Origin of the sequence: Methylocella tundrae (assembly GCF_901905185.1) — a bacterium.
Classification (GTDB): Bacteria; Pseudomonadota; Alphaproteobacteria; order Rhizobiales; family Beijerinckiaceae; genus Methylocapsa; species Methylocapsa tundrae.
On the sequence record NZ_CABFMQ020000076.1, the window covers coordinates 115,344 to 173,014 of the forward strand.

Consider the following 57,671-nt stretch of genomic DNA (forward strand, 5'->3'; position numbering starts at 1 on the left):
CGGATGGGCTGGATCAGAAATCCATGCCGCCCATGCCGCCCATGCCGCCGCCGCCCGGCATAGCGGGGGCGTCCTTCTTCGGCTGCTCGGCGATGATCGCCTCGGTGGTGATGAGGAGACCGCCGACGGAGGCCGCGTCCTGCAGGGCCGTGCGCACGACCTTGGTCGGGTCGATGATGCCGAGCTTGACGAGATCGCCATATTCGCCGGTCTGGGCGTTGTAGCCGTAACCGTACGAGGCGTTCTCGATCAGCTTGCCGACCACCACCGCGCCATCGGCGCCCGAATTGTCGACGATCTGGCGAGCCGGGGTCTGAACCGCCTTGCGAACGATATCGACGCCGGTCTTCTGATCGGAATTCTCAACGGTGAGGCCTTCGAGCGCCTTGATGGCGCGCAGAAGCGCGACGCCGCCGCCGGGCAGAACGCCTTCCTCGACCGCCGCGCGGGTGGCGTTGAGGGCGTCGTCGACGCGGTCCTTCTTTTCCTTGACTTCGACTTCCGACGCGCCGCCGACGCGGATCACTGCGACGCCGCCGGCGAGCTTGGCAAGGCGCTCCTGCAGCTTCTCGCGGTCATAGTCCGAGGTCGTCTCGGCGATCTGGGCCTTGATCTGAGCGATGCGGGCTTCGATGTCGGCCTTGGCGCCCGAACCGTCGATGATCGTCGTCGATTCCTTGTCGATGCGGATCCGCTTGGCGCGGCCGAGCATCTGCAGCGTGACGTTCTCGAGCTTGATGCCGATTTCTTCCGAGATCAGCGTCCCGTTGGTCAGGATCGCGATGTCCTCGAGCATGGCCTTGCGGCGGTCGCCGAAGCCGGGCGCCTTCACGGCCGCGACCTTGAGGCCGCCGCGCAGCTTGTTGACGACGAGGGTCGCAAGCGCTTCGCCTTCCACGTCCTCAGCGATGATGACGAGCGGCTTGCCGGACTGCACGACCGCCTCGAGGACGGGCAGCAGAGCCTGGAGAGAAGACAGCTTCTTCTCGTGAACGAGGATGTAGGGGTCCTCGAGCTCGGCGATCATTTTCTCGGCGTTGGTGATGAAATAGGGCGAGAGATAGCCGCGGTCGAACTGCATGCCTTCGACGACGTCGAGCTCGGTCTCGAGGCTCTTTGCCTCTTCCACCGTGATGACGCCCTCATTGCCGACCTTCTGCATCGCCGTCGAGATCATCTCGCCGACCGATTTATCGCCATTGGCGGAAATCGTCCCGACCTGAGCGATCTCTTCGTTCGAGGTGACCTTCTTTGAATTGGCCTTGAGATCGGCGACGACGGCGGCGACGGCGATATCGATGCCGCGCTTCAAATCCATCGGGTTGAGGCCGGCGGCGACCGCCTTGGTGCCTTCGCGTACGATCGAGGCGGCGAGAATGGTCGCGGTCGTCGTGCCATCGCCCGCGGCGTCATTCTGCTTGGAGGCGACTTCGCGGATCAGCTGGGCGCCGAGGTTCTCGAACTTGTCGGAAAGCTCGATTTCCTTGGCGACAGTCACGCCGTCCTTGGTGATGCGGGGGGCGCCGAAGGATTTCTCGATGACCACGTTGCGGCCTTTCGGGCCGAGCGTTACCTTGACCGCATTGGCGAGAATGTCGATGCCGCGCAACATCCGGTCGCGGGCGTCGGACGAAAAGCGGACGTCTTTTGCTGCCATGATTGGAAACTCCTGAAACAGTCTAAAAATTTATGTGGGATTGGCCGATCAGGCGACGACGCCGAGGATGTCGCTTTCCTTCATGATGAGCAGGTCCTGCCCGTCGATCTTGACCTCTGTGCCCGACCATTTGCCGAAGAGCACCTTGTCGCCGGCCTTCACGTCGAGGGGGGTCAGCTTGCCGCTGTCGTCGCGGCCGCCCGGGCCGACGGCGATGATTTCGCCTTCCTGCGGCTTCTCCTTGGCGGTGTCGGGAATGATGATCCCGCCCTTGGTCTTTTCCTCACCTTCGAGACGTCTGACCACGACGCGGTCGTGCAAAGGACGAAAGCTCATGTCTAATTCCTTCATGGGCCGCGGGAGGCGCTTGGTCCGCGCTGGGACGCCTCTTGCAAAGGCGGCGGGTTTGAAAAACGGAGCCCTGTTAGCACTCTGATAGGGTGAGTGCCAAAGGCAGCTCGTATTTAGGCAGGCGGGTCCTTGCTGTCAAGTCTGCCGTATACTTGGGCATGGCTTTGGCCATTTTAAAGCCATGCGCCGCCGCGGCAGGCGGAGGCCGCTAAAAAACCGTAATTAGAACAGATCCAAATTAGGATGCTCTGGCTCGCGAATCGGGAAGCGGCGCCGGCGGCATCAGGATTTGCCTGACGCGAAACAATGAACGGATCGGCGGCCATGTCGGATAAGACGAGCTCGAACTATGATCAGACCACCATTTTCCTGCATTGGATAACAGCGGCCCTGGTCGTCGTGCTCTGGATTTTGGGACAGACCTCCGATCTCGTCCCCCGGGGTCCGCTGCGCACGGGGTCCTGGTCTCTTCACGTCACGCTCGGCTTTCTGCTCGCCTTTGTGCTCATCGGGCGCATCATATGGCGAGGCGGCGCCGGGCGCCGGCTGCCGCCCGCGGACGCGGGTTTTCTTCAGTTTCTGGCCGCGGCGACGCATTACGCGCTTTACGCGCTGCTGCTGGCCGCCGTGACCCTCGGCATTATCAACGCCTTCGTCCGGGGCTATGATCTTTTCGGCGTCGTAAGCCTGCCGAAGCTTGGCGATCCAGCCCTGAAGAAACCCATCACCGAATGGCATGAACTCGCGGCCAATCTCGTTCTCGCCGTCGCCCTTTTGCACGCGGCGGCGGCGCTGGCGCATCATTATGTCTTGAAGGATGGCGTTCTTTTGCGGATGCTGCCGCAACGCGAGGCCGCCTCCGAGCGCCGTTCGGACCTCTGAACGCGTCTTCGTCCGTCTCGCGCTCCTTCCTGAAAGGTCTGGCCTCGTGGTTCGTCTCCATGCCGAAAGGCACCTCGTCAACCGCATCGGCTGGCTGCGCGCCGCCGTTCTTGGCGCCAATGACGGGATTATCTCGACCGCCAGCCTGATGGTCGGCGTCGCGGCCGCCGCGAGTTCATCGAGCGAGGTCCTGGTCGCAGGCGTTGCCGGCATGATCGCGGGCGCCATGTCCATGGCCGCGGGCGAATATGTCTCCGTCAGCTCGCAATCCGACACCGAACGCGCCGATCTTGCGCGTGAGCGGCAGGAACTCGCGGAGAACCCGAAGTTCGAGACAAATGAGCTGGCGCAGATTTATGTCGAACGCGGCCTTGAGCCGGCGCTCGCCCGTCAGGTCGCCGTGCAGCTCATGGCGAAGGACGCGCTCGGCGCGCATGCGCGCGACGAACTCGGAATCTCCGAAGCGATCACGGCGCGCCCGATTCAAGCGGCGCTGACCTCCGCTGCGACTTTTTCCGTGGGCGCCGCCCTGCCGGTCATCGCGGCGCTGGCCGCTCCCCGGCCTTTTCTCATGCAGGCGGTGTTTGCGACGTCCCTGGCGTTTCTCGCCCTGCTTGGCGCCCTCGGCGCGAAAGCAGGGGGCGCCGACATCCTCAAACCGACGATTCGCGTCGCTTTCTGGGGCGCGTTTGCAATGGCGCTGACCGCCGGCATCGGAGCCCTCATCGGCAAAGCAGTCTAGTTGGACTGAGGCTTGTCCGGAATCCGGCGCCGCGTCGCTTTTGATACATTTTTTTCGTTTCAGACGGCAAACGACGCGCATGCTCGCCTGTCAGCGCATCGACATGATACATGCGGCGGCGGAGGCTTTCGTGAAAACGAAGGCCGCGGGCCTAAGCCGTCTTGCACCGCCCAAGGCGACCGCGGAATTTGAAAAGCACTTCTATTCACAAAGGAAAAGACAATGGACCGCATCATCATGCGAACCGGTGAGGCTCTTAGCGCTGGCGGTCCTCCTGGCACCGCGGCGGAGCCGGAGGTTATAATCGGGGAACTCGACGGGCCCGTTGGAACAGCGCTCGCCACTCTCACCGGCGATCAGGTAGCCGGGCACACGAGAGTATTCGCCCTCATGAATACAAATGTGATGGTGCGGCCGGTGACGCTTTGCGTCTCCAAGGTGTCCGTCACCAATTCCCGTTACACCAGCATTCTCATGGGGACTGTGCAGTTCGCTATCGCGAATGGAGTGCTCGACGCCGTTCGCGCCGGCTACATTCCAAAAGAGAAAGCCAATGATCTTGGCATCATCTGCTCAGTCTGGCTGGCGCCGTCAGTGATCAAGGACGACAATCTCGATCATAAGATCCTGTTCGACATTCACCGCAAAGGTATGACCGAAGCGATCAGAAAGGCGATGGCGAACGAACCCTCGATTGATTGGCTGCTGGAAAATCAGGACAAGGTGGTGCACAAATACTATCAGCTTGGACTTGACGGGAAGATCTGAGCAAGGTTACGGCCGCGTTTCTGGCGAGACCTGAACTGTGGTCCGGGGCGGAAATGAGGGCATGACCGACCAATCGAACCGAGGAATTTCGCCGACGGCGCTTGTCACCGGAGGCGGCAAGCGGATTGGCTTGCGAATATCGCAGCGCCTCGCGCGCGCGGGCTATACCGTGATTCTCCATTGCAGCCCCCCGTCGGAAAGCGAGGTCGAGCATGAGGCGGCGGCCATCGCGGCGGAGGGAGGCAAGGCCGCCGCATTGAGCGCCGATCTGTCGGACGCGGCGGCGACGGATCGCCTGATCGCGGCGGCGAGCGCGTTGTTCGGGCCGCTGGCGCTCCTCGTCAACAACGCCTCCATTTTCGAAGATGATTCCGCCAAAAGCTTCGACGTCGAGCGATTCGACAGGCATTTTGCCGTCAATCTGCGGGCGCCATGCATTTTGGCCCGTGATTTCGCCGCCCAGGCGCGCGCCGGCGCCGACGCCGCGGTGGTCAACATCGTCGATCAGCGCGTTTTCAACCTGACGCCGGAGTTCTTCTCCTACACCTTGAGCAAGGCGGCGCTCTGGGCCGCGACCCAGACGATGGCGCAATCCTTCGCGCCGAATGTCCGGGTCAACGCCGTGGGGCCCGGCCCGGTGCTGCCGAACAGCATGGAGGGAGAGGCAGGCTTCCGGCGCGAGGTGGCGAGCGTGCTCCTGCGCCGCGCCGTCGATCCCGACGACATCGCCGACGCCGTTCTTTATCTGGCGAAAGCGCGCAATGTCACCGGCCAGATGATTGCGGTGGACGCCGGGCAGCATCTCTCCTGGCGGACGCCCGATATCGTGCTTTAAGCGTTTGCGAGGCGAGTCAATCCGCGCTCGGAAGGCGGCGCATCGTGAATTCGATGCGATCATCCGACAATTCGCGCCAGGATTCGATCTCGGTCATATAGGCGGCTTTGGGGAATCTCGCGAACCATTCGCGGGCTTTGTCGCGGGCCTCGCTGCGCGGCAAGGTAAAGGTCTCGCGCCTCCACGCGCCCATGCGCCGCGACTCGTCGTCGGCTTGCGCGCGCGAGCGTTTGGCGAGCCGGCGCGCTATGTCCGATGGCCTCTTTTCCTCTGCGCTCACTTCAACGCAACTCCCGAACGCAAGAGTTTCAAACGATCGCATTTTGTTTCCGCGAACCCGCGGCGCCGCATGAAAGCGCGCCGCTCCATCATAGCGCGGAGATAGGCCGGCTAAAACCTTAACGGTGGGTTTAATGGAACAGTTTGGCCCTCGCGCGCTTGAGAATTGCAACGCGGTTAACAGCGCGCTTCGTTCAGCTTCGCTCAGCGGGAGCCTTTGACGACCTCGTCGAGCATTTGCGCGAGGACGGACGCATCGTCCGGAAATCCCGCCGCGATCCAGCGTGTTTGCAGAAGGTCCAGCGCTTCGCCTATGGCCGGCCCGCGGGCGAAGCCATGCGCGAGAAGGTCGGCGCCGGAAAAGGGCAGGCGCGGCTCCTGAGTTTCGCGCAAAAAGTGCTTGGCGGGGACCCACTGCGCGAGGTCCGGCGCGCGAATGGCGGCGAGCATGACGGCGTCCGCCGCGGCCTGCCGCCCGTTGAGAAAAAGCAGCTGGCGCAATTCGTCCTCGCCGGGGGGCGCCTCGCGGGCGTGCAGCGGGATCAGGAGGCGGGCCGCGCGCTCAAGGCGCTGCCGCTCGGCGTTCGAGAGGCGAAGGCTTTGTCCAAGGCGATCGGCGTCTTCCGGCAATTCGACGCAAAGCGCGGCGAGGCGCAGCAGAGGGTCGGGCGGACCGGCGTCCTCGATCGCCGCCATCCGCCGCAGCCGCGCGGGATTCGGCGCGGACGCGATGAGCGGGCCGAGCAGCCCGGCGTCGCACATCTCCTGCGCCGCCTCGGCTGCGCGCCGCGCGGCAAGCAGCTTCAAAAGCTCCGCCCGCACTCTTTCGCGCGAGAGGCGAGCGAGCCCCGAGCGCTCGCGCATCGCCGCGACGAGCCCCGCGGGATCAAGCGGGCCTTCGGTGAAATCCGCCGAAAAACGAAAAAAGCGCAGGATGCGCAGATAGTCCTCGCGGATGCGCTGCGCCGGTTCGCCGATGAAGCGCAGCCTTCGCGCTCTGATGTCGTCGAGGCCGCCGACATAATCGAAGATCCGGCCGTCCTTTGCGAGAAATAAAGCGTTGACGGTGAAGTCACGGCGCAGGGCGTCGGCCCTGAAATCGCGGCCGAAGCGCACGGTGGCGCGGCGCCCGTCGGTCTCGACGTCTTCGCGAAGGCTTGTCACCTCGAATGTCTCGCCGCCGACGAGCAGCGTGAGCGTGCCATGTTCGACGCCGGTCGGGATGACGCGAATACCGGCCGCGCTCGCCCGCTCCGCCGTCGTCTCCGGCGCGGCAGTGGTGGCGAGGTCGATTTCATGCACCGGACGGCCGAGCAGCGCATTGCGCACCGCGCCGCCGACGAGGCGGGTCTCCTCGCCGCCAAAGTCGATGGCTTCGAAGATGCGGTCGAGCGAGGGATTTCTCAGCAGCGCCGCCAGCGCCTCGGATGCGGCCCCGTCGGTCGGCGGCGCATCCCCATTCATTGAATGCGTCCCGGCACGATGCGGCCATTTTCGATATGGGCGGGTATGTACGGACCCTGGCTGCGATCTGCGAAGATGCCGATGAGGAACACGCCGGCCACGGCGATAACCAGGCCGAGGAGCGCAAGGGTCGAGACGACGCCGTGCGTCCAGTGATCGACTTCGAAAGGATATTTCCGGCGCAGCGTCAGATAAAGAACATAGGCGATGAAAGGAGACCCGAACAAGAGCGCAGGCTCAAGAAGGACGCGCCACATCAGGAATAAAGCCTTTCAAAAAGATTGCGCAGAATGCCGGCGGTAATGCCCCAGATATAGCGCTCGCCGTAAGGCATCGCGTAAAATTGACGGAGCTTGCCGTCGAATTCGCGGGAGTGGAGCGAATGGTTCGCCGCATCCATGAGGAAAGCAAACGGCGTTTCAAATGCGTCCTCGACCTCGCCGGGATTGAGCCGGAGATCGAAATGCGGCTCCACTCTGGCGACGACCGGGATGACGCGAAAGCCGGTGCCTGTCACGTAAGGATCAAGGTAGCCGAGCGGCTCGACATGGGCGGGCGGCAGGCCGACTTCCTCCTGCGCTTCCCGCAAGGCGGCGGCGGCCGGGCTGTCGTCATAGGATTCGATCTTGCCGCCGGGAAAAGCGATCTGGCCGGCATGAACCCGCAGGCCCGCCGCCCGCTGGGTTAAAAGCACGCGCACTTCTCGCGGATAAGCGACGAGCCCGACGAGCACGGCCGCCGCCCGCGCGCCCGGGGCGAGGGCCAAGGCCGTCGGCTGGCCGGCCATCACCTCATCGTCCATGACCGGATCGCTGAGCACGAGATCATGACCCGGCGGCTCGATCGTGAAAGTCAGCCGCCCTTTGATATGGGCGAAAACGCGCGTCGGAGCGAAGCGCTCGTCGAGAAGGTCGGTCAAAGGCTTGCCTCTATGGCGGCGAGCTCCTGCGCGCCGGCCAGCGGGAAGAACGCGCCAGCCGAGGCTACGCCAAAGCACTGCGCGCCCTCATGCGCCCTGATTTCGCAAAGCGCAACGAGATCCATCAACAAGGCGCGGGCGAGCAGCGCCCAAAGCTCTCCGCGCACCAGAACGTAAGGCTTGACGCCGCCGGATTCTGTCTCGCGCTCGAAACGCAGGGGATGCTCGGCGTCGGCCGTCACCCAATCGTCGACATTTGTGCGAAACCGCAGGAGTTGCTCGGGGCCGTCTCCGCTTTTCTCCATTTCCACGGCGATGAAGGGGGCGTCCTCGACGAGGATTCCGACGCGTTCGACCGGCGTCACCAGCACGTAACGATCGGGGTCTTTGCGCAAAATCGTCGAAAACAGCCGCACCAGCGCCGGCCGCAGGATCGGCGTTCCCTGATAGAACCACGCGCCGTCGCGCGCGATGCGCATGTCGATGTCGCCGCAAAAGGGCGGATTCCATTGCGCGACCGGAGGAAGCGGCCTCGCCTGGCCGGGCGCGGGAAGCTCCCTCGCCAGCCTGGCCAATGCCGGAGGATCTTGCCGCTCCGGTTCCCCTTTCGCTTCAATATCCTGCGCCATACATCCTCGCCGCCGCGCCAGCCATGAAAAAGAGCCAAATCGCGGTGATTGTGAAAATGAACCCCGTCGACAATGCAATCTGGATAGACCACTAATTGCAGAGCGACGAAGCGAAAATATCGTGTCCGCGGCCGCGGGCTCAAGAAAAAGGGATCCTATGGCAGAAGCAGTGACAGCCTCCTTCGAAGCCGCCATGGAGCGCAGCGCCGAAACCGCGCTGGATCGCATCGCGGCCGCGCGGGCTGCGATCGAAACGATCATTTTCGGCCAGACCCAGGTGGTGGAAGAAGCTCTGGTGACGCTTCTGTCGGGCGGCCACGGCCTCCTCGTCGGCGTACCGGGCCTCGCCAAGACCAAGCTCGTCGAGACCCTTGGAATTGTGCTCGGCCTCAATGCGCGCCGCGTGCAATTCACGCCGGATCTCATGCCGGCGGACATCCTTGGCTCCGAGGTCCTGGAAGAATCGAGCGACCGTCGGCGCAGCTTCCGTTTCGTGCAAGGTCCGATCTTCGCCCAATTGCTGATGGCCGACGAGATCAACCGCGCCAGTCCGCGCACCCAGTCGGCCCTGCTTCAGGCGATGCAGGAATATCACGTTTCGGTCGCGGGCGAGCGCCATGACCTGCCGCAGCCTTTCCATGTTCTGGCGACACAAAATCCGCTCGAGCAGGAGGGCACATATCCGTTGCCGGAAGCTCAGCTCGACCGTTTCCTGATGCAGATCGACGTCGGCTATCCAGACCGCGCTGCCGAAAGGCGCATTCTGGTCGAAACGACGGGCGCCCCCCAGGCCGAAGCCAGGCATGTGATCAACGCCGAGGAGCTGATGGGCATTCAGCGGCTGGTGCGACGGCTGCCGATCGGCGACAGCGTCATCGAGGCGATCCTCGACGTCGTGCGCTCGGCGCGTCCGGGCGAAGGCGATCCGGCGATCACGCAGCATATCGCCTGGGGGCCGGGTCCACGCGCGGCGCAGGCGCTGATGCTGGCGACCCGGGCGCGCGCCTTGATTGGCGGCCGGCTCTCGCCCTCGAACGACGATGTCGCGGCGCTCGCCGTGCCGATCCTGAAGCACCGCATGGCGCTGACATTTTCCGCCCGCGCCGAAGGCGAGACGATCACCGATCTCATCGCCAAGCTCACGCAACGGCTGCGCTGAACATGGCGGAGGTCCGGCTCCTCGACCGCGATGAAGGCCGCCTCGCCGGCCGCCAGCAGGACGAGGCGCTGTCTCTGGCGCGCCGTTTTCCGAACCTTGTCGTCGCCGCGCGGGAGGTTGCCGCCAGCGTGCTCCACGGCGTTCACGGACGCCGCCGCGCCGGCGTTGGCGAATCCTTCTGGCAGTTCCGGCCCTTCGACGCGGGGGAATCGAAAAATCGCATCGATTGGCGCCGGTCGGCGCGCGACGACAGGCTTTATGTGCGCGAAAGGGAATGGGAAGCGGCGCATACGGTCGTGGTCTGGATCGACCGCTCGGCCTCGATGCATTTCGTCTCGAAACTGGCGCTGCAGCCGAAAATCGATCGCGCGCTGGTGCTTGGCCTCGCGACGGCCGATTTATTGATCAGGGGCGGCGAGCGCGTCGGCCTTCTTGGCCTCGTCCGGCCCGTCGCGGCCCGCAATATCGTCGAGCGCTTCGCGGAAGCTTTGCTCAGCGAGATTTTACAGCGCGGGTCCGATCATGAGGCGGCGGAGCTGCCGGCCTCCGACAGCCTGCCGCGGAATTCGCAGGCCGTGCTGATCGGGGATTTTCTCAGCGATCCCGCCGCCATCGCCGCGACGATCGAAAAGATCGGCGCACGCGGCGCGCGCGGTCATCTCATCATGATCGCCGACCCCGTCGAGGAGACATTTCCGTTCTCCGGCCATACTGAATTCATCGATGTCGATTCCCCCGCGCGCCTGCGCGTCGGCGATGCCGAATCCTTGCGCGTCGATTATATCCGGCGTCTTGAAGCCCATCGCGAGGCGATCCGGACGGCGGCCCGGGCGCGCGGCTGGACCTTGCTGCTGCACCGGACCGACCGGCCTGCGTCCGAGGCCTTGCTGGCATTGAGGATGCATCTCGACGCCCATTTCCATAACGCCTCCGCGGGTCTGGCCCTTTGATGTTTGGTATTCCGCTCGCTTTCACGGTTCCCCTGGCCCTCACCGCGCTGATCGGTCTGCCGCTCCTCTATTATGTCCTGCGCGTCACGCCGCCGCGCCCGCGCCAGGTGCCGTTTCCGCCGTTGCGGCTGTTTCTCGATCTGCTGCCGGCCAATCAGACGCCGCGGCGAACCCCCTTATGGCTTTTGATTCTGCGCCTCGCGATCGCCGCCTGCATCATTTTCGCGATGGCCGGCCCCGTGCTGAACCCTGCGCCGGTCGCCGCCGGGGCGGGGCCGCTGTTGCTCGTGCTGGATGACGGCTGGCCGGCGGCCCCGAGCTGGGATCGCCGGATCGAGGCGGCCGCGCAGCGCATCCAGGCGGCAGGGCAACGGTCAAGACCGGTCGCCATCGTCGCGACTTCGGACGGCCCGCGCGAAATTCTTGCCTTCGAGGCGAACAAGGCGCTCGAGCGGCTGCGCGCGATCAAGCCCGCGCCTTATGCGCCGGATCGTTTGCCGGCGCTCGGCGCGATTGAGGCTTTCATCGCCGCCCATGCCGAAAGCTCGGTCGTCTGGATCGCCGACGGCCTCGAGCGCGGCCATGCGGGCGATTTCGCTGCCGGCCTCGCGGGGGCGGCGAAACACCTCTCCATCGTCACCGACCCCAATCCGGTCAGGGCGCTCTCGGGGCCGCAAAATCTGGCAGGAAGCCTCGAAGTGGGCGTGCTGCGGTCCGCCGTCGCGGGCGCCGAGCAAGGTGAGGTTCGCGCGCTCGACCTCAAGGGCCTCGCCATCGGCGCCGCCCCTTTCGATTTTGCCGGAAAGACCGCGACCACCGCCCGGTTCGACCTGCCGGTCGAATTGCGCAACGACATCGTGCGGCTCGAAATCGCCGGCGAGCATTCGGCGGGAGCGGTTTCGCTGCTCGATGAACGCTGGCGCCGGCGCAGCGTCGGCATCGTCAGCGGGGAGGCCGCCGACGTGTCGCAGCCCTTGCTCGCGCCGAATTATTATCTGAAGAAGGCGCTCTCCCCCTTCGCAGACGTGCGCGAGGCGCGGCCCGGCGTCGGCGATCCGATCCATGCCTTGCTCGAGGAGCATGTCGCCGTCATGGTCCTCGCCGATATCGGCGCCGTCCCGGGGCCGACGCATGACGAACTGCGGCATTTTATCGAGGATGGAGGCATCCTTGTCCGCTTCGCCGGCACCCGGCTCGCCAACGCTTCCGACGATCTCGTTCCCGTGCGGCTGCGCCGGGGCGGGCGCGTGCTCGGCGGGTCGATGTCATGGGACACGCCGAAAAAGCTCGCGCCATTCGAGCGTTCAAGTCCTTTCTTTGGTTTGAACGTTCCAGATGAAGTGACTGTCACGCGCCAGGTGCTCGCTGAGCCCGATCCTGGCCTGCCAGCCAAGACGCTGGCGCAGCTCTCGGACGGCACGCCGCTCGTAACGGCGATGCGCATGGGCAAAGGAATGACGATTCTCTTTCATGTGACGGCCGACACTACATGGTCGAACCTGCCGCTGTCGGGCCTTTTCGTCGATATGCTGCGCAAGATCGTCGATCTGTCTGGAGAAACAGGTCAAGGCGCGGCCACGGGGGTGGAAGTCGAAAAAGCGCAAACGGACGCGGCCAAAGCGGGGGACAAGGACGCGCTCGCCGCCAGCGCGGATCAGCCGCGCACCGTTGCGCCGACGCGAACGCTTGACGGCTATGGCGTCCTTGGCGTCCCGCCCGCCAGCGCAAAACCCATCCCGATCGGCTTTGCGGGCGCGGCGGACGCGGAGCATCTGCCTGGATTTTACGGCCCGCAAAATGCGCCTCTCGCCGTCAACACGCTGCTCGCCGGGGAAACCTTGTCGGCGCTGGATTTTGGCCGCCTTGGCCTCGCGCCCAATTTTCTGCGCGGCGCCGAGCCGGTCGATCTCAGGCCCTTCCTGATCGCCGCGGCGTTCCTTCTGTTCTGTCTCGACGCGCTGGCCTCGCTCTGGCTATCGGGGGCGCTGCGTCCCTCGCGCCGGGCCGTCGCGGGCCTTGCGGCGTTTCTCATCGCCTGCGGATGTGTCGCGGGGCCGATGCGGGCGCAGGCCGAACCTTCGAGCCCGGCCATTTCGCAGCGCGACATCAATTCGGCGCTAACGACCCGTCTCGCCTATGTCGTCAGCGGCGACGCTAAGGTCGATGAGGCGAGCCGGCAGGGCCTCCTCAGCCTGTCGCGGGTGCTGGCGCGGCGGACGTCCCTCACGCCGGGTGAGCCGGTTGGGGTCGATCCTGCGCGCGACGAACTCAGCTTCTATCCGTTGCTCTATTGGCCGATCGTCGCCGGGCGCCCGCGGCCATCGCAGGAGGCCATCGCCAAGATCAGCGCCTTCATGAGACTTGGCGGCACCATTATTTTCGACACCCGTGATGCCCTGACGGCGCGTCCGGACGGGCCGCCGACCCCTGAGGCGCAATGGCTGCGGCAATTGCTTGATGGCGTCGACGTGCCCGAACTCGCCCCCGTGCCGGCGGACCACGTCGTCACCAAAACTTTTTATCTGCTCGACGGCTTCGTTGGCCGCTACGTCAATGGGGTCACCTGGATCGAAGCCCTGCCGCCGGCTCCAGCCGATGGGAGCGCGCGACCGGCGCGGTCCGGCGATGGCGTCTCGCCGGTGATCATCACCTCGAACGACCTTGCCGGAGGATGGGCGAGCGACCCCGATGGCGAGAGCCTTTATGCGTTGACCCCCGGCGGAGCACGCCAGCATGAACTCGCCTTGCGCGGCGGGGTCAACCTCGTGATGTACACGCTGACAGGCAACTATAAGGCCGATCAGGTGCATGTGCGCGACCTGCTCGAGCGTCTCGCGCATTAAGCGGGCGACACCTTTCTCTCGACGCGGACGATCAGCGCCGCGCAACTTTCTCGCTTTAAGCCTTTGTTTTACCGCATGATGTGGGCCCGAAAACTCTGCAACTTTTCGGCATCATGCTCTAGAAGGAACGTGAACGCCGCGCGGGCAAGAGCGTGACGCCAGGAGCCGCAGAGTTCCTGGATCAAATCATGTGACGAAACAAAAAGTGAGGAGCGTGATCACCTTCGCGAATGAATCGGGCTTCGGCGACGCCCGCGACAATTGGCAGCGGCAGGCCCGGATTATGATGGCTCCGGCGCCTGATATACCGGCCATCCAAGCCTATCCGGCGCTCCCGACACGTCTGGAAGGCCGAACCTTTAGCTCTAGCCTGAACTGGCCGTTCAGCTTGGCTTGGCGTTACGGGCGATTAACTTTCTGTTAACCATTGGGCTTGATTACTCAAATGCAACAGGGTCTGATAAGCTCGGATCAAGGTTGACGGAACCTTCTTTTAACGGTCGGGGCTTTACGAAAGGGCTATCGTGCGATCACACAAGGAGTTTTGGGGATGAGCTTTCTCGAACGGAGGCGCGAGTTGAAAATCGCCGCCGTGCTGGGCGCCGCCCTGGCGATCGCGGCCTGCGCCAAAAACCCCGCTGAGGATCCAAACGCCCTCGCCGGCCTCAATGGGAGCGCAAGAGGGGCGGCGACGCCCGGCAGTCCGCAGGATTTCGCGGTCAATGTTGGCGACCGGGTCTTCTTCGATAGCGACTCCAGCGAATTGAGCCCGACGGCGCAGGCGACGCTCGACAAGCAGGCGCGCTGGCTGCAGCAATATGCGAGATATAATTTCACCGTCGAGGGCCACGCCGACGAGCGCGGCACGCGCGAATATAATTTCGCGCTCGGCGCACGCCGGGCCGAGGCCGCCAAGGCCTATCTGGTTGCGCGCGGCATTCCGGCGTCCCGCATCCATACGATCAGCTATGGCAAGGAACGCCCGGTGGCCGTCTGCAACGATATTTCCTGCTGGTCGCAGAACCGCCGCGCGGTCACCGTGCTTGCGGGCTCGCAGTCCTGACGTTGCGAAGGCAACGCCATTTCGCCGGAGCGGCCATCTCCGGCTCATCCTCGACACGGCGTATTGACTCGCAGCCGCTATAGCGGGTTTTCGCGCAAGCCGATCAGGGCGCTTTAGACCCCTGATTGGCGGGCGTCATGGAATCTGTCGAATTGCGTCAGGGGCCTGGCGCTCTGAAAGCGGTGGTTGCGCCGAGTTTGAGCTATCTCGCGCGCACCGCCTTCGCCGTATAGAGCGCCGGCCAATCATTCGAAGAAACGCCGCGGCATTCATTCATTTGCCTAAAGCGGATCAGCTGGAAAGCCGCGCCATCCCAGGCCCATTCGCTGATCTCGCCGCAATCTCCAACTCCTCTCCCTTTATCCTCCGCGCCAAGCGTCAGGCCGTCCTCCAGAAGATAGGGACTGACCAGTTCTGCCGGATCGGCATCGGACTTCCCGGGTATTTTGAAGGCGGCAAGCGTCGCTCGTCCCGCCTCCACAATCCAAAATCGATAGCGGAAATTATACGCCGCGGCCTGCTCGCAGACGCCCCAAAGGGTCTGATCGGGGGACAGGCGGACCACGATCGGGTCATAATCCCTGCAGCTCTCATCTTTCGACAGGTGAATCCCAGCGGGGCGCTTTGGCGCCGTTTTGATCTCGCTCATCGTGATCGCCGCTATGGTTGGAGGCGCCGGCGTGGCGGGAACGGATGAAGCGGGCGCACTGCCGCGCTGAACCAAAGCCGTTACCGTGCCGAGCCGGTTCTGCTGCGCGTCCATATAGAGCAGCGCAGCGGCGGAGCCAGCGAGCGATATGATTGCTGGATCGCCAGTGCTCGCTCCGTCGATCAATTGAACCGTGAGCGTCTTGGCCGGCCGCAGGGCCTCGAGGAAGGCGCGGGCGCCATCCCCCGTCAAAGTGGCCGTTACGAAATCGCCGTCCTGACGAGCAGGAAGCGGTTTGGAGGGGAGGCCGGGTCCAGTCATGCCGTCGAGCAGCACCTTCAACTGCGGCGCTTTCGCTGGGTTTTCGGCATCGACAGTGAAGGCGACGACCGGTTGATCGTCGCCGGCGCCCGTACGGCTGACCTTGACATAGGCGCCCGCGTTTTGATCGGGGAGCAGCCCGAGCGCAGTGCATGTTCTGAGATTGTCGCAGCCGATTGTCCAGTCCTTGAATTGCTTGAGAGGCTGCGCCTGGGCCGCGGGATTGCTTTTGATGGCCGGTCCATCAGGGGATTTGCTCTGCGCCGCGGCGGAGCCGGCGGCGGCGATGGAGAGACCGAGCATGCCGAAGAAAGAATACAGCGATAGGGAATGCTTCATTTAACCTCCGCCGGCGCCGGAAACGCCCCCTGCTTTGGCATCCTCACCGCTTTTCGTTCGGCTTGACGCAATAAAAAGGGCCGCCTCACATGCGAAGCAGCCCTGTCATTCTTAAAATCTCCCGCCGGCTCAGGCCTGCGGTTGCGGCTCCAGACCGCCGGGCTCGGGACCCGGTTTCGGCCTGACGCCGACGCCGGTCGTCGGCACCGGCGAGCCGCGAAGCGGCGTCGTATCCTCGGGGTTCTCGCGGACGGGCCTGCGTCCTTGCAACAAACCGATGATCTCGTCGCCGGACAGAGTCTCATATTCCAGCAGGCCCTTGGCGAGGGTCTCCAGATCCTGACGCTTCTCGGTCAGTATGCGCTTGGCTTCCGAGAGCCCGAGTTCGACGAGACGGCGCACCTCTGAATCGATCTTGCGAGCCGTTTCCTCGGAAATGGTCTGCTGCTTGCCCATCGAATAGCCGAGGAAGACTTCTTCCTGGTTCTCGCCATACATGACGGTACCGAGTTCCTCGGAGAAGCCCCAGCGGGTCACCATCGCGCGGGCGAGTTTGGTCGCCTGCTCGATGTCGGATTGCGCGCCGGAGGTGATCTGGTCCTTGCCGAAGATGATTTCCTCGGCGACGCGCCCGCCCATGCAGACCGCGAGCCGGGAGGTCATCTGCGCATAGCTGGTCGAGAGCTTGTCGCGCTCAGGCAGCTGCATGACCATGCCGAGCGCGCGGCCGCGCGGGATGATCGTCGCCTTGTGCACGGGATCGGTCGCCGGAACATTGAGGGCGACGATGGCGTGCCCGCCCTCATGATAGGCGGTGAGCATCTTCTCCTGCTCGGTCATCACCATGGTGCGGCGCTCCGCGCCCATCATGATCTTGTCCTTTGAATCCTCGAATTCGGCCATGGTCACAACGCGCTTGCCGCGTCTTGCCGCGAGCAGCGCGGCTTCATTGACGAGGTTCATGAGATCGGCGCCCGAGAAACCCGGTGTGCCGCGCGCGACGACCTTCAATTCCACGTCCGGAGCCAGAGGCACCTTGCGCACGTGAACCTTGAGGATGCGCTCGCGGCCGACGACGTCGGGATTGGGAACGACGATCTGGCGATCGAAGCGGCCCGGCCGCAGCAGGGCGGGGTCGAGCACGTCGGGGCGGTTGGTCGCGGCGATCAGAATGATGCTCTCATTCGCCTCGAAGCCGTCCATCTCGACGAGCAGCTGGTTCAAGGTCTGCTCGCGCTCATCATTGCCGCCGCCAAGGCCGGCGCCGCGATGGCGGCCGACCGCGTCGATCTCGTCGATGAAGATGATGCAGGGCGCGTTCTTCTTCGCCTGTTCGAACATGTCGCGCACGCGGCTCGCGCCGACGCCGACGAACATTTCGACGAAGTCGGAGCCCGAAATCGTGAAGAAGGGCACATTGGCTTCGCCCGCGATGGCGCGCGCCAGCAGCGTCTTACCCGTGCCGGGCGGTCCGATCAGCAGAACGCCGCGCGGAATGCGGCCGCCAAGACGCTGGAATCTTTGGGGATCGCGCAAGAATTCGACGATCTCCTGCAAATCCTCCTTGGCCTCGTCGACGCCCGCGACATCCTCGAAGGTCACGCGCCCATGCGCCTCGGTCAAAAGCTTCGCCTTCGACTTGCCAAAGCCCATGGCTTTGCCGCCGGCTCCCTGCATCTGTCGCGAGAGGAAAATCCACACGCCGAATATGGCGATCAGGGGCAATCCATTGACGAGCAGCGTCAAGAGCCAGTTATTGCCATCGGACGGCGGCTTCGCCGAAATCGAAACATTCTTTTTATAGAGGCTCTGCACCAGCGTCGGATCGTTCGGCGCATAGGTCGAGAAGGCCCGGTTATCGCTGAAATGGCCGGTGATCTCATTGCCCGAAATGGTGACTTCGCGGACGCGCCCCTGGTCCACCTCGGTCAGCAATTGGCTGAAGGTGATGTCTTGCGACGCCGTGCGCTGTCCCGGATTCTGGAACAGCATGACAAGCGCCACCACCAGAAGGATGATGATCACCCACAGTGCAAAATTACGGAAATTCGGATTCATCTCAACGTCCTGCTACGGGCCATTCAAACCGGATGGTCGATCGCCCGTCGAAAGAAAAACTCACTGTGAGTCCGGCGATTAGAACGATAATGTAGGCGTCAGAGGCGCCATTGCCAAGGGGAACGCTTGCGCCAAGGCAAATACCGCGCCGCATCATGCCATCGGCGGCTCTTTTTTTGGCGCGCCACGTCCCCGCCGGCGCGGATTTTCGGTCTGGAGAACCAGAGCGCCATCCCGGCCAAGCTTGAGCGCCACACCGGCAAGCGTCGCCGCAAAGGGCTGGTTTTTGCGCAGCGCGCCCTGCACGGCCGCGGTCAGCGCTTCCAGCCGGTCGAGCCGGAGCGGCCGGCCCTGACCGCCGAGCACGGTAATCTGCGCTGCCAGAACGCGCATAAAAATTTCCTCTGGCTCATTGGCGAGGGCGGTGAAATCGGCCGAGAAGCCGCCCGACTCGCGGCGGGCGTCGAGGGCGGCGGCTGCGGCTTCCGCCCGAGCCGCCAGCGCAGCCTCGGCGCGCGCGGCGCGGCGCCCGAGCCGTAGAAGCGCGTGGCGGCTCAAGCCTTCTTCGGCCAGGATCGCGCCAAGCGCACGCAGCCGCGTGCGGGCGTAGGCGGGATTGCGATTTGAGGGATCGGCGAAAAACGGGTGCGCTTTCGCCTCGCAGAATGCGATCAGCTCCGCCTTGGGGAGCTCCAGCAACGGGCGCGAGAGCATCAGTCCCTGCCGCCGCGCGGAGGCGGCCATCCCGGAAAGGCCGCCGAGCCCGCTTCCGCGCAGCAGGCGAAACAGGATCGTCTCAGCCTGATCGTCGGCATGATGCGCGGTTGCGACGATATCGGCCCCAATGCGGGCCGCATGGCTGAAGAGAAGCGCGTAGCGGGCCTCGCGCGCCAGCTCCTGGATTTTCGACCTTGGCTTGGCGCCGCTCCAGACGAGAACGTCATGCGTCAGGCCCAGTCGCGCAGTCCAGACCGCCACGGCTTCCGCCTCTCTGCGGGAATCCTCGCGCAAGCCATGATCGACGGTGGCGACGTGAAGGGACGGCGCGCCGGGCCTGCGCCGCGCCCATTCGGCCGCGAGCAGCATCAAAGCAACCGAGTCAGGGCCGCCCGACACGGCGAGCAGAATTCTTTGTGCGTTTTCCCATGCTTGAAACAGCCGCGCGACCGCCTCCGGCGAAAACGCCTGGATGCTGGCTGCGCGTCTTTGCGCGCGCGGCGGCGGTTCGCCGCCTTTGCCCGAACGCGCGCTGTCAACATTCAACATTGGGCGCGTTTAGCCTCCCGATCCGCGCCGGCTTTGACAGCCGCCGAGGCGCCTGGATATTTGCGGCCGATCTCGGCGAATGTCGCGCAGGCCTGTTCCTTTGCGCCAAGCGCATTGAGCGACTGGCCAAGCCGCAGCATCGCCTCTGGCGCTCGCGGCGACGTCGCATATTGCGTTGACATCTTGAGATATTGCTCCGCGGCCTCGCGCGGGCGGTTGCGCTGGAAGAAACTCTCGCCAAGGTAATAGGTCGCGTCGGCCGTCATTCTGCTCCTGGGATTCTTCTGGATGAAGGCGGCGAAGCTCTTTTCCGCGCTTTCATACTCCTTCTGCCGGAGATAGCCGTAGGCGACGTCGAACTCCTCCTTCACCGGATTGATCGGCGCGGCGCCCGGCGCGACGCTATTTGGCGTCGTCAGCGCCGCGACTGGCGGATTGGCCGTGGCCGGGGAGCCGCTCGGCGGAGCATCGGCGGGAGCGGCGCGCCATTTCGCGCCGGATAGATCGAGCGGCGCGTCGGGAGAGGCCTCGTCCGGGACGGCGCTGGTTCTCACTCTGGCGGCGGGCGATGGCGGGGCGCTTCCGAGCGTCCGGGGCGCGCCTGGAGCGTTGGGGTCATTTGACGGATCGAAGGCGTCGCCGCGTCGCGACGGGCGCGCGGAGCCCGGCGTCACGCTGGGCGGAGTCGCGGAGGAGGGCGGCTCCCCCGGCTGATCTCCGGCGTCGATGAGATTGTCGATCGCGTCGCTTCGCTTTTGCGGTTTCGCGGCGGACGGCGCCGCGGCGCCTGGCCGTCCGCTATCCTGAAACCGGAAATCGACATCCTCCTGGAATTTCTTCAGCTGATCCTCAAGCTTGTGGTTTTGGAACTGCAATTGTTCGATCTGGCCATTCATCTGGCGCATCTGGCTTTCGAGGCGATCAATCCGCACGAGCAGGGTAGACGCATCGTCCGGCTGGCCGTCGCCAACGTCGCCGGGAGGAGCTCCAAAATTCTGCGCAAGGCGCTCCGGCGCGCCCGCCGCCTCGGCGCGCGGCGATGCGCCAGCGACGGCGCCGCAAAGAAAGCCGGCCGCGCAGGCGCCGAGCAGGACCCTGAAGAGTGTTTCGAAATGCCTCATCACGTAGCTTTCCCACAAAATTGGCGTGATTGATTATAAAATAACTCTTCTGCTGGAGTCTGACGATTATCGGTGGCTATATTGAGATCGGCCCGCGCCTGAACGCCGCGCCAAAAAATCCGCTTGTAAATGCCAATCAGCAGCAGAATGCAAGTTGGGAGTTTGAATGAGGCCGGCGCCCGCTGATCACGACCCCGTGTAATGCCAGGGCGTTGACGTGAGGAAGGCGTTGAGGCGAGCCTGGGCGGGTTGTTTGAGCCCGAACGCGCAGGAAGAATTGCAAGGAAAGCTGATTGATGGTTCGCAAACATTTTGGAACGGATGGAATTCGAGGCCAGGCCAACTCGGTGATCACGCCGGAGCTGGCCATGAAGGTCGCGCAGGCGACCGGCGTCCTGTTTCAGCGCGGCGACCATCGCCACCGAGCGGTGATCGGCAAGGATACGCGACTTTCAAGCTACATGATCGAATATGCGATGGTGGCGGGCTTCGCCTCCGTCGGCATGGATTCCCTTCTGCTCGGACCGATGCCGACGCCCGCCGTCGCCATGCTGACGCATTCGATGCGGGCCGATGTCGGCGTGATGATTTCCGCCTCGCATAATTCCTTCGAAGATAATGGCATCAAGCTCTTCGGACCTGACGGATTCAAATTGTCGGATGAAGTCGAAGCCAAGATCGAGACGATGCTTGACAAGGATTCCGCACTGAAATTGTCGAAGCCGGCCGATCTCGGGCGCGCCATGCGCGTCGAGGGCGACCGCGCCCGCTATATCGAATTCGCCAAAAGGACGCTGGTGCGCCACCTGTCCCTCGAGGGTTTGCGCATCGTTGTCGATTGCGCCAACGGGGCCGCCTATAAGGTCGCTCCGGAGGCTTTATGGGAGCTGGGCGCCGAGGTTTTCTCGATTGGCGTCGAGCCGGACGGGTTCAACATCAATCGCGGCGTTGGCTCAACCACGCCACTTGCCCTCGTCAAGAAGGTGCGCGAGATGCGCGCCGATATTGGGATCGCGCTCGATGGTGACGCCGACCGCGTGCTGATCGTCGACGAAATGGGCAAGATCGTCGACGGCGATCAATTGATGGCGGTGATCGCCGAGAGCTGGAAGGAAGATGGACGCTTGTCGCAGCCCGGCGTCGTCGCGACTGTGATGTCCAATCTCGGGCTCGAGCGCTATCTCCATGGGATCGGCCTGTCGCTTGCCCGCACGGCTGTCGGCGACCGCTACGTGCTGGAGCATATGCGCCAGCACGGCTATAATCTCGGCGGCGAGCAATCCGGCCATATCATCCTCGCGGATTATTGCACGACAGGCGACGGACTCGTCGCGGCGTTGCAACTGCTCGCGGTCGTCAAACGCCAATCAAAGCCGGTCAGCCAGGTCTGCCATCGCTTCGAGCCTTCGCCGCAGGTGCTAAAGAGCGTCAGGGTCAGCGCTGGCAAACCCCTGGAGGACGCGAACGTCGCCCGCGCGATTGAATCCGGGCGCCAGAAACTCGGCAGTTCGGGCCGCCTCGTGATCCGCGCATCGGGCACAGAACCCGTCATTCGCGTGATGGGCGAAGGCGATAATCTCGATCTCGTCGAGCGGATCGTCGATGAAGTTTGCGACGCCGTCGCAACCTTCGCGCGGGCGGCCTGACCCGGCCGCCCCGCGGCTCCGCTGAGGAGCCTTCTACCCGCAGCGGCGTCTCGACGCCGCGACGCGGTGGATTTATCCTCTCTTGAATTCCGCCCGGCAGGCGGCATGCAGGTGATGCATATTGCGCTCCAGGCAATGTTGGATGCGCGCGTGATCGGGAATGACGTTGCGGCAAAAGCGGAAGGCGTCATCATGGCAGGCGTGCTGAGCGAGCGCTCCGGCGGAGCCCGCCAACAAAAACGCGGTAGCGACGACTGCGCGCGTCAAATTAATCTGCATGTTTCATCCTATCGTTTCGTTGAGAATCGTCCAATCTCCCAGCCCCGGCCTCTCTTAGGCGAAAGCGCGAGACGCCTCAAGCTATCGCTTCACGCGCCGCGCCATTGGCGCTGCGCTTTTATGTGCAAAGCTCAGAGCTGAAGCGTCCATCGCCGGGAAAGCTTAATAGCTATGCTTACGATGCTTTGCCGGTGCGATGATCGAACGGCAAGCCGGGCTTAGATAGACTTTGTAGGTAACCAGACAGGCGTGAATTTTCGCGTGATCAGGAATATAGGGGCCGCAAAGGCGCAAAGCGTCGCCCTGACAGTCCGCAGCCTCTTGCTGCTCGCTGAGCCCCTGACACCAGGCCGCCGCGGTCATCGCGCCCGATAAAACGAGCGCCGCGGCGAGCATTTTTGTCCTTTTCCCCATTATCCATCCCCCGCATCTGAGATTTTATGTGCTTCCGCCCCGAACGGAGCCCGCTCATATTCTATAGCTTGCGTTCAAACTGCAATAGATTAAGCGCTTATTGCCGGTCTTCTGACGGCTGCTTTCGATCGCCGGCGGCTCGCAATTTCCGCCGCCTTCGCCATATTAGCTTCGCAACAATGAAAGGCGCCGCCCGCGTTGACCGAAGTCATCCTGGGAACAGAAGAAATCGAGCGCTATGCGCGCCACATTGTTCTGCGCGGCGTCGGCGGTCCGGGTCAGCAGAAGCTCAAGGCCGCGCGCGTCCTCGTCGTCGGCGCTGGCGGTCTCGGCGCGCCCCTCCTGCAATATCTCGCCGCGGCGGGCGTCGGGGAGATCGGCGTCATCGACGATGACGTCGTCTCACTGTCGAACCTGCAGCGCCAGGTGCTGCACGGAACGCCGGATGTCGGACGGCCGAAAGTCGACAGCGCGGCGGCGGCGATCGCAAGGCTGAACCCGCATGTCCTGGTGAGGCGGCATCAAACACGGCTCAGCGCCGAGAATGCGCGTGAACTCGTCGCGGCCTATGGCGTCGTCGCCGACGGGTCGGACAATTTCGCAACCCGCTACGTCGTTTCCGACGCCTGCTTCCACGAGCGGCGCCCGCTTGTCACGGCGGCGGTCGGCGCCTTCGACGGATCGCTGACGACGCTGCGCCCCTATGAATCAAGCGTCACCGGCGAACCCAATCCGACCTATCGCTGCCTGTTTCCGGAGCCTCCGCCCGAGGGCGTCGCTCCATCCTGTGCGGAGATCGGGGTTCTTGGCGCCCTGACCGGCATACTCGGCTCCATGATGGCGCTTGAAGTCGTGCGCGAGATTGTCGGCTTTGGCGAAAGCCTCATCGGCAGATTGGTGCTCTTCGACGCGCTCGACATGCGCTTCGAGACCGTGCGCTACCGCTGGGATCCAGCCAACCCACTGAACGGCGAAAAGGCCGTCGCGTCATGAGGACGATAACGGCCGGCTTGGCTGTGGCGAAACGTTGACAGCGGCGAGGCGAAGAACTAGATGACATCTCCGCTCGCGCTATCGCGCCAATAGATCCGATTGCCGGGCGGCCCAGCGAAAGCCCTCGAAGATGGGTCGGTGGGGGATAGTTCAACGGTAGAACAGCGGACTCTGACTCCGTCAATCTTGGTTCGAATCCAGGTCCCCCAGCCATCATGCATCATTGAAGTTGCCGCGCTGAAGCCGCTTTTGAGGCGGCTTTCCGATGTTGCGTGCGTCGCATGATTTCAAGCAAGCATAAGGGCTCAAAGATTGTTGCGGCGACGCGACGCGAGATGGCCTGCGAGGTTTTCGGCGCTGACCGGCGCCGGCGGCGCGATCAATATGAAGGAGATCGTCCATCATATTGAGGACGATCATGTCGCAAAACGTCCCCGCGCGAGCGGCCAAGCCTGCGGAGCAGTTCGCTCGCCTCCCGAGGCCGCTGGTCGAACCTGTCGGCGAGAGCACATCCCGATCAGATCGGTTCGATCTGATCGACAAGGGTATGCTCAAGTTTTTGAATCTGGAGCGATTTCTGATCGATCGAATGACTCCATTCGATCGGAAAGCGCTCTAGGCCCGCGTCAGGCGCAGAAACTCTTCGCGCGTGCGCGGGTCGTCCCGGATGACGCCGCGCAGGCGACTGGTTGTGAGGGTGGTTCCGAGCGTGTTGACGCCGCGCAGCGTCATACAGCTGTGCTCGGCCTCGATCACCACGCCAACGCCCTTCGGCTCCAGAATGTCCTGGATGGCGTCTGCGATCTCGGCGGTCAGTTTCTCCTGGATCTGCAGGCGGCGGGCAAAACCATGCACGACCCGCGCGAGCTTTGAGATGCCGACCACCCGATTGCTCGGCAGATAACCGACATGCGCGCGGCCGATCACCGGCAGCATGTGGTGCTCGCAAAAACTGACGACGGGAATGTCTCGCATCACGACAAGCTCATCGTAACCGCCAACCTCCTCGAATGTGCGTTCGAGGTATGTTCGTGGGTCGGTCTCGTATCCTGAGAATAGCTCACGATAGGACCGCGCCACGCGTCCGGGCGTGTCGAGGAGGCCTTCGCGATCTGGATCATCGCCCGCCCATTCGATCAGCACCCTGACAGCGGCTTCCGCGTCGGCCTGTGTCGGCTTCGCCATTCTTACGTCTCCAGAATCCATGTGTTAAGGCCAGCGGACCGCCATTGGCACGGTAATACAATGAAAAGGCGTGAGGCAATTCGATTGCTTGGCCAATGGCCGCTTCGCGGGCCCTTTCGCGCGTAGATAAGCAGATACGCCCCCGCATCCTGATTATTCCGGCAAAGCGCAGCTTGAGTCCGCCATCGCGGCGTTTTAGTCTGTTGCGTCATGAATCAGAGGAGCCAGGCGGGATTTCCGGCGCTGACGCCCATCGTCTTGATTCGACTTCATCTTTCCGAAACCATGTCGATTCATCCGCCCGCGATGGCCTGTCAAAGGCCGGAACGCGATCAGCGGCCCCTCCCGAAGGCGATGCATTGAGCGCTTTTGCTTCACCCCAGATGCTGATCGAGGCCCTGAGCGTCGCGAGCGCGGCGGCGATTTCTTATGGATCGACCAATTTCGACAATATGGTCGTCCTTTCGGCCTATGGCGCGAGGCCCGGCTACCACCCTTCTTTCGTGCGGCTCACATTCGTTCTGGTCTGTGTGACGGTCCTCGCCGTCAGCCTCGCCCTGGCTCGCGCCGCCGACGCCCTGCCGGCGGAAAACATCCGCTATCTTGGCCTGATCCCGATTGGGCTCGGCGGCTATCAGCTCATGCAGCTCATCGTGAGCCAGCTCGGCATGAGCCGGGCCGGCCGTGCCGATGAATTGATTGGCGAGCCGCGAGGTCCAATCGGTCTTTACGCCTATCTCGGGTTTGCGACGGTCCTGCTGGCGAACAGCAGCGACAGCGTCAGCGTGCTGACGCCGCTCTTCGCGGACTTGAAGCCGGCCTTCGTTCCCGCCTGTTTCATCGCCGCGATGGCGGTCGCCATTTTGATGAGCGCGCTGGCCGCGCTGCTCGCGCGCCACCCGGTTTCGCGGTCTCTCCTTGAGAAGATGGCGAAATGGATCTTGCCGTTCCTGCTGATTGCGATCGGCGCGCTGATCCTTACGGATCGGCCTGCTGACATTTTTGTGGGTTGAGCAGCAAACGCCGGTCGACCGGCGAGATCTGAAGCGATCGCCAGAACCTCAACCGGCGCTGGCCTCTTGCGTGAGCATGGCGAGGCCGTTTTCAAGAGCTGCGACTGTCTCCTCCACGGCGTCGCCAAGGCGGTGCCGGCGGGCGAGCCATGCCGGATCGTTTGAGGAAAGCCAAACCTTGCCATCGGCGTCCTGCCAGACAAGCGCCTTCATGGGCAGGTCGAGGCCGATCTCCTGATTGTGCTGCATCAGCGGCGTGCCCGTGCGGGGGCTTCCGAAAATCAACAGCAAAGTCGGCCGAAGAGGCATGCCGGCTTCGCCCGCGCCCGCCGCGTGGTCGATCTTGGCGAAGAGCGTCACATTATGCGCTTTGAGCGCGGCCTCGAAGCGGCTGACTGTTTCCTCGACCGTATGAGGGCTCGAAACGGTGACTACGCCATTGTCCAACATGAATTGCCCCTGCGTTCATCTCGATGAGCGGTTATGACGCTGCGCTTTCTCACCTTTGCCGGCCTGTTTGAGCGCGGTCCTTGGGGCGCGGGGACCGCCCGCGCTCAAAAGTTCGAAACGCAAGGCCCCGGCAAGCGGGGCCGCCTCGACCAGCTTCACCGTGACGATGTCGCCGAGCCGATGCATCTTACCGGTACGCGAGCCGATCAGCGCGTGCAAACGCTCGTCATGGCGAAAATAATCATCGCCCAGCATCGAGGCCGGAATGAATCCGTCGGCGCCGGTGTCGCTCAACCGGATGAAGAGGCCGGCGCGGGTCGCCCCTGAAATGCGTCCCTCGAAGGTCGCGCCGACCTTGTCGGCAAGATGCGCCGCGATCAGCCTTTCGATGGTCTCGCGCTCGGCCGCCATGGCTCTGCGTTCGGCGGCGGAAATCTTCGCCGCGACCTCGGTCAGTTCGTCCCGCGCATTTGGGGGCAGGCCGTCGGGGCCAAGACGAAGCGCCGAGATCAGCGCGCGATGGACGATGAGGTCGGCGTAACGGCGGATCGGTGAGGTAAAATGCGCGTAGCGGTGCAGATTAAGGCCGAAATGGCCATAGTTTTCAACTACATATTCAGCCTGCGCCTGTGTGCGTAAAACGATCTCATTGACGAGATGCTCATTGTCGGTGTCCTTGACCTGAGCCAGAATGCCGTTGAACTGCTCGGCCCTGATAACCTGCCCCTTCGCGAGCTTGATCCCGATCGAGGATAGAAACTCCGCGAGATTGTTGAGCTTTTCGACCGAAGGCTCGTCATGCGCGCGATAGATCAGCGCCTGATGCTTGGCCTCGAGCGTTTCGGCCGCCGCGACATTGGCGAGGATCATGAATTCCTCGATCAGCCGATGCGCGTCGAGCCGCGCCGGAATGACGACGCTGTGGACTCCGCCTTCTTCGTTAAGGATGATTTTCCGCTCGGGCAGGTCGAGGTCCAAAGGCCCCCGCGCATCGCGGGCGCGTTTCAGCGCGGCGTAGGCCTCATAGAGCGGAGCCAGCACGCCCGCGACGAGCGGGGCTGTCGTCTCGTCAGCCGCGCCGTCGATCGCCGCCTGCGCCTGGCCATAGGCGAGCTTTGCCGCCGAGCGCATCATCACGCGATGAAAGCTGTGCGTGAGCTTATGCCCGTCCGCCGCGACGACCATGCGCACGGCGAGAGCAGGCCTGTCCTCATGCGGCCGCAGCGAGCAGAGGTCGTTTGAAATGCGCTCCGGCAGCATCGGCACGACGCGGTCGGGGAAATAGACCGAATTGCCGCGCTCCAGCGCGTCGCGGTCGAGCGGCGAGCCGGGCCGGACATAGGCCGCGACATCGGCGATGGCGACGCGCAGGATGAAGCCGCCGCGATTATTGGGGTCAGGGTCGGCTTCGGCGTGAACCGCGTCGTCGTGGTCCTTGGCGTCGGCCGGATCAATGGTGACGAGCGGGATTTGACGCCAGTCTTCGCGCCCATCCATGGTCGCGGGCCGCGCGCGATCCGCCTCCGCGATGGTCTCGGGCCGGAAGACATTGGGGATCTTATGGGTGTGGATCGCGATGAGGCTCACCGCCTTTTCGCTGTCGAAAGCGCCAAGGCGCTCGCGCACGCGGGCCGAGGGAAGGCCGAGCCGTCCGGTACGCAAAATCTCGACGGCGACGAGGTCGCCTTCGCGCGCGTCTCCCTCCTGGCCGGGATGTACGTCGAGTTCGCCGCGATTGGCGTTCTTCTTGTCGACCGGCAAAACGCGGCCGCCGCCGCCCGGCCGTTCGCGGAAGATGCCGAGAATCTGCGATCTGGCGCGTTCCAGAAGCTTGACGACACGCCCGCTATAGGCGGGCTCGCCCGGCTTTGCGTCGGGCAGGGGCTCGACGCGCAAAAGCGCGCGATCGCCGACGCCAGGCGCCGGCGCCCCCGGTCTTTGCCTGCGCGGGATACCGACGATGATTTTCGGCTGCGGTCCTTGCGCCGCGTCCCAATCGACGGGAGCGGCGAGAAAATCGCCGTCGCGGTCGCGACTGAAAAAGTCGGCGAGCACGGTCGCAGGCAAAAGCCCGGCTTTGTGCAGCCCCTTGCGGCGGCGCTCGATGGCGCCTTCGGCTTCGAGTTCCTTCAGGAGCCGTTTGAGGGCGATGCGGTCATCGCCCCTGATGTCGAAGGCGCGGGCGATCTCGCGCTTGCTGATTTTCGCCGGCGATCTGCCGGAAGACATTTGCTCGCCTTGCGCCTCCCGCTCTCTGGCGATGAAGGCGACGATATCTTCCCGCGAGGGCGCGGGGCGGGTAGTCTGCTGCGCGCCTTGCGCAGCCTTGGAGCCGGACTTTCCTGGACCGGCGGGTTTATTCACGCGTGTTTGGCCTTTTTCTGTTTATCCGCCGCTGGTTTAGGGGCGGGTTTTTGTGAGCCCGCGGGCTTTCGCGCCGGCGCGGGTTTGAGATTTGGCGTCGGCTCGAAAGGTGGACCGTCGTCGTCCGCCTCGGAGGCTTTCGCTTTCGACGCGGCGGCTTTCGACGCGCCCGCCTTGGCGCCATTTGTTTTGGGCGCGGCTTTCGCAGCCGTCTTCTTCGGCGCGGCGGTTTTCTTTTTCGCTCCGCCGCCAGCCGCTTCCTTGTCTTCGATCAGGCGGATCGCTTCCTCCAGCGTGATCGTCTCTGCCGAGGCGTTCGCCTTGAGGGTCGCGTTCGTCTTGCCGTGATTGACATAAGCGCCAAATCGTCCGGCCCGCACCGTAACCGGGCCGCCTGACGGATGCTCGCCAAGCAGGCGCCCCTGAATGGGACCGCCGCCGCCTGACGCCTTGGCGCTCAGAAGCTCCAAGGCGCCCTCAAGCGTCAATGTGGTGGGGTCGGCGTCCTTCGGCAAGGTCGCATTGACTTTGCCGTGGCTGACATAGGGTCCGTAACGCCCCGCCTTGATCGTGACCGGACCGCCGGAGGGATGTTCGCCAAGGACCCGGACGGGCGCGCTTTCCGAAGCGCCGAAGCGCCGGCCGGTGAGCCCGCTTTCCTTGGCGATGATGAGATCGATCGCGCGATTGCCGCCGATGCTCAAAATATCTTCATCCTTGCCAATATTGGCGTAGGTCTTGCCGTGCTGGACGTATGGACCGTAGCGTCCGATGCCCGCGACGACAGGCTCTTTCGTCTCGGGATGCTTGGCGACTTCGCGCGGCAGGGATAAAAGCCCGATCGCCTGCTCCAGCGTCAGATCGCCGGGAGAAATCGTCTTCGGCAGGGACGATCGCTTCGGCTTTTCGGCCTCTCCCTGCTGCACATAGGCGCCGAAACGCCCGTCGCGCAGCGTGACCTCCTCACCCGTCTCGGGGTCGATTCCAAGCACCTTGACGCCGGGACGATCGCCTTCGACGGCCTCGGCGTTTTCGCCATTGCCGCCCGCGAGCGTACGCGTGAATTTGCACTCCGGATAATTCGAGCAGCCGACGAAGGCGCCGAATTTGCCGAGCTTCAGCGACAGCTGGCCGTCCGCGCAGGATGGGCAGGCGCGGGGATTCGATCCGTCCGCTTTCGCTGGGAAAATATGCGGCCCCAAAATCTCATTCAGGCTGTCCAGCACCTGCGTCGTGCGCAGATCCTTGGTGCCGGCGAGAGCGCCGGAAAAATCGAGCCAGAAATCGCGCAGCACCTGCTTCCAGTCGATTTCATGATTGGAGATGCGGTCGAGTTTTTCCTCCAGGTCGGCGGTGAAGTCATAGCCGACGTAGCGCGTGAAAAAGCTTTCAAGAAACGCCGTGACGAGACGGCCCTTGTCCTCGGGGTAAAGACGTTTCTTCTCGATCCGCACATAGTCGCGCTCACGCAGCACCGCCAGCGTTGAGGCGTAGGTCGAGGGCCGGCCAATGCCGAGCTCTTCCATGCGCTTCACCAGCGTCGCTTCGGTAAAGCGCGGCGGCGGCTCGGTGAAATGCTGCGTCGCGTCGATGCGCTCCTTGGTCAGCCGCTCGTCCCTCGCCATGTCCGGGAGACGGCTTGAATCTTCGTCTTCCTCGTCGTCGCGGCCTTCCTGATAGAGCTTCAAAAAGCCGTCGAAGCGGATGACCTGACCAGTCGCGCGCAGATCGAGCTTGCGCTCGCCTGCTTGCGCCAGAATATCGACGGTCGTGCGCTCGAGCTCGGCTGATTCCATCTGGCTCGCTATGGTGCGCGTCCAGATCAGCTCATAGAGCTTGGCTTGGTCCGGCTCCAGGGCGCGCATGACGCGCTTTGGCAGCCGGGTCAGATCGGTCGGGCGGATCGCTTCATGCGCTTCCTGCGCGTTTTTCGCCTTTACCGTATATTTGCGCGGCGCCTTTGGCACATAGGCGTCGCCGAACTCGCGGGCGATGACGGAGCGCGCGCTCGTGATGGCTTCGGGCGCAAGATCGACGCCGTCGGTTCGCATATAGGTAATGAGTCCGACCGTCTCGCCGTCGATGTCGGCGCCTTCATAGAGGCGCTGCGCCAGCTGCATGGTGCGTGCGGGGGCGAAGCCGAGCTTGCGGGAGGCTTCCTGCTGCAGCGTCGAGGTGGTGAAGGGCGCGTAAGGGTGCCGCTTGGCGGGCTTTGCCTCGACCTCGGCGACTTTGAAGGCTGCGTTCTCCAGCGCCGCCTTGAAGGCCTCGGCCTCGGGTCCCGCGCCGATGTCGAGGCGCGTCAGCTTCTTGCCGTCCGCGCCGACGAGCCGGGCGGTGAATGGCGCGCCCGCCTGCGTCTTCAAATGGGCGACGATCGACCAATATTCCCGCGCGACGAAGGATTCGATTTCGAGCTCGCGGTCGCAGACAAGGCGCAAGGCGACCGACTGAACCCGGCCGGCGGAGCGCGCGCCCGGCAGCTTGCGCCATAGCACCGGAGAGAGATTGAAGCCGACAAGATAGTCCAGCGCCCGGCGCGCGAGGTAAGCGTCGACGAGGGCCACGTCGATCTCGCGCGGATGCTGCATGGCCTCGAGAATGGCGGATTTGGTGATCGCATTGAAGACGACGCGCTCGACGCGCTTGTCTTTAAGAACGCGCTTCGCCTTCAAGACCTCCAGCACGTGCCAGGAAATCGCTTCGCCTTCGCGGTCCGGGTCGGTCGCCAGAATGATTTTGTCAGCGTCCTTGACGGCCTTCGCGATCTCGGAAAGACGTTTGGCCGATTTGACGTCGACGTCCCAGAGCATGGCGAAATCGGCGTCGGGATCGACCGAGCCATCCTTGGCCGGCAGATCGCGGACGTGGCCAAAGGATGCGTAAACCTCATAGCCCTTGCCAAGATATTTGTTGATGGTCTTGGCCTTCGCCGGCGATTCGACGATGACGACATTCATTGACAACAGTCCTCGGTTCGACCGGCTGGACCGGAATGGTCCCGGGTCGCTTCTTCAAAATTCATATCGCGTCTTAAAGGTTAAGCTCGCGCTGGTTGTGCGGCGGGCTTTCCTCCGCAAAGGTTGCAGTGCAGTATGATTTTAGGCCCGGAAGATGGGGGAGGGCGCAGGCTTAGTCAAATCGGGGCCGATCGGCGCTCCTCGCTCCCGCCCCTTGCCGGGGGCCGGGCCGCCGCTGAAATGCGCAAAATCTGTGCGCAGGCGCGGCGGATTGCGCCAAAGGCCTGTGACGACGGCCCCTGCGTCCTGTAAGACATCGCGTCATGCTAGACCAAGGTCCAGAATACAAATTTCCCCATCGGCATCTCCTCGGCATCGAAGGTCTTTCGCCGCAGGACATTCATGTTCTGCTGGATCTCGCGGAAGAAGCCATCGAAGTTTCGCGCCAGGTCGAAAAGAAGCGCTCGACCTTGCGGGGACGCACTCTGATCAATCTCTTCTTTGAGGCCTCGACCCGCACCCAATCCTCTTTCGAGCTGGCTGGCAAGCGGCTCGGGGCCGACGTCATGAACATGTCGGTCGCGACCTCCAGCGTCAAAAAAGGCGAGACTCTCCTCGATACGGCGATGACCCTCAACGCCATGCGCCCTGACATCATCGTCGTGCGGCACGCCCAGGCCGGCGCGGTCCATCTCCTGGCGCGGAAAGTCGATTGCTCGGTCGTCAACGCCGGCGACGGCGCCCATGAGCATCCGACGCAGGCGCTGCTCGACGCGCTGACGATCAAGCGCAACAGGGGCAGGATCTCGGGGCTGACAGTCGCGATCTGCGGCGATATTTTGCATTCGCGCGTGGCGCGCTCCAATATTCTGCTGCTTTCCGCGCTCGGGGCGCGGGTGCGCGTAATTGGTCCCTCGACCCTGCTGCCCGCCGGCATTGAGCGCATGGGCGTCGAGGTTTTTCGCGATATGCGGGCCGGGCTGAAGGACGTCGACATCGTCATGATGCTGCGCCTCCAGCGCGAGCGCATGCAGGGCGGCTTCATCCCTTCGCCAAAAGAATATTTCCGCTTCTTCGGACTCGATGAAGAAAAGCTGAGCCTCGCCAAGCCAGACGCGCTGGTGCTGCATCCAGGCCCCATGAACAGGGGCGTCGAGATCGATTCGGCGGTTGCGGACGGCGCGCATAGCCGCATCCGCGAACAGGTCGAAATGGGCGTCGCGGTCCGCATGGCCGTGCTTGACGCGCTCGCCCAGCATCTGCCGAACGGATAAGAGCAGCTTAAAGGCAAGAGCGAAAGGCCGCCTCCTTGAGAATTCCATCCACTCCCTCGATCGCGCATCAGCCCTTGGCGCTCGTCAATGGGCGCCTCTTTGACGGCGAGACCTTTTCGGGCGCGCACGGGGGCGTTCTGATCCTTGACGGCGCGATCCTGGATCTCGGGCCGGAAATCGCGCCAAAGAATCTGCCCTCGCACGCCCGCGTCATTGATTGCGGCGGCGACGTCATCGCGCCGGGCCTCATCGACATGCGCGCTTTCGTCGGGGAGCCTGGAGCCGAGCATCGCGAGACCATCGCCACGGCGACGGCCGCGGCGGCGGCGGGCGGCGTCACGACGATTCTCGCGCGTCCCGACACCAATCCGCCGGTCGACGAGCCGGCCGTCGTCGATTTCCTGCTCCGCCGCGCGCGCGACACGGGGCGCGTGCGCCTCATTCCCTCGGCCGCGCTGACGCATGGCCTGCGCGGCGAGGAGATCGCCGAGATCGGCCTGTTGCAGCAGGCGGGCGCGCTCGCCTTTTCGGACGGCGCCGAGTCGATCAGCAATGCGCGGGTGTTCCGCCGCGTCCTGTCCTATGCCCGCGATTTCGACGCGCTTGTCATCCATTACGCCGAGGACCGCGATCTGTCCGCCGAGGGTGTCATGAACGAGGGCGAATTCGCCTCGCGCCTTGGTCTTTCGGGCATTCCCCGCGAGGCCGAGGCGATCATGCTCGATCGCGACATCCGCCTCGTCGCCCTCACGGGCGCGCGCTATCACGCCGCCCTCGTCACGACGACCCTTTCGCTCGAGATCATCGCGAGAGCCAAGGCGGCCGGCCTGCCGGTCACCTGCGCCGTTTCGATCAATCATTTGACCCTGAACGAGAGCGACATTGGCGATTACCGCACCTTTTTGAAGCTCGCCCCGCCGCTCCGGCACGAAGACGAGCGCCGCGCGCTCGTCAAGGCGCTGGCCTCCGGCCTCATCGACATTATCGTGTCGGACCATAACCCGCAGGACGTCGAGACCAAGCGCCTGCCTTTCGCGGAAGCCGAGAATGGCGCGATCGGCCTCGAGACCATGCTGTCGGCGGGTCTGCGCCTCGTGAACGCGGGCGAACTCTCGCTTCAGCGCCTGATCGGCGCGATGACCTTGCGCCCGGCTGAAATTCTCGGGCTTCCGCAAGGGCGGCTGAAAATCGGCGCCCCGGCCGATCTCATTCGTTTCGATCCCGAAGAGCCCTATGTCGTCGATCCGGCAAACTTGCATTCGCGCTGCAAGAATACGCCTTTTGACGAGGCGCGCATGGAAGGCCGGGTGAAGCTGACGCTTGTGGCCGGGGAAACAGCGTTCGAGGCTGAGTGAGGGGCTTCACAGCGAATAGACGCAGCGCTGCACGAAGCGAACAAGCGATTAGCTCCCCCCCGGACGTTGCGACCGGCGCCCGGCAATGCTGATGTCTCTTCGCCTAGATTTTAATCATCTGCTTATTTAATCATCGATATTTGCGGCGTCGCCTGTGCGGCCGCCGGCCGAACGACAATGCCGCGCGTCAATTTCCGCAGCTTTTCAGGCGCTTGAAACCACGCCGCCACGGTGAGGGCGCGCCGCGGCTGATGAGCAAAGCATCGCAATGGCATAAATTTTGATTGCCAGCCGAGACCATGCGGCGTTTAGACGCATGAGCCGCGATCCGCTTCGTCAAAGCGAGAATTGGGAGCAGTCCCATGAAGCTCGTCGTCGCCATCATTCAGCCCTTCAGACTCGACGAGGTGCGGGACGCTCTGACGGCTGCCGGGGTCTCCGGCATGACCTTAACCGAGGTCAAGGGATTTGGGCATCAGAAGGGCCACGCGGAAATTTACCGCGGCGCCGAATATGTCACGAGCTTCGTTCCAAAGATCAAAATCGAAGTCGCAGTCCCCGCCAGTCGGGTCGACGCGGTCGCCGAAGCGATCATGAAATCGGCCTTCACGGGCCAGATTGGCGACGGCAAGATTTTCATCATGAGCGTCGACCGCACGCTGCGGATTCGCACGGGGGAAATGGATGAAGCGGCGCTTTAGCGCGCCTTCCGGTCGAACGGGGTAACCGACCAGACAGCGCGCGACATCAATAGGCCGGGGCATGTTCTCATCGAAAAAGTTATTCAGCTTCTCAAAGACATGCTTCAGGCGAGGTTTCGATCGTTCGTTGGGAGGGGCCAGACCATGAAGTCGTTGAAATGCGCGCCTGTGACGTTCAAGCTCCTTGTCTGCGGCTTCGTGATGGCGGCGATCGCGCTCCTTCTTTGTATTCATCCATCCTTGGCGCAGGAGACGGCTCCTTCGGCGACTCCCGCGCCGCCCGCCTGCGACGCCAAGACCTTGACCGCCTGCACGCCGAACTCCGGCGACACCGCCTGGATGCTCACCTCCGTGGCGCTGGTCCTGATGATGACCGTTCCGGGCCTCGGACTGTTCTATGGCGGTATGGTGCGCAAGAAGAACGTCGCCGACACGGTGATGACGAGCTTCGCCATCACCTGCCTCGTCACTATCCTGTTCGCCGTCGTGACCTACAGCATGTCGTTTCGCGCCGGCACGCCCTTTGTCGGCGGCTTCGATCGCGCCTTCCTGCAAGGCATTTTGAGCGATATCGGAAAAGGCGTCGGCAATCCCAATCCGCTCGCGCCGACGATTCCTGAAACCGTCTACATCTGTTTCCAGATGACTTTCGCGATCATCACCCCGGCCTTGATCGCAGGCGCTTTCGCCGAACGCATGAAATTCTCGGCGATGTTGTGGTTCATCGGTCTGTGGGCGATTTTCGTCTATGCGCCGGTCGCGCACTGGGTCTGGGGTCCGGACGGCTTCCTTAACAGCACGAATGATGCGGCCTTCGTCAAGGTTCTCGACTTCGCCGGCGGAACGGTGGTTCACGTCAATTCCGGCGTCGCCGGGCTGATGGCCGCCCTGATGCTCGGCAGGCGCAATGACACTGGTCCGGCGCATAATGTCGTGCTGACCTTTATCGGCGCCTCATTGCTGTGGGTCGGCTGGTTTGGCTTCAACGCCGGCTCCGCCGTCACCGCCGGATTGCAGGCGGGCATGGCGATGACGGTGACGCAGATCGCCACCGCCGTCGCGGCTTTTGTCTGGATGCTGGTCGAGTGGACGCATCGCGGCAAACCGACGCTCGTTGGCGTCTGTTCCGGCGCGGTGGCGGGCCTCGTCGCCATCACGCCTGCCTCCGGCTTCGTCGGTCCCGGCGGATCAATGGTGATCGGCGTCGCGGCCGGCGTGATTTGCTATGGCGCCGTCACATGGCTCAAAGCGGCTCTTGGCTATGACGACGCGCTGGATTGCTTCGGCGTGCATGGCGTCGGCGGCGCGACAGGCGCTATTCTGACCGGCGTCTTCGCGATCAGTGAATATGGCGGCACACCCGGCCTGATCGAAGGCAACACACATCAGGTGGTCAATCAGCTGATCGGCGTTGGCGTCGTCGTCGCGTATGACGCCATCGTCTCTCTGATCATTCTTTTCATCATCGACAAGGCGATCGGTTTGCGCGTGGCGAGCGAAGTGGAAATGGAAGGGCTCGATCTGTCGCTGCACGGCGAGGCCGTTCATTGACGTTGACGTTGAGGTGCGCCGGCCATCTCGCTGGCGCACGCCCTGCGGGATGCGGAAAGCCATTGTCACGGCTTGCAAATGGTTTTTTCTCTCCCGCCGCCGAAAAGTCGGCGAGATAAAAGGGCCGACTCAGAACGCCATCCAAGCGTACAACAAAAGCGTGTTATTGCCGGCGGCGTTATGGTTCACATTGAGGCCGTCAAAATTGTTTCCCCCGCCGAAAACCTTCAGATAACTCGTATAGGAGACGCCAAGACGCGCGTTGAGCCAAGGGTAGAAGGACGGGCCGCCCTTGCTGAATGGCAAAAAGGCTGCGTCGACAATGATTCCTTCGCCGTTGGGGAGATTGACGAGCGAATTTGCGCCGTAAAGCAAGGCGTCGGCGGAGCCGGACACGTTGAAGTAACCTGCGGTCAAACTATAGGTGTGATCATAGACGTATTCAGCTGAGGCCTTGAAGCTATTCAGCGTATTGTAGAGGTTGGAAGCGCCGCCCTGCAGGTAGCTTGAATTGAGCTGCTGGCTTTCGTGTATGTTCGTCAGCCGCAGTGTAATGTTGTGCGGATCGCCGATGTACTGGTATTGGGCGTCAACGGCTACGTCCATAATCTGGTCGAATCCGAAACCGGCGACCCGGCCGGGGAGCGTGTTGGCAAAAATGCCATAGGTTCCCACCTCGAAGGATTGCTCGCCGGTATCGTATTCAAACGCGGCGCGCCAGTAGGGCGCTACGCCGTCGATCGAGGTCGAGCCGATAACCTCCGGCTCGCCAAGCGCCTGTAACGTTCCCGTCGACAGATTTTGATAGGCGGTGAAATCGACATAGAACATATCGTTCCAGAACGTGTAGACTCCCGTCCCGATGACATGATTGCCGAGACCGCCCTCGATCAAGGTCCCCGGCAGCGCGAACTGGGGGGCGAGCGTCGAGGCGACGAACGGAAATCCCCACGCTGGCGTCGTGTTCCAGACATCCTCGACGGTCGGCGTGTTGTTGACCGTCACGCCGTAGGTGACGTCAAATCCCAGAAGCTTCGTCGTGTCCGCATAGCGGACGTCGCTGGCGTCGAGAAACATATGCTGGGAGGCGCCGTCATAGGTGCCCTGGATGAAGGCGCCGAGATTCCCATAGATCTGGCCGCCGTAGAAAAGACTGAGTTGCTGCAGGAGCGGGTTGTTATTGGTGTGCGTCGAGGGCGTCGGCGGCGAATCCTGATTATCCTGCGTGTGGCTGAAAGATCCAATCACCATCATGGCAAGCGGCGGCGCCTGTTGCAAGCTCATGCCGCCCCCCATCGTGTAGCCGCCCAGCTTGAATCTGCGGCCAAAGGGCGTCAGTTGCGGAAACGCCGTATGGCATGTGGCGCAGGGCTGGCCGGTTTGCCGGGCGAAGCTCGGAAGAGCCGAAGCGCCCGGCGGCCTGATCAGGACGCCGGCGACGACGATCGCCGCGGCGAAGGATGCGACGCCCGCGAAGCTGGCGATGAACCGAACATCGCGCCAGCTTTTGGCTGCATTGGTCATTCCGCTCGCGGCATGGGCGCCGCGGTCTGATGTGGCATCCGGCATATTGCAACCCCCGACGCGCCGCGCTTTAAGAATCGTGTCTCAATCAACAATAACATGGCTATTTCAGTGATGAAATTTTATGATGCCCTAAAGACGTATTGTTTGCCGATGTTGTATCAAAACAACAGTATGATTGCGCGGTGATAGCGACAACTAACGGCTGATTGTCGCTTGGTAGTCGGCGGCGGTTTAAAGATATTACATAAATAGTTTTTTACTTACTGTGTTCCGTCATACATAGTGTAGCTGCGGTGGGCAGAATGGAAGCGCGTGTATAAGCGAGGCGGATACCCTCCACATTTAATCGAAATCATCGACCGCGCGCCTTCAGCGTAAACATTTGGCGCATCGTCGAGAACCGGAGTGTGTCGCGGCGCCGCAACTTCGCTCTTCACGCCTTGCGAAACATAGGCAAACAGAGGAAGTTAACCATGACGCAGAACATTGGCGGACCGGCGCGGCAGGGATTGTCACGAGCGACAAGGCGAACTCTTCTCCAGGCCGGAGTCGGCGCGCTGTCGCTTCTTGGTTTGAGCGGACGCAGCGCACAAGCCGCAAAGGTCTCGCAGGCGGCGGTAGCCTATCGAGGCTCGCCCAAAGGCGCCCAAAGCTGCTCTAATTGTCGCCTGTTTATAGCGCCGAACGCCTGCAAGCAGGTCGACGGCGCGATCAGCCCGAACGGCTGGTGCAGGATCTGGTCAAAGGCCTGAACCATCAGATCGATCCGCGGGACTGCTCAGGCAAAAGACATCGGGGAATGACATGTCCTTGCCATCCCCTTGCGGCGCGCGCGCTCGTCTGACGCGGCGCGCCAACGGCGGCGACCCGTTGCGCCGCGAGCAGGTCATGAGAGGGAAGGGAGAGCGGCGTTACCCCTCGCGATTGGGCGTGCCGAGGACATGCACGTTGGGCGGCAGCATGGCGTTGTCAAAAGTTTGCGTGAACATTGGCGCGGCGAAGAAAGCCACCGCCCGCAAAGTATCCGCGCCTGTATTGACGAGATCATGGCGCACCGGCGTCGGCAGGACGAAAACGCTGCCCGGACCCACCTTATGAACGCTTCCATCCTCCATATGCAGTTCGCCGCTGCCGGCGAGGATATACTGCGTTTCCTCGGTGGCGTCGGTATGCCAGCCAAGCCGGTCGCCGGCCTCGATTTCATAGACGATCGTGGAGGATTGGGTGCTCCCATGTCCGCCAAAGGCGGCGAAGGCGCCAGCCCAACGCACATGTGGATCGTCCACGCCGCCGACCTTTGCGCGTGGAAGATCGGCGGTTTCAACGACAAAGACTGAAGCCAAGGTTGTCTCCTGAAGCTGGGAGGGTTTGGAGTGCGGCAATAGATCGCATCATGAGCTTATGCGGCGCGCCGCGCAACTCAAATGACGAAATTTCATAGTCGTCCGGGGGCGAAAAATCGCGGGGCCAATCATCGCCGCGCGGCAATCGGTTGCCACTGAATGCCTCAGACGCTAGGCTCTGCGCGCCTGCCTCCGGCTCCCGGTTTTCGACGTGATCCTCAATTTCCTCGCTCTTGTTTTCGGCTATCTTTGCGGCTCGATTCCGTTTGGGCTGATATTGACCGCGCTGGCGGGGACGGCGGATCCGCGGTCGATCGGCTCAGGCAATATCGGCGCGACAAATGTTTTGCGCACCGGGCGCAAGGACCTTGCCGCGCTGACGCTTTTTCTCGATCTGGCAAAGGGCGCGGCCGCCGTTCTCATCGTCGCCTATCTTGCCGGGCGCCGGCTTCCTCCCGAAACCGCCTGGCCGCCGCCGCCCGTGCTGGCCGCGGCCGTGGGCGCCTTTCTGGGTCATGTCTATCCCGTCTGGCTCGGCTTCAGAGGTGGCAAGGGCGTCGCGACTTTTCTCGGCTGCCTTCTCATTGTCGCCTGGCCGGCGGGCCTCGCCTTCATCGCCGTCTGGCTTGGCGCCGCCATCATCACGCGTCTGTCGTCGCTGGCCGCCCTGCTGGCGAGCGCCTTGTCGCCGGCTTTCCTGTTCGCCCTTGATCAAACCAGTTCGGCAATCGTCTTCGCGCTGATGGCCGTGCTGCTGTGGATCAAGCACGGTCCCAATATCGCCAGGCTTCGCGCCGGCAACGAGACGCGGATCGGCAAATCGTGACGGCGCCTGCGCTCGCCGAAGCGAACCGGCCGCTGACCGACGCCGAACGCTTCGATTGGCTCCGGCTTTTTCGCTCGGAAAATATCGGACCCCGCAGCTTTGTCTCTTTGCTCAGGCGCTACGGCGGCGCGGGCGCGGCGCTGGAGGCGTTGCCCGAACTCATCGCGAGCGGAAAGGCCGGACGGCCAATTTCCATCGCCTCGGCGAGCGACATCGAGGCCGAGCTCGAGCAGCTTGATCGCCACGGCGTCGCGCTCATCGGCCTTTGCGAGCCAGCCTATCCCGCGCTGCTGCGGCAAACCCATTCCCCGCCGCCTCTCATCGCGGCGCGCGGCGACCTTGCCTGCCTCAAGCGCTCAAAGATCGCCGTGGTCGGCTCGCGTAACGCGTCGGCGGCCGGGCTCGCCTTCGCGGAGCAGATTTCGCGCGGCGTCGCCCGCGCCGGGCATGTCATCGTCTCGGGGCTGGCGCGCGGCATCGACGCGCGCGCGCACCAGGCCGCATTGGAGACCGGCACCATCGCCGTGCTCGCCGGCGGTCTTGGCAACATCTACCCGGCGGAGCATGCAGGACTGCTCGAACGCCTGGTGGAGCATGGCGCGGCGATCAGTGAGATGCCGTTTCACTGGGAGGCGCGCGGGCGTGATTTTCCGCGCCGCAACCGCATCGTCGCAGGGCTTTCACGGGGGATTATCGTGGTTGAAGCCGCGCGCCGCTCAGGCTCGCTGATTACCGCTTCCTTCGCCGCCGAAGAGGGCCGGGAAATCTTTGCCGCGCCAGGCTCGCCTCTCGACCCCCGCGCCGAGGGCGCGAATGATCTTCTGCGCAATGGCGCGACGTTCTGCACCAGGGCCGAGGATGTGCTCGACGCGCTGGCCCGGCAAGATCTGTCGCCCGATATGCCGGGCTTCGGTTTTTCCGAGCCGGAGGCGGGGCGGCCCTATGCGCCATTTTGGGACGAACTCGACTTGCCCGAATTCGACGGCGCTCTGGTGCGGACGATGGAGCTGACGCTTGAGATCGACGCATTCGCGCTCGACGAGAGCGATTTGGGGCGTGACAAGCCGGCGGGAGTTGTGGACAGTCCCGCCCCGCTGACGCGGGACGCCATTTTGGCGCGCGTCATCGAGTTGCTCGGGCCGGCTCCGGTCTCGGTCGACGAACTTGTGCGCGCCTCAAAGGCGCCGGCGCGAGACGTCCGTACGATCCTGTTCGAACTCGAACTCGGCGGGCGCATCGAGCGTCACGGCGGCGATCTTGTGTCGAGAATCTAAACGGGCAAGGCCTCAGTTGAGATTTACGTGATGAATGGAAGGCCGAAGTCGAGCTATCGCTCGCGCTTGTAGAGAAATGCATTCTCTGGTTGCGGCATGCCAATCGCCTTGTAGAACGCCATTGCGTCTGGCGAAGACAGAAGCAGGCACATCGCCTCTGGACCCGCCGCTTTTCGCGTTTCTTCGATCAGTCTTTTCCCGATGCCGCGGCCTTGATGGGATCGGTCAACCGCCAGATCGGAAAGATAGCAGCAGTAAGAGAAATCCGTGATCGAGCGCGCGACGCCCACCACATTGTCCCCGTCACGCGCGACGACGATCAAGTTCGCATTTTCAAGCATGCGACCGATCCGGCTTTGATCTGCGACGGGGCGCCGCTCGGCGAGTCCCGAGTTACGCAGGACCGTGAGGAAGGTCTCAAGGTCGAGACTCTCAACAACCGCGTATTCAATCGCCATGCGCCGTCCTGAAGCCGGTGAGCTCGCGGAAAACTCAGCCTTCGCCGTCCATGCCGCCGTCGATCAAAAATTTCTCGAGCCAGTGAATGTCGTAGAGTCCGTTCTGGATGTCGGCGTTGCGGACCAGCGTCTGAAACAGCGGAATGGTGGTGTCGATGCCGTCGATGATGAATTCATCGAGCGCGCGGCGCAGGCGCATCAAGGCTTCGTTGCGGCTGCGTCCGTGCACGATGAGCTTGCCGACGAGTGAATCATAGGTCGGCGGGATGGTGTATCCCGCGTAGACCGCGCTATCGACGCGAACGCCAAGGCCCCCTGGCGGATGGTAATAATTGATTGTGCCGGGTGAGGGCCGGAAGGTCGCCGGATGCTCGGCGTTGATGCGGCATTCGATGGCGTGGCCGTTGAAGACGACCTCGTCCTGCGTCAGCGTCAGTTCGGAACCCGCGGCGATCTTGATCTGCTCATTCACGAGATCGACGCCGGTGATCATCTCGGTCACGGGATGTTCGACCTGAATGCGCGTGTTCATTTCTATGAAGTAGAACTTGCCGTCCTCATAAAGGAATTCGACGGTGCCGACGCCCGAATAGCGAAGCTCGCGCATGGCCGCGGCGCAGATTTCACCGATTTCAAGCCGTTGCGGGGCATTGAGGGCGGGGGAGGGGCCTTCTTCCCATACTTTTTGATGGCGGCGCTGCAGCGAACAGTCACGCTCGCCGAGGTGGATGGCGTTGCCGCGTCCGTCGCCGAGAATCTGGATCTCGATATGGCGCGGCTTTTCGAGGAATTTTTCGAGATAGACAGATTCGTCGCCAAAGGCGGACTTCGCCTCCATGCGGGCGGTTTCGAGCGCCGAGGAAAGGTCGTCCGGACCATAGGCGACTTTCATGCCGCGTCCGCCGCCGCCCGCCGCCGCCTTGATCAGGACGGGATAGCCGAGCTCCTTTGCGATCGCTACGGCTTCGATGTCGTCGGTGATCGCGCCGGGTGAGCCGGGAACGCACGGAATGCCGAGCCGGGTCGCCGTCCGCTTGGCCTCGATCTTGTCGCCCATGATGCGGATATGTTCCGGCTTGGGACCGACGAAGACGATGTGATGCTCGGCGAGAATTTCCGCGAAGCGCGCATTCTCTGAAAGAAATCCGTAGCCCGGATGCAGCGCTTCGGCGCCCGTTATTTCGCAGGCGGCGAGGAGAGCTGGTATATTCAGATAGGAGTCGCGCGCGGCGGGCGGCCCGACGCAGACCGATTCGTCGGCGAGCTTGACGTGCATGGCGTCGGCGTCCGCGGTCGAATGGACCGCGACCGTCGCAATGCCAAGCTCTTTCGCCGCGCGGAGAATGCGCAACGCGATTTCGCCGCGGTTGGCGATGAGGATTTTTTCGAACATCTCAACTCACCGGGAACGCGGCGTTCATTCGATCACGAAGAGCGGCTGGCCATATTCGACAGGCTGGCCATCCTCCACGAGAATTCGGGTTACTGTCCCGGCGCGCGGCGCCACAATCTCATTGAAAGTCTTCATGGCCTCAACGAGCAGGAGCTTATCGCCCGCCTTGACGACGGAGCCAACCTCGACGAAGGGCGCGGCTTCGGGCGATGACCGGCGGTAAGCAGTGCCGACCATTGGCGATTTGACGGCGCCTGGGACATCGCCTTCATCCGGCGCCGGCGCGGCCGCGGATGAGGCTGGCGCGGCCGCCGCCGGCGCCGCCGGCTGGACTGCCACGAGTTGCCGCGCGACGCGGATCTTGAGGTCGCCTTGCGCGATCTCGATCTCGGACAGTCCAAGACGCATCAAGATCGCGGCGAGCGTCTCGACCAATTCTGTGTCGACCGCGCCGTCCGAGGAAGGCGCCGCCGCTTTCGGCCCGGCATATTTCATTTTCTTCAACTTTCGCTGGCCGTGGCTAGGGCGATGCAGGCGTCGAGCGCAAGACTATAAGAGAGCGCCCCGAAACCAAAAATGACGCCTTGCGCCACGGGAGAAATGTGGGAGTGATGGCGAAAGCCTTCCCGCGCGTGGATGTTGGAAAGGTGAACCTCAATCACTTTCGCATTGGCGCCTTTGATCGCATCCCGAAGGGCGATCGATGTATGCGTATAAGCGCCAGCGTTCAAGATGATTGGCTCACCGGCAAGACCGGCGTCCTGCACCCAGGTGATGAGATCGCCTTCATGATTGCTCTGCCGGAAATGCAGCGCGAGCCCGCGCGATTCGCAGGCGGCGGCAAGGCGCGCCTGGATCGAGGCGAGCGTAGCGGAGCCATAAAGCTCCGGCTCCCTCGATCCAAGAAGATTGAGGTTTGGCCCATTCAGGCAGTGGACGGCTCTCATATGGGACTCGATGGGCGACGAAAAACGTCCGAAGCCGCATCCATAACCGGGATCAAAAAGTAAGGGAAGCCCGTCCGCAAAAACGGCGGAGCCGTCGCGGCCGAAGCGGGGCAGTGTTGAAATTCGCAGCGAGGACAATCGCAATGCCCTGCGTGGAGTAGAAATATAATATCCGGCAACAATCGTTAAATACAATAATTAATACGAAATTGACTGAACGTAACATGTTTGTATGTGAAGCTATAGTTTCCGATTATAATAATGTTATTTGCGCTCTCTCATCTAATAGCTTAGGCTGGTTTGTATTTCAGTAAGACGCGCCTCCACATTGGGTGCTGAGATGTCCACATTTCCAATCCTTGAGACTTTTTCAAACGCCAAGTCTACTTTAGCCAGCAACGCTTCAGTCTTCGCCGAATGGCTGCCAGAACACATCGAGAAATTCGCAAGGAAGCCATTCCTTATAAGCCACGTCCTCGCGCAAAATGCATTGTTCCAGCTTCCAAGGCTGGAACGGCTCGCTAAAGCGATCCATGCCGCGAGGATTGAAGGGCGAGCCGCCGACGCTCAGCTCAAATTGCGGCGAGACAAGCCGAATCTCGACGCTCTGCAGGCGATGTCCTGCTGGGGCGCGAAGAGTCCCATCGTCTTGAGCAAAGAAAGATGGGAGCGCGAGCTTTCAGGTCTTTTCAATGAGCTCGATGACGGGCGCTCCACCATATCCATGATGCTGTCCTTCGCCAATCAAGTGGACCCGGAGTTTGACGCGCTCATGGGGCAAATAATCGGTGAGATCGCTGCTGCGACCGGCCTCTGCGCGTCGGATGTCGCCTTCAAGGGAATGACGGTCATCGTCTCCGCGCCACGGGCTGTAACTCCCTATCACAACGACCGTGAGCAGAACGTCCTGTTCCAGATTCGGGGCGTCAAGGACGTTTATCTCTATGATCAGAATGATCCGTTCATTCTGAGCCAATCCGTGATCGAGGCGTTTCAGATTGGAAACGACGGCGCGACGCGATACCGCGCGGAACTGGCTGGCCGGGAAGCCGTCTACAGGCTTGAGCCGGGCCTTGCGGTTCATCATCCGGCTCTGGCGCCGCACTGGGTCAAAAACGGCGATGGCGTGTCGGTCAGCCTCGCGGTCTATTTCACCACGCGATCAATGGACGATCTGGCGCGGATCCATCAAGCCAATTCGATACTGCGCCAGTTGGGCTTGAGGCCCCCGGCGCCTGATCTCTCCAGGGGCTCGGATCGTTTGAAAGCCGCGTTCCTACGAAGCTTGTCCGGCAAAAGAGACTGCGACCGCGCGCTGTTCCGCGGCCTTCACCGGCTGAAATCGCCGGCGCGGCAGTTGCGCGGCGCATGGACTTTGCTTCACCCGCAAAGGCCGAGCGCCGCGTAGGGCGGACCGACGCAGAATTTTCGATTTGCGTTCTGCGCCGGGATGATTATAGTCGATCGCTGCGGCGCGTGGCCTTCTTGGCTCCGCGCCCTGATTTTTTTGGGCGACCGGCAGTGTCCCCCCGTAGAGGTCTTTTTGGGCGATGGCAAATCCATTCCAGTTCCTTCAGGACGTGCGCGCCGAGGCCGGCAAGGTCACCTGGCCGACGCGGCGGGAAACCCTGATCACGACTGGGCTCGTCATTCTCATGGTGATCTTCGCCGCCCTGTTCTTCGTGGCGGTGGATCAGGGGCTCCGGCTGTTCGTCACGCTCGTCTTGAGCATTGGGCGTTGAGCGCCATTCAAAAGAGGTCGAAGCTTACCCGATGAGCATGCGCTGGTATATTGTTCACGCCTATTCGAATTTCGAAAAGAAGGTCGCCGAATCGATCAAGGAGCAGGCGGCTCAGCGCGGCCTGACGTCGAAGTTCGAGGAAATCCTTGTCCCGACCGAGCAGGTCGTGGAGGTGCGGCGCGGCCGCAAGATCAATTCCGAGCGCAAGTTTTTTCCAGGCTATGTCCTTGTAAAATGTGATCTTTCGGACGATATCTACCATCTGATCAAGAATACGCCGAAAGTGACCGGGTTTCTTGGGGCCGACAAGAAGCCGATGCCGATATCGGACGCGGAGGCTGATCGCATCAAGGGTCAGGTCGCCGATGGCGTCGAGCGCCCGAAAGCGTCGATCTCCTTTGAGATCGGAGAGACGGTGCGTGTGGCGGACGGCCCCTTTGCTTCGTTTAACGGGATCGTCGAGGAAGTCGACGAGAGCCGCTCACGCGTCAAGGTCGCCGTTTCGATCTTCGGCCGGGCGACGCCTGTCGAACTCGAATATGCGCAGGTCGAGAAGGTCTAGGCTTCGCTTCCGGGAAGCCGCGGGCTTTCAGGACAAGATCATGCGTCGAAACGCTTTTGAATTCGGGCGGCGTCAAGCCGCCTGAACGGCGCGAGGGGCGATCCCGCCGCGCATCACGTGGAAGACCGGGCGAGGGCGCGCCACGCCGCCGCCTCAGGTCGCACCACGACCGCAACCGCCGCGCCGCAAGGCCGGCTTTGTCTGGGAGTAAAGAAAAATGGCGAAGAAGATCACGGGTTTCGTGAAGCTTCAGGTGCCTGCCGGAGCGGCCAACCCGTCGCCTCCGATCGGCCCCGCGCTGGGTCAGCGCGGCCTGAACATTATGGAGTTCTGCAAGGCCTTCAATGCGCGCACGGCGCAGATGGAGAAGGGCACGCCCATTCCGGTCGTCATCACGGCTTATGCGGATCGCTCGTTCACCTTCGAGATGAAGCTGCCGCCGGTGTCCTATTTTCTTAAGAAGGCCTCGGGGATCACTTCTGGATCGAAGACGACCGGGCGCGGCTTCGTCGGGAAGATCTCGAAGGCCCAGATCCAGGAGATCGCCGAAAAGAAGCTGCCCGATCTGAATTGCGCGACGGTCGACGCCGCAATGACGATGATCGAGGGCTCCGCCCGTTCCATGGGCCTCGAGATTGTAGGGTAGAGAAATGGCGCATGTTGGAAAGCGCGTGGTCAAGGCGCGTGAAGGAATTGACCGGATCAAGCTTTATCCGATCACGGACGCGGTCAAGCTCGTGAAAGAGCGGGCCAGTGCGAAGTTCGACGAGACCGTCGAGATCGCCATGAATCTTGGCGTCGACCCGAAACACGCCGATCAGATGGTGCGCGGCGTCGTCAATCTGCCGAACGGCACGGGGCGGACACTGCGCGTCGCCGTTTTTGCGCGCGGCGCGAAGGCTGATGAAGCGAAGGCGGCGGGCGCCGATATTGTCGGCGCGGAGGATCTAGTCGCCACGGTCCAGGGCGGCACGATTGCTTTCGATCGCTGCATCGCGACGCCGGACATGATGCCGCTCGTCGGCCGTCTCGGCAAGGTGCTGGGACCGCGCGGCCTGATGCCCAACCCGAAGGTCGGCACGGTGACCATGGACGTCGCCGCGGCGGTCAAGGCTTCAAAAGGCGGCGCCGTGGAGTTTCGTGTCGAGAAAGCCGGCATCATCCAGGGCAGCGTCGGCAAAGCTTCCTTCGACGACGACAAACTCATCGCGAATATAGCGGCCTTTGTCGACGCGGTCGCCAAAGCCAAGCCGCAGGGCGCGAAGGGCACCTATATTCAGCGTGTTGCGATTTCATCGACGATGGGCCCGGGCGTCAAGGTCGATCCGTCGACGGTTTCGGCCTGAGGTCAGCGACGGCAAATTATTCCTTGACATGTTGGAAAATTCGCAGATGGCCCTTGGCATCGCGGATTGGTTAGTTTAAATAGGGAGTTCGGGGCCGTTCCATTATGGCTGCTCCGCACCCTTAAAAGCTTCCGCGATTGCGAGCCGCCTATTTGACTTACAAGTTTAGCTTGTGTGCGAAAAAGCGTTCGCGGTCCGGTGGATGAGGCTGGAGGATAGGCGGCGACGCCTGTCCCTTCCGGCCATGTCCTGTCCAAGACTGCTGGCGTTTGATGTCTCTGCGAAGAGCTCAAACTTAATCTTCGATCGCCGGGCCGGTTCGCCGTCCTGTTTGAGAGTCGCCAGCATAGACGGGGTAATAACAAGATTTTGGATATGAGGGCGGCTCGCGTCTGGCCTCTTTATCCTTCGATTTTGGTCTACTCCCTCTGTCCGGAGCAGCTTGTTGCTCCGGGGACAGGCACAGCGCTGTTTCGAGGCCGGATTTCCATCCCGTCTCGAAGCGGCAATTGCAGCCCGCGGGCCAGGCCGTTCAAGGTTTCGGGCCTGCGCAAGGAGAAAGCACTGTGGACAGAGCGGAAAAGAAAGAATGCGTCGAAACGCTCGCCAATGTCTTTAAGACGACATCGGTGGTCGTGGTCGCGCATTATTCCGGCCTGACAGTGGCTCAGATGCAAAATCTGCGCAAGCAGATGCGCGCAGCTGGCGCTACCGTGCAGGTCGCCAAGAACCGTCTCGTCAAGATTGCTCTGGAAGGCTCGGAGGTCGCCTCGATCTCTGGTCTGATGAAAGGCCCGACCTTGATCGCTCATTCGAGCGATCCTGTGGCGGCTGCGAAGGTCGCAGTGGCTTTCGCCAAGGATAACGACAAGCTCGTGATCCTCGGCGGGGCGATGGGGAAAACCGCGCTGACCGTGGACGCTGTGAAGTCGCTTGCGACGATGCCGTCCCTGGATGAGCTTCGCGGCAAGCTCCTCGGCCTCATTTTGGCGCCGGCGACGAAACTCGCCCAGCTCACAACGGCGCCCGCCGCGAAACTCGCGCGCGTCGTTGCGGCCTATGCCGAAAAAGACGCTGCCTGACGGCCTTAATCTTGAGAGACACCATCAACAATTGACCAATCGAAGGACGTAGACATGGCTAATCTGGAAAAAATCGTCGAGGATCTGTCGAGCCTCACCGTACTCGAGGCGGCGGAGCTGGCGAAGCTCCTTGAAGAAAAATGGGGCGTTTCGGCCGCCGCGGCGGTCGCTGTCGCGGCTGCTCCGGCCGGCGCCGCAGCCGCCGCTCCGGTCGAGGAGCAGACGGAATTCACGGTCATTCTCGCCGCTGTCGGCGATAAGAAGATCGAAGTCATCAAGGAAGTTCGCGCCGTGACCGGCCTCGGCCTCAAGGAAGCCAAGGACCTCGTCGAAGCCGCTCCGAAGCCCGTCAAGGAGGGCGTCGCCAAGGAAGAGGCCGAGAAGATCAAGGCCGCTCTCGAAAAGGCCGGCGCGAAGGTCGAGTTCAAGTGAGTTTGATCGCAGCTGCGGTCAAGATTTGAGTTGCGACGGCGCCCTGGAAACGGGGGGCCGTCGATCTATTGCCGGAAGGTATGTTCGAACCTTGCGGTCAATGCGCGGCGCATCAGCCGCGGCGCGGGGATCGAACAAGTCCCGCCCCAGCGTCCGAGCTGGGCGCGGATGAGGCGGTAATCCGTTCGGGATCATCGCCGTTTTGCAGAGGTGCGAGAGCGACATGGCTCATCATTCAGCGCAGACGTTCAACGGCCGCAAGCGTATCCGCAAATTCTTTGGCCACATCCGCGAAGTCGCGGAAATGCCGAATCTCATTGAAGTTCAAAAAGCATCCTATGATCAATTTCTCCTCGTCGACGAGCCGAAGGGCGGGCGTCCCGACGAAGGTTTGCAGTCCGTCTTCAAGTCGGTGTTTCCGATCGCCGATTTCTCCAACACCGCTCTGCTCGAATTCGTCAAATATGAATTCGAGCAGCCGAAATATGACGTCGACGAGTGCCGCCAGCGCGGCATGACCTATGCAGCCCCGCTCAAGGTGACCCTGCGGCTCATCGTGTTCGACGTCGATCCGGATACGGCGGCGCGGTCCGTCAAGGACATCAAGGAGCAGGACGTCTATATGGGCGACATGCCCCTGATGACCATGAACGGCACCTTCATCGTCAACGGGACCGAACGCGTCATCGTCTCTCAGATGCACCGCTCGCCAGGCGTGTTCTTCGATCACGACAAGGGCAAGAGCCATTCCTCCGGCAAGCTTTTGTTCGCGGCGCGCATCATTCCGTATCGCGGCTCCTGGCTCGACATCGAATTCGACGCCAAGGACATCGTCTACGCGCGCATCGACCGCCGCCGCAAGATCCCGGCGACCTCGGTGCTCTATGCGCTCGGCATGGACGGCGAGGAGATTCTCTCGACTTTTTACAAGACGATTTTGCTTACGCGCGACAAGGAAGGCTGGCGCCAGCCGTTTGATCCCGAGCGCCTGAAGGGCATGAAGGCCGTCGCCGATCTGCTCGACGCCGAGACGGGCGAGGTCGTGCTCGAAGCCGGCAAGAAGCTCACCGTGCGCACCGCCCGGCAGCTCGCTGAGCGCGGGCTGAGGTTCCTGCGCGTGCAGGACGAGGATCTTTTCGGTCAATATATCGCCGCCGATCTCTATGATCCGAATACGGGCGAGATCTTCGCTGAAGCGGGCGATGAAATTACCGCCAAGACTCTTCCCTCCTTGATCGACGCGGGCTTCAACGAACTGCCGCTGCTCGATATCGATCATGTCAATATCGGGCCCTACATTCGCAACACGCTCGCGGTCGACAAGAACAGCATGCGCGAAGAAGCGCTGTTCGACATCTACCGGGTGATGCGGCCCGGCGAACCGCCGACGCTCGAGTCGGCGGAGGCGATGTTTCATTCGCTGTTCTTTGATCCGGAGCGCTACGACCTTTCCGCCGTCGGCCGCGTCAAGATGAACATGCGCATGGATCTCGACGCTCCCGATACGGTGCGTATCCTGCGCAAGGAGGACATCATCGCAGTGATGCGCGCGCTTGTCGACTTGCGCGACGGTCGCGGCGAGATCGACGATATCGACCATCTCGGCAATCGCCGGGTGCGCTCGGTTGGCGAACTCATGGAGAATCAGTACAGGCTCGGCCTGCTCAGGATGGAGCGTGCCATCAAGGAGCGCATGTCCTCCGTCGACATCGATACGGTCATGCCGCAGGACCTTATCAATGCGAAGCCGGCGGCGGCCTCCGTGCGCGAGTTCTTCGGCTCGTCGCAGTTGTCGCAGTTCATGGATCAGACCAACCCGCTGTCCGAGATCACGCACAAGCGGCGCCTTTCGGCGCTTGGCCCTGGCGGCCTGACGCGCGAGCGCGCCGGCTTCGAGGTGCGCGACGTGCATCCGACCCATTACGGCCGCATCTGTCCGATCGAGACGCCGGAAGGTCCGAACATCGGCCTCATCAACTCGCTCGCGACCTTCGCACGCGTCAACAAATACGGCTTCATCGAAGCGCCTTATCGCCGCATCCGCGATAACCGCGTGACGGAGGAGGTCGTCTATCTGTCGGCGATGGAGGAGAGCAAATATTACGTCGCGCAGGCGAATGCGCCGCTCGATTCCGAAGGTCGTCTGACCGAGGATCTGGTGGTGTGCCGCCATTCGGGCGACGTCGTCATGGTGCCGCGCGAGCGCGTCGACTTCATGGACGTCTCGCCGAAGCAGCTGGTGTCGGTCGCCGCCGCGCTCATTCCGTTCCTCGAGAACGATGACGCCAATCGCGCGCTGATGGGCTCCAACATGCAGCGTCAGGCGGTGCCTCTCGTCCGGGCGGACGCGCCGCTCGTCGGAACCGGCATGGAGGCGGTGGTCGCACGCGACTCCGGCGCCGCCATCGCCGCGCGCCGCACAGGCTATATCGATCAGATCGACGCGACCCGCATCGTCATCCGCGCGACCGAGGAATCCGACGCCAGCAAACCCGGCGTCGACATCTACCGGCTGATGAAGTTCCAGCGCTCGAACCAGTCGACCTGCGTCAACCAGAAGCCTCTGGTGCGCGTCGGCGATTTCGTGCGCAAGGGCGACATCATCGCGGATGGTCCCTCGACCGACCTTGGCGATCTGGCGCTCGGGCGCAACGTGCTTGTCGCCTTCATGCCCTGGAACGGCTACAACTTCGAAGATTCGATCCTGCTCAACGAGCGCATCGTCAAGGACGACGTTTTCACCTCGATTCACATCGACGAATTCGAAGTGATGGCGCGCGACACCAAGCTTGGCCCGGAAGAGATTACGCGCGACATTCCGAACGTCTCGGAAGAAGCGCTGAAGAATCTCGACGAGGCGGGCATCGTCTATATCGGCGCGGAAGTGCAGGCGGGAGACATCCTCGTCGGCAAGATCACGCCGAAGGGCGAAAGCCCGATGACGCCCGAGGAAAAACTGCTGCGCGCGATCTTCGGCGAAAAGGCCTCCGACGTGCGCGACACCTCATTGCGCGTGCCGCCGGGCGTCACCGGCACGATCGTTGAAGTGCGGGTGTTTAATCGGCACGGCGTCGAAAAGGATGAGCGCGCCCAGGCGATCGAGCGCGAAGAGATTGAACGCCTCGCCAAGGACCGCGACGACGAGCTCGCGATTCTCGATCGCAACGTCTACGCCCGTCTCCTCGACGTCCTTGTCGGCAAGAAGGCGATCGCGGGGCCGAAAGGCTTCAGGAAGGACACCGTGCTGACGCGCGATGTGATCGAGGAATATCCTCGCTCGCAGTGGTGGATCTTCGCCATTGAGAACGACCAGACGATGGCCGAACTCGAAGCCATGCGCAAGCAGTATGACGAGTCGAAGAAAGGCCTCGAAAGCCGCTTTCTTGACAAGGTCGAAAAGCTGCAGCGCGGCGATGAACTGTCCCCTGGCGTGATGAAGATGGTGAAGGTCTTCGTCGCGGTGAAGCGCAAGATCCAGCCAGGCGACAAGATGGCGGGACGACACGGCAACAAGGGCGTCGTCTCGAAGATCGTGCCGCAGGAGGATATGCCTTTCCTCGCCGACGGAACGCCGGTGGATATTGTGCTCAATCCGCTCGGCGTGCCGAGCCGGATGAACGTCGGACAGATTCTTGAGACGCACCTTGGCTGGGCCTGCGCGGGACTTGGCAAGCAGGTTTCGGCTGCGGTCAATTCCTATCTGCGCGATCAGAACGCGGAGCCGCTGCGCAGCAAGCTGATCGACATATATGACGCTAAACAGGAGATCGATGCGCTCGACGATGAAACCGTCGTCGAAATCGGCGAGAACCTGCGCCGCGGCGTGCCGATTGCAACGCCCGTGTTCGACGGCGCCCATGAGAAAGACATCGTCGTCATGCTTGAGCAGGCGGGCCTCGACCCCTCAGGTCAGGTCACGCTCTACGACGGGCGCACCGGCGAGTCCTTCGATCGTAAAGTGACGGTTGGCTACATATATATGCTGAAGCTGCATCATCTTGTTGACGACAAGATCCATGCGCGTTCGATCGGGCCTTACAGCCTCGTGACGCAGCAGCCGCTCGGCGGCAAGGCGCAGTTCGGCGGCCAGCGTTTTGGAGAGATGGAGGTCTGGGCGCTCGAGGCCTATGGCGCGGCCTATACGCTGCAGGAAATGCTGACGGTGAAGTCTGACGACGTCGCCGGCCGCACCAAGGTGTATGAGTCCATCGTGCGCGGCGACGACGCTTTCGAGTCAGGAATTCCTGAGAGCTTCAACGTGCTGGTCAAGGAAATGCGTTCGCTCTGCCTCAATGTCGAGCTGACCATGTCGACAAAGCTGGCGGCGCCGCCGCAGGCCGAAGCCGCTGAATAAAATGCTCGACGCTTTAGAGCGGCGCGCGCGTCCGGACGCAGCGCGCCGTTCTATTCATTTTTTTAGTTTCCGGCACGGGGCCTCGCAGCGGTTGCGCGCGGGCCCAAGCATCAGGAGATGGCAATGAATCAAGAGGTCATGAATCTCTTCAATCCGGTCGTGCAGCCGCAGGCTTTCGACCAGATCCAGATATCGATCGCCAGCCCCGAAAAGATTTTGTCCTGGTCGTTCGGCGAGATCAAGAAGCCTGAGACGATCAATTATCGCACCTTCAAGCCGGAACGCGACGGGCTTTTCTGCGCCCGGATTTTCGGGCCGATCAAGGATTACGAGTGCTTGTGCGGCAAGTACAAGCGGATGAAATATAAGGGCGTCATCTGCGAGAAGTGCGGCGTCGAGGTCACTCTGTCGCGCGTGCGGCGCGAGCGCATGGGCCACATCTCGCTCGCGGCGCCGGTCGCGCATATCTGGTTTTTGAAGTCGCTGCCCTCGCGCATCGGCCTTCTGCTCGATATGACGCTGAAGGATCTCGAGCGCATTCTTTATTTTGAATCCTACATCGTCCTCGATCCCGGCCTGACGCCGCTGAAGGACCGCGAGCTCCTCAATGAAGAGGATTATCTGCGGGCCCAGGACGAGTACGGGCAGGATTCCTTCACGGCGATGATTGGCGCGGAAGCGATCCGGGAGATCCTGCGCAACATGGATCTGCCGACGATCGCGGAGAAGCTCAAGATCGAGATCGCGCAGTCGACCACCGAGCTGAAGCCGAAGAAGCTCGCCAAGCGGCTGAAGATCATCGAGGCCTTCATGCATTCTGGCAACAAGCCGGAATGGATGATCCTGACCGAAGTTCCCGTCATCCCGCCGGACTTGCGCCCGCTCGTCCCGCTCGATGGCGGCCGCTTCGCGACCTCCGATCTCAACGATCTCTATCGCCGCGTCATCAACCGCAACAACCGTCTGAAGCGGCTGATCGAACTGCGCGCGCCCGACATCATCGTGCGCAATGAAAAGCGCATGTTGCAAGAGGCGGTCGACGCCCTCTTTGACAACGGCCGGCGCGGGCGCGTCATCACGGGCGCCAACAAGCGGCCGCTGAAGTCGCTCGCCGACATGCTGAAAGGCAAGCAGGGCCGGTTCCGGCAGAACCTGCTCGGCAAGCGCGTCGATTATTCGGGCCGCTCCGTCATTGTCGTCGGTCCCGATCTCAAGCTGCACCAATGCGGCCTGCCGAAGAAGATGGCGCTCGAGCTTTTCAAGCCGTTCATCTACTCGCGCCTCGACGCCAAGGGTCTGTCCGCCACGGTCAAGCAGGCGAAGAAGCTTGTCGAGAAAGAAAAGCCCGAGGTTTGGGATATCCTCGATGAGGTCATCCGCGAACATCCGGTGATGCTGAACCGCGCGCCGACCTTGCATCGCCTCGGCATTCAGGCCTTTGAGCCGAAGCTGATCGAAGGCAAGGCGATCCAGTTGCATCCTCTCGTCTGCGCCGCCTTCAACGCGGATTTCGACGGCGATCAGATGGCGGTGCATGTCCCGCTCTCGCTCGAGGCGCAGCTCGAGGCTCGCGTGCTCATGATGTCGACCAACAACATCCTGCATCCGGCCAATGGTCTGCCGATCATCGTGCCGAGTCAGGATATCGTGCTCGGCCTCTACTATGTGTCGCTGATGCGCGATGGCGAGCCCGGTCAGGGCATGGCCTTTTCCAATATCGGCGAAGTCGAGCACGCCTTGTTCTCCAAGGCAATCACGCTGCATACGCGCATCAAGGGCAGGGCCTGGACCTATGACAGCGAAGGCAAGCGTCAGTCGAAGATCTATGACACGACGCCGGGCCGCCTGATCCTTGGCCAGTTGATGCCGGACCACGCCAAGATTCCTTTCGACGTCGTGAACAAGCTCATGACCAAGAAAGAAATCTCCAACATGATCGACGTCGTCTACCGCAACTGCGGTCAGAAAGAGACGGTGATCTTCTGCGACCGCATCATGGCGCTCGGCTTCCGCGAGGCCTTCAAGGCCGGCATTTCGTTCGGCAAGGACGATATGGTGGTGCCGGAGACGAAGCCGAAGATCATCGCGGACACGAGCGCGCTCGCCAAGGAATATGAGCAGCAGTATAATGACGGCCTGATCACGCAGGGCGAGAAATACAACAAGGTGGTCGACGCCTGGGCAAAATGCTCGGACAAGCTCGCCGAAGAAATGATGGCGCGCATCTCGGCCGTGCAGAAGGACGACAGCGGCCGCGACAAGCCGATCAACTCGATCTACATGATGTCGCATTCGGGAGCGCGCGGTTCGCCGACGCAGATGAAGCAGCTCGCCGCAATGCGCGGCCTGATGGCCAAGCCCTCCGGCGAGATCATCGAGAGCCCGATCATCTCGAACTTCAAGGAAGGCCTGACCGTGCTCGAGTACTTCAACTCGACGCATGGCGCCCGCAAGGGTCTCGCCGACACCGCCTTGAAGACCGCGAACTCCGGCTATCTCACCCGGCGTCTCGTCGACGTCGCGCAGGATTCGATCATCACGACGCTGGATTGCGGATCCAAAGGCGGCATCCGCATGCGCGCGATCATCGACGCCGGACAGGTCGTCGCCTCGCTCGCGACCCGCATTCTTGGGCGCACGGCGGCGGAGGATCTGAAGGATATTGAAGGCAATATCATTGTCGCCACCGGCGAGATGATTCAGGAATGGCATATCGACCACATCAATGCGGCCGGCATCCAGGAAGTGAAGATTCGTTCGGTGCTGACCTGCGAGGCGAAAAACGGCGTTTGCGGCACATGCTATGGCCGCGATCTTGCGCGCGGCACGCCTGTCAACATGGGCGAGGCGGTGGGCGTCATCGCGGCGCAATCCATCGGCGAGCCGGGCACCCAGCTGACGATGCGCACCTTCCACATCGGCGGCGCGGCGCAGATCGCGGATCAGTCCTTCATCGAGAGCAATTTCGATGGGGTCGTGCGCATCCGCAACCGTCATCTCGCGCGCAACAGCGATGGCGATCTGATGGTCATGGCGCGCAATGTCGCGGTTGTGATCGAGGGCTCCGACGGCACGGAGCGCGCCGTTCACCGCGTCCAGTATGGCGCGCGGATGAAAGTCGATGAGGGCGATCAGATCAAACGCGGCCAGCGCATCGCCGAATGGGACCCCTATACGCGGCCGATCCTGACCGAGGTCGACGGCTTCATCGGATTCGAGGATCTCGTCGAAGGAGCCTCCATGACGGAGACCGTCGACGAGGCGACCGGCATTGCAAAGCGCATGGTCATTGACTGGCGACTCAACCAGCGTTCCGCCACGTTGAAGCCCGCAATCGTGATCAAGGCGGCCGACGGCAAGATCAGCAAACTGCAGCGTGGCGGCGACGCGCGCTACACTCTGCCGGTCGAATCGATCATCGGCGTTGATCCGGGTGGCGTTGTACGCGCCGGCGACATCATCGCGCGCATCTCGATGGAGTCGGCCAAGACGCGCGACATCACCGGCGGTCTGCCGCGCGTCGCCGAATTGTTCGAGGCGCGCCGGCCGAAGGATCATGCGATCATCGCCGAGGCCTCAGGCACGGTGCAGTTCGGACGCGACTATAAGAACAAGACCCGCATCTCGATCATCCCGAACGAGGAGGACGCCGAGCCGATCGAATATCTGATCCCGAAAGGCAAACACATCCATCTTCAGGACGGAGACGTCGTGGAGAAGGGGGATTACATCGTCGACGGCAATCCGGCGCCGCACGACATTCTGGCGATCAAGGGAGTCGAGGAGCTCGCGGCTTACCTCGTGAACGAGATCCAGGAAGTCTATCGTCTGCAGGGCGTCGCCATTAACGACAAGCACATCGAAGTGATCGTCAGGCAAATGTTGCAGAAGGTTGACATCGTCGA

The 57,671-nt window shown here is 62.5% G+C and carries 50 protein-coding genes and 1 tRNA gene (1 of these 51 only partly in view); 28 read left to right on the top strand and 23 right to left on the bottom strand.

Translation table 11 applies throughout. The annotated features are described in order from the left end of the window. Positions 1-13 precede the first annotated feature (13 nt). Together groL and groES are read right to left on the bottom strand one after the other, a co-directional pair. Positions 14-1,657, bottom strand: coding sequence for a chaperonin GroEL (groL, locus tag MPC4_RS08380; protein ID WP_174512118.1), 1,644 nt, complete (start codon positions 1,655-1,657; stop codon positions 14-16). 48 nt (positions 1,658-1,705) lie between these two features. Continuing rightward, on the bottom strand, positions 1,706-1,993 hold the full coding sequence (groES, locus tag MPC4_RS08385) for a co-chaperone GroES (protein WP_134492011.1): 288 nt from the start codon (positions 1,991-1,993) through the stop codon (positions 1,706-1,708). Positions 1,994-2,332: 339 nt separating this feature from the next. On the opposite strand from groES, the gene MPC4_RS08390 reads away from it, so the two are divergent. From MPC4_RS08390 to MPC4_RS08405, 4 genes are all read left to right on the top strand, one after another. Next, on the top strand, positions 2,333-2,890 hold the full coding sequence (locus MPC4_RS08390; protein ID WP_174512119.1) for a cytochrome b: 558 nt from the start codon (positions 2,333-2,335) through the stop codon (positions 2,888-2,890). Between the two features lie 46 nt (positions 2,891-2,936). Beyond that, the gene (locus MPC4_RS08395) at positions 2,937-3,632 is read left to right on the top strand and encodes a VIT1/CCC1 transporter family protein (protein WP_174512120.1); all 696 of its coding nucleotides are present in this window, start codon (positions 2,937-2,939) and stop codon (positions 3,630-3,632) included. 222 nt (positions 3,633-3,854) lie between these two features. Next, positions 3,855-4,400 carry a formaldehyde-activating enzyme gene (locus MPC4_RS08400; RefSeq protein ID WP_174512121.1) on the top strand — a complete coding sequence of 182 codons (546 nt, stop codon included), beginning with the start codon at positions 3,855-3,857 and terminating at the stop codon, positions 4,398-4,400. Positions 4,401-4,461: 61 nt separating this feature from the next. Beyond that, positions 4,462-5,235, top strand: a complete 774-nt coding sequence (locus tag MPC4_RS08405; protein WP_174512122.1) for an SDR family oxidoreductase — start codon at positions 4,462-4,464, stop codon at positions 5,233-5,235. 16 nt (positions 5,236-5,251) lie between these two features. On the opposite strand, the gene MPC4_RS08410 is transcribed toward MPC4_RS08405, so the two are convergent. The 5 genes from MPC4_RS08410 to MPC4_RS08430 all read right to left on the bottom strand — a co-directional run bounded on the left by MPC4_RS08410 (position 5,252) and on the right by MPC4_RS08430 (position 8,526). Further along, complete coding sequence (locus MPC4_RS08410; protein ID WP_134492021.1) at positions 5,252-5,515, bottom strand: hypothetical protein; 264 nt, start codon at positions 5,513-5,515, stop codon at positions 5,252-5,254. 203 nt (positions 5,516-5,718) lie between these two features. After that, positions 5,719-6,978, bottom strand: coding sequence for a CCA tRNA nucleotidyltransferase (locus MPC4_RS08415; protein ID WP_174512123.1), 1,260 nt, complete (start codon positions 6,976-6,978; stop codon positions 5,719-5,721). Further along, entirely contained in the window at positions 6,975-7,235 is a 261-nt protein-coding gene (locus tag MPC4_RS08420) for a DUF6111 family protein (RefSeq protein WP_174512124.1), read from the bottom strand. Before MPC4_RS08420 ends, MPC4_RS08415 begins: the two co-directional genes overlap by 4 nt. Beyond that, on the bottom strand, positions 7,235-7,897 hold the full coding sequence (locus tag MPC4_RS08425; protein ID WP_244628907.1) for a CoA pyrophosphatase: 663 nt from the start codon (positions 7,895-7,897) through the stop codon (positions 7,235-7,237). Before MPC4_RS08425 ends, MPC4_RS08420 begins: the two co-directional genes overlap by 1 nt. Continuing rightward, positions 7,894-8,526: a DUF1285 domain-containing protein gene (locus MPC4_RS08430; protein WP_174512125.1), complete on the bottom strand. Its 633-nt coding sequence runs from the start codon at positions 8,524-8,526 to the stop codon at positions 7,894-7,896. The genes MPC4_RS08425 and MPC4_RS08430 overlap by 4 nt, the downstream gene beginning before the upstream one ends. Positions 8,527-8,683: 157 nt before the next feature. Between MPC4_RS08430 and MPC4_RS08435 the strand changes: the two genes are divergently transcribed. The 4 genes from MPC4_RS08435 (at position 8,684) to pal (ending at position 14,541) form a co-directional block, all read left to right on the top strand. Continuing rightward, positions 8,684-9,685: an AAA family ATPase gene (locus MPC4_RS08435; protein WP_174512126.1), complete on the top strand. Its 1,002-nt coding sequence runs from the start codon at positions 8,684-8,686 to the stop codon at positions 9,683-9,685. A gap of 2 nt (positions 9,686-9,687) precedes the next feature. Further along, a complete protein-coding gene (locus tag MPC4_RS08440; RefSeq protein WP_174512127.1) occupies positions 9,688-10,635 on the top strand; it encodes a DUF58 domain-containing protein in 948 nt (315 codons plus the stop codon). After that, positions 10,635-13,478, top strand: coding sequence for a DUF4159 domain-containing protein (locus MPC4_RS08445; RefSeq protein WP_174512128.1), 2,844 nt, complete (start codon positions 10,635-10,637; stop codon positions 13,476-13,478). The genes MPC4_RS08440 and MPC4_RS08445 overlap by 1 nt, the downstream gene beginning before the upstream one ends. Before the next feature lie 550 nt (positions 13,479-14,028). Next, positions 14,029-14,541 (top strand): peptidoglycan-associated lipoprotein Pal, encoded by a 513-nt coding sequence (gene pal / locus MPC4_RS08450; protein WP_174512129.1) that lies wholly within the window; start codon positions 14,029-14,031, stop codon positions 14,539-14,541. Positions 14,542-14,743: 202 nt separating this feature from the next. Here the strand turns inward: pal and MPC4_RS08455 are convergent, their stop codons facing one another. The 4 genes from MPC4_RS08455 to ybgF all read right to left on the bottom strand — a co-directional run bounded on the left by MPC4_RS08455 (position 14,744) and on the right by ybgF (position 20,295). After that, on the bottom strand, positions 14,744-15,850 hold the full coding sequence (locus tag MPC4_RS08455; protein WP_174512130.1) for a DUF1176 domain-containing protein: 1,107 nt from the start codon (positions 15,848-15,850) through the stop codon (positions 14,744-14,746). Between the two features lie 129 nt (positions 15,851-15,979). After that, a complete protein-coding gene (gene ftsH / locus MPC4_RS08460) occupies positions 15,980-17,908 on the bottom strand; it encodes an ATP-dependent zinc metalloprotease FtsH (protein ID WP_174512131.1) in 1,929 nt (642 codons plus the stop codon). A gap of 153 nt (positions 17,909-18,061) precedes the next feature. Further along, positions 18,062-19,174: a tRNA lysidine(34) synthetase TilS gene (tilS, locus tag MPC4_RS08465; RefSeq protein ID WP_174512132.1), complete on the bottom strand. Its 1,113-nt coding sequence runs from the start codon at positions 19,172-19,174 to the stop codon at positions 18,062-18,064. Beyond that, positions 19,168-20,295, bottom strand: a complete 1,128-nt coding sequence (ybgF, locus tag MPC4_RS08470; RefSeq protein ID WP_174512133.1) for a tol-pal system protein YbgF — start codon at positions 20,293-20,295, stop codon at positions 19,168-19,170. The genes tilS and ybgF overlap by 7 nt, the downstream gene beginning before the upstream one ends. A gap of 296 nt (positions 20,296-20,591) precedes the next feature. Between ybgF and glmM the strand changes: the two genes are divergently transcribed. After that, complete coding sequence (glmM, locus tag MPC4_RS08475; RefSeq protein ID WP_174512134.1) at positions 20,592-21,941, top strand: phosphoglucosamine mutase; 1,350 nt, start codon at positions 20,592-20,594, stop codon at positions 21,939-21,941. 72 nt (positions 21,942-22,013) lie between these two features. On the opposite strand, the gene MPC4_RS21605 is transcribed toward glmM, so the two are convergent. Then, entirely contained in the window at positions 22,014-22,220 is a 207-nt protein-coding gene (locus MPC4_RS21605; protein WP_174512135.1) for a cysteine rich repeat-containing protein, read from the bottom strand. Positions 22,221-22,382: 162 nt separating this feature from the next. After that, complete coding sequence (locus MPC4_RS08485) at positions 22,383-22,634, bottom strand: hypothetical protein (protein ID WP_134492051.1); 252 nt, start codon at positions 22,632-22,634, stop codon at positions 22,383-22,385. A 198-nt stretch (positions 22,635-22,832) separates the two neighbouring features. Between MPC4_RS08485 and MPC4_RS08490 the strand changes: the two genes are divergently transcribed. Next, positions 22,833-23,627: a HesA/MoeB/ThiF family protein gene (locus MPC4_RS08490; protein ID WP_210253617.1), complete on the top strand. Its 795-nt coding sequence runs from the start codon at positions 22,833-22,835 to the stop codon at positions 23,625-23,627. Positions 23,628-23,766: 139 nt separating this feature from the next. Continuing rightward, positions 23,767-23,840, top strand: a tRNA-Gln gene (locus MPC4_RS08495). Between the two features lie 402 nt (positions 23,841-24,242). Here the strand turns inward: MPC4_RS08495 and folE are convergent. Then, positions 24,243-24,812, bottom strand: a complete 570-nt coding sequence (gene folE / locus MPC4_RS08500) for a GTP cyclohydrolase I FolE (protein WP_174512136.1) — start codon at positions 24,810-24,812, stop codon at positions 24,243-24,245. A 359-nt stretch (positions 24,813-25,171) separates the two neighbouring features. On the opposite strand from folE, the gene MPC4_RS08505 reads away from it, so the two are divergent. Then, on the top strand, positions 25,172-25,825 hold the full coding sequence (locus tag MPC4_RS08505; protein ID WP_174512137.1) for a cadmium resistance transporter: 654 nt from the start codon (positions 25,172-25,174) through the stop codon (positions 25,823-25,825). 48 nt (positions 25,826-25,873) lie between these two features. On the opposite strand, the gene MPC4_RS08510 is transcribed toward MPC4_RS08505, so the two are convergent. From MPC4_RS08510 to topA, 3 genes are read right to left on the bottom strand one after another with little or no spacing between them, the layout of a single operon-like run. Next, the gene (locus MPC4_RS08510) at positions 25,874-26,275 is read right to left on the bottom strand and encodes a DUF302 domain-containing protein (protein ID WP_174512138.1); all 402 of its coding nucleotides are present in this window, start codon (positions 26,273-26,275) and stop codon (positions 25,874-25,876) included. Positions 26,276-26,290: 15 nt separating this feature from the next. Beyond that, positions 26,291-28,639: a ribonuclease R gene (gene rnr / locus MPC4_RS08515; RefSeq protein ID WP_425312439.1), complete on the bottom strand. Its 2,349-nt coding sequence runs from the start codon at positions 28,637-28,639 to the stop codon at positions 26,291-26,293. Further along, complete coding sequence (topA, locus tag MPC4_RS08520) at positions 28,636-31,599, bottom strand: type I DNA topoisomerase (protein WP_174512139.1); 2,964 nt, start codon at positions 31,597-31,599, stop codon at positions 28,636-28,638. The genes rnr and topA overlap by 4 nt, the downstream gene beginning before the upstream one ends. A 323-nt stretch (positions 31,600-31,922) precedes the next feature. On the opposite strand from topA, the gene MPC4_RS08525 reads away from it, so the two are divergent. From MPC4_RS08525 to MPC4_RS08540, 4 genes are all read left to right on the top strand, one after another. Continuing rightward, positions 31,923-32,873 carry an aspartate carbamoyltransferase catalytic subunit gene (locus tag MPC4_RS08525; RefSeq protein WP_174512140.1) on the top strand — a complete coding sequence of 317 codons (951 nt, stop codon included), beginning with the start codon at positions 31,923-31,925 and terminating at the stop codon, positions 32,871-32,873. Between the two features lie 35 nt (positions 32,874-32,908). Next, a complete protein-coding gene (gene pyrC / locus MPC4_RS08530; RefSeq protein WP_174512141.1) occupies positions 32,909-34,228 on the top strand; it encodes a dihydroorotase in 1,320 nt (439 codons plus the stop codon). Positions 34,229-34,590: 362 nt separating this feature from the next. Then, complete coding sequence (locus tag MPC4_RS08535) at positions 34,591-34,929, top strand: P-II family nitrogen regulator (protein WP_174512142.1); 339 nt, start codon at positions 34,591-34,593, stop codon at positions 34,927-34,929. Between the two features lie 201 nt (positions 34,930-35,130). Next, on the top strand, positions 35,131-36,480 hold the full coding sequence (locus tag MPC4_RS08540) for an ammonium transporter (protein WP_174512253.1): 1,350 nt from the start codon (positions 35,131-35,133) through the stop codon (positions 36,478-36,480). A 129-nt stretch (positions 36,481-36,609) separates the two neighbouring features. Here the strand turns inward: MPC4_RS08540 and MPC4_RS08545 are convergent, their stop codons facing one another. Beyond that, entirely contained in the window at positions 36,610-38,004 is a 1,395-nt protein-coding gene (locus tag MPC4_RS08545) for a cytochrome C (protein WP_174512143.1), read from the bottom strand. 476 nt (positions 38,005-38,480) lie between these two features. On the opposite strand from MPC4_RS08545, the gene MPC4_RS08550 reads away from it, so the two are divergent. Further along, positions 38,481-38,759: a high-potential iron-sulfur protein gene (locus MPC4_RS08550; protein WP_174512144.1), complete on the top strand. Its 279-nt coding sequence runs from the start codon at positions 38,481-38,483 to the stop codon at positions 38,757-38,759. Between the two features lie 159 nt (positions 38,760-38,918). Here MPC4_RS08550 and MPC4_RS08555 read toward each other — a convergent pair whose 3' ends face one another. Then, on the bottom strand, positions 38,919-39,350 hold the full coding sequence (locus MPC4_RS08555) for a cupin domain-containing protein (protein WP_174512145.1): 432 nt from the start codon (positions 39,348-39,350) through the stop codon (positions 38,919-38,921). 211 nt (positions 39,351-39,561) lie between these two features. On the opposite strand from MPC4_RS08555, the gene plsY reads away from it, so the two are divergent. Further along, positions 39,562-40,176 (top strand): glycerol-3-phosphate 1-O-acyltransferase PlsY, encoded by a 615-nt coding sequence (plsY, locus tag MPC4_RS08560; RefSeq protein WP_174512146.1) that lies wholly within the window; start codon positions 39,562-39,564, stop codon positions 40,174-40,176. Continuing rightward, the gene (gene dprA, locus MPC4_RS08565) at positions 40,173-41,450 is read left to right on the top strand and encodes a DNA-processing protein DprA (protein ID WP_174512147.1); all 1,278 of its coding nucleotides are present in this window, start codon (positions 40,173-40,175) and stop codon (positions 41,448-41,450) included. Before plsY ends, dprA begins: the two co-directional genes overlap by 4 nt. A 53-nt stretch (positions 41,451-41,503) precedes the next feature. Here dprA and MPC4_RS08570 read toward each other — a convergent pair whose 3' ends face one another. The 4 genes from MPC4_RS08570 to aroQ are packed head-to-tail and all read right to left on the bottom strand — an operon-like array spanning position 41,504 to position 44,248. Next, complete coding sequence (locus MPC4_RS08570; protein ID WP_174512148.1) at positions 41,504-41,908, bottom strand: GNAT family N-acetyltransferase; 405 nt, start codon at positions 41,906-41,908, stop codon at positions 41,504-41,506. A 34-nt stretch (positions 41,909-41,942) separates the two neighbouring features. Continuing rightward, entirely contained in the window at positions 41,943-43,301 is a 1,359-nt protein-coding gene (gene accC, locus MPC4_RS08575; RefSeq protein WP_174512149.1) for an acetyl-CoA carboxylase biotin carboxylase subunit, read from the bottom strand. A gap of 24 nt (positions 43,302-43,325) precedes the next feature. Beyond that, on the bottom strand, positions 43,326-43,796 hold the full coding sequence (gene accB / locus MPC4_RS08580; RefSeq protein ID WP_174512254.1) for an acetyl-CoA carboxylase biotin carboxyl carrier protein: 471 nt from the start codon (positions 43,794-43,796) through the stop codon (positions 43,326-43,328). A gap of 5 nt (positions 43,797-43,801) precedes the next feature. Next, a complete protein-coding gene (gene aroQ, locus MPC4_RS08585) occupies positions 43,802-44,248 on the bottom strand; it encodes a type II 3-dehydroquinate dehydratase (protein WP_174512150.1) in 447 nt (148 codons plus the stop codon). 340 nt (positions 44,249-44,588) lie between these two features. Between aroQ and MPC4_RS08590 the strand changes: the two genes are divergently transcribed. The 9 genes from MPC4_RS08590 to rpoC form a co-directional block, all read left to right on the top strand. Beyond that, entirely contained in the window at positions 44,589-45,656 is a 1,068-nt protein-coding gene (locus tag MPC4_RS08590) for a cupin-like domain-containing protein (protein ID WP_174512151.1), read from the top strand. 142 nt (positions 45,657-45,798) lie between these two features. Beyond that, on the top strand, positions 45,799-45,990 hold the full coding sequence (secE, locus tag MPC4_RS08595; protein ID WP_134492082.1) for a preprotein translocase subunit SecE: 192 nt from the start codon (positions 45,799-45,801) through the stop codon (positions 45,988-45,990). A 31-nt stretch (positions 45,991-46,021) separates the two neighbouring features. Further along, positions 46,022-46,552 carry a transcription termination/antitermination protein NusG gene (gene nusG, locus MPC4_RS08600; RefSeq protein WP_134492083.1) on the top strand — a complete coding sequence of 177 codons (531 nt, stop codon included), beginning with the start codon at positions 46,022-46,024 and terminating at the stop codon, positions 46,550-46,552. A 217-nt stretch (positions 46,553-46,769) separates the two neighbouring features. Continuing rightward, a complete protein-coding gene (rplK, locus tag MPC4_RS08605; RefSeq protein ID WP_134492085.1) occupies positions 46,770-47,198 on the top strand; it encodes a 50S ribosomal protein L11 in 429 nt (142 codons plus the stop codon). 4 nt (positions 47,199-47,202) lie between these two features. Next, positions 47,203-47,898, top strand: coding sequence for a 50S ribosomal protein L1 (rplA, locus tag MPC4_RS08610; RefSeq protein WP_134492087.1), 696 nt, complete (start codon positions 47,203-47,205; stop codon positions 47,896-47,898). 566 nt (positions 47,899-48,464) lie between these two features. Beyond that, positions 48,465-48,980: a 50S ribosomal protein L10 gene (rplJ, locus tag MPC4_RS08615; RefSeq protein WP_174512152.1), complete on the top strand. Its 516-nt coding sequence runs from the start codon at positions 48,465-48,467 to the stop codon at positions 48,978-48,980. Positions 48,981-49,034: 54 nt separating this feature from the next. After that, positions 49,035-49,412 carry a 50S ribosomal protein L7/L12 gene (rplL, locus tag MPC4_RS08620; protein ID WP_134492091.1) on the top strand — a complete coding sequence of 126 codons (378 nt, stop codon included), beginning with the start codon at positions 49,035-49,037 and terminating at the stop codon, positions 49,410-49,412. Positions 49,413-49,635: 223 nt separating this feature from the next. Further along, positions 49,636-53,766, top strand: a complete 4,131-nt coding sequence (gene rpoB / locus MPC4_RS08625) for a DNA-directed RNA polymerase subunit beta (protein WP_174512153.1) — start codon at positions 49,636-49,638, stop codon at positions 53,764-53,766. 123 nt (positions 53,767-53,889) lie between these two features. Next, positions 53,890-57,671, top strand: the 5' portion of a protein-coding gene (rpoC, locus tag MPC4_RS08630; RefSeq protein ID WP_174512154.1) for a DNA-directed RNA polymerase subunit beta'. 415 nt of this gene lie beyond the right edge of the window; the window shows 3,782 of its 4,197 coding nt (coding positions 1-3,782); it begins with the start codon at positions 53,890-53,892; its stop codon lies off the right edge, out of view.

What these genes read in the sequence shown, in the direction of transcription:
- groL (WP_174512118.1), bottom strand. Translation starts at nt 1,657, where the DNA reads ATGGCAGCAAAAGACGTCCGCTTTTCGTCCGACGCCCGCGACCGGATG.
- groES (WP_134492011.1), bottom strand. Translation starts at nt 1,993, where the DNA reads ATGAGCTTTCGTCCTTTGCACGACCGCGTCGTGGTCAGACGTCTCGAA.
- MPC4_RS08390 (WP_174512119.1), top strand. Translation starts at nt 2,333, where the DNA reads ATGTCGGATAAGACGAGCTCGAACTATGATCAGACCACCATTTTCCTG.
- MPC4_RS08400 (WP_174512121.1), top strand. Translation starts at nt 3,855, where the DNA reads ATGGACCGCATCATCATGCGAACCGGTGAGGCTCTTAGCGCTGGCGGT.
- MPC4_RS08405 (WP_174512122.1), top strand. Translation starts at nt 4,462, where the DNA reads ATGACCGACCAATCGAACCGAGGAATTTCGCCGACGGCGCTTGTCACC.
- MPC4_RS08415 (WP_174512123.1), bottom strand. Translation starts at nt 6,978, where the DNA reads ATGAATGGGGATGCGCCGCCGACCGACGGGGCCGCATCCGAGGCGCTG.
- MPC4_RS08420 (WP_174512124.1), bottom strand. Translation starts at nt 7,235, where the DNA reads ATGTGGCGCGTCCTTCTTGAGCCTGCGCTCTTGTTCGGGTCTCCTTTC.
- MPC4_RS08430 (WP_174512125.1), bottom strand. Translation starts at nt 8,526, where the DNA reads ATGGCGCAGGATATTGAAGCGAAAGGGGAACCGGAGCGGCAAGATCCT.
- MPC4_RS08435 (WP_174512126.1), top strand. Translation starts at nt 8,684, where the DNA reads ATGGCAGAAGCAGTGACAGCCTCCTTCGAAGCCGCCATGGAGCGCAGC.
- MPC4_RS08440 (WP_174512127.1), top strand. Translation starts at nt 9,688, where the DNA reads ATGGCGGAGGTCCGGCTCCTCGACCGCGATGAAGGCCGCCTCGCCGGC.
- MPC4_RS08445 (WP_174512128.1), top strand. Translation starts at nt 10,635, where the DNA reads ATGTTTGGTATTCCGCTCGCTTTCACGGTTCCCCTGGCCCTCACCGCG.
- pal (WP_174512129.1), top strand. Translation starts at nt 14,029, where the DNA reads ATGAGCTTTCTCGAACGGAGGCGCGAGTTGAAAATCGCCGCCGTGCTG.
- MPC4_RS08455 (WP_174512130.1), bottom strand. Translation starts at nt 15,850, where the DNA reads ATGAAGCATTCCCTATCGCTGTATTCTTTCTTCGGCATGCTCGGTCTC.
- ftsH (WP_174512131.1), bottom strand. Translation starts at nt 17,908, where the DNA reads ATGAATCCGAATTTCCGTAATTTTGCACTGTGGGTGATCATCATCCTT.
- tilS (WP_174512132.1), bottom strand. Translation starts at nt 19,174, where the DNA reads ATGTTGAATGTTGACAGCGCGCGTTCGGGCAAAGGCGGCGAACCGCCG.
- ybgF (WP_174512133.1), bottom strand. Translation starts at nt 20,295, where the DNA reads ATGAGGCATTTCGAAACACTCTTCAGGGTCCTGCTCGGCGCCTGCGCG.
- glmM (WP_174512134.1), top strand. Translation starts at nt 20,592, where the DNA reads ATGGTTCGCAAACATTTTGGAACGGATGGAATTCGAGGCCAGGCCAAC.
- MPC4_RS21605 (WP_174512135.1), bottom strand. Translation starts at nt 22,220, where the DNA reads ATGCAGATTAATTTGACGCGCGCAGTCGTCGCTACCGCGTTTTTGTTG.
- MPC4_RS08485 (WP_134492051.1), bottom strand. Translation starts at nt 22,634, where the DNA reads ATGGGGAAAAGGACAAAAATGCTCGCCGCGGCGCTCGTTTTATCGGGC.
- folE (WP_174512136.1), bottom strand. Translation starts at nt 24,812, where the DNA reads ATGGCGAAGCCGACACAGGCCGACGCGGAAGCCGCTGTCAGGGTGCTG.
- MPC4_RS08510 (WP_174512138.1), bottom strand. Translation starts at nt 26,275, where the DNA reads ATGTTGGACAATGGCGTAGTCACCGTTTCGAGCCCTCATACGGTCGAG.
- topA (WP_174512139.1), bottom strand. Translation starts at nt 31,599, where the DNA reads ATGAATGTCGTCATCGTCGAATCGCCGGCGAAGGCCAAGACCATCAAC.
- MPC4_RS08525 (WP_174512140.1), top strand. Translation starts at nt 31,923, where the DNA reads ATGCTAGACCAAGGTCCAGAATACAAATTTCCCCATCGGCATCTCCTC.
- MPC4_RS08535 (WP_174512142.1), top strand. Translation starts at nt 34,591, where the DNA reads ATGAAGCTCGTCGTCGCCATCATTCAGCCCTTCAGACTCGACGAGGTG.
- MPC4_RS08540 (WP_174512253.1), top strand. Translation starts at nt 35,131, where the DNA reads ATGGCGGCGATCGCGCTCCTTCTTTGTATTCATCCATCCTTGGCGCAG.
- MPC4_RS08545 (WP_174512143.1), bottom strand. Translation starts at nt 38,004, where the DNA reads ATGACCAATGCAGCCAAAAGCTGGCGCGATGTTCGGTTCATCGCCAGC.
- MPC4_RS08550 (WP_174512144.1), top strand. Translation starts at nt 38,481, where the DNA reads ATGACGCAGAACATTGGCGGACCGGCGCGGCAGGGATTGTCACGAGCG.
- MPC4_RS08570 (WP_174512148.1), bottom strand. Translation starts at nt 41,908, where the DNA reads ATGGCGATTGAATACGCGGTTGTTGAGAGTCTCGACCTTGAGACCTTC.
- accC (WP_174512149.1), bottom strand. Translation starts at nt 43,301, where the DNA reads ATGTTCGAAAAAATCCTCATCGCCAACCGCGGCGAAATCGCGTTGCGC.
- accB (WP_174512254.1), bottom strand. Translation starts at nt 43,796, where the DNA reads ATGAAATATGCCGGGCCGAAAGCGGCGGCGCCTTCCTCGGACGGCGCG.
- aroQ (WP_174512150.1), bottom strand. Translation starts at nt 44,248, where the DNA reads ATGAGAGCCGTCCACTGCCTGAATGGGCCAAACCTCAATCTTCTTGGA.
- MPC4_RS08590 (WP_174512151.1), top strand. Translation starts at nt 44,589, where the DNA reads ATGTCCACATTTCCAATCCTTGAGACTTTTTCAAACGCCAAGTCTACT.
- secE (WP_134492082.1), top strand. Translation starts at nt 45,799, where the DNA reads ATGGCAAATCCATTCCAGTTCCTTCAGGACGTGCGCGCCGAGGCCGGC.
- nusG (WP_134492083.1), top strand. Translation starts at nt 46,022, where the DNA reads ATGAGCATGCGCTGGTATATTGTTCACGCCTATTCGAATTTCGAAAAG.
- rplK (WP_134492085.1), top strand. Translation starts at nt 46,770, where the DNA reads ATGGCGAAGAAGATCACGGGTTTCGTGAAGCTTCAGGTGCCTGCCGGA.
- rplA (WP_134492087.1), top strand. Translation starts at nt 47,203, where the DNA reads ATGGCGCATGTTGGAAAGCGCGTGGTCAAGGCGCGTGAAGGAATTGAC.
- rplL (WP_134492091.1), top strand. Translation starts at nt 49,035, where the DNA reads ATGGCTAATCTGGAAAAAATCGTCGAGGATCTGTCGAGCCTCACCGTA.
- rpoB (WP_174512153.1), top strand. Translation starts at nt 49,636, where the DNA reads ATGGCTCATCATTCAGCGCAGACGTTCAACGGCCGCAAGCGTATCCGC.